48 protein-coding genes and 1 pseudogene (2 of these 49 only partly in view) are annotated in these 57,671 nt (G+C 46.0%); 18 read left to right on the top strand and 31 right to left on the bottom strand.

Translation table 11 applies throughout. From position 1 onward, the window contains the following. Window positions 1-470, bottom strand: the 5' portion of a protein-coding gene (locus GWR56_RS10025) for a carboxylesterase/lipase family protein (protein WP_162431059.1). 1,141 nt of this gene lie to the left of the window's left edge; 470 of the gene's 1,611 nt are visible here — the first part of the coding sequence; its start codon is at window positions 468-470; its stop codon lies off the left edge, out of view. 202 nt (window positions 471-672) lie between these two features. Here GWR56_RS10025 and GWR56_RS10020 point away from each other — a divergent pair, with 202 nt between their 5' ends. After that, window positions 673-1,569 (top strand): AraC family transcriptional regulator, encoded by an 897-nt coding sequence (locus tag GWR56_RS10020; RefSeq protein WP_162431057.1) that lies wholly within the window; start codon window positions 673-675, stop codon window positions 1,567-1,569. Window positions 1,570-1,758: 189 nt separating this feature from the next. Here GWR56_RS10020 and GWR56_RS10015 read toward each other — a convergent pair whose 3' ends face one another. Next, window positions 1,759-3,024: a tyrosine-type recombinase/integrase gene (locus GWR56_RS10015; protein ID WP_162431055.1), complete on the bottom strand. Its 1,266-nt coding sequence runs from the start codon at window positions 3,022-3,024 to the stop codon at window positions 1,759-1,761. A gap of 366 nt (window positions 3,025-3,390) precedes the next feature. Between GWR56_RS10015 and GWR56_RS10010 the strand changes: the two genes are divergently transcribed. Then, window positions 3,391-3,798: a hypothetical protein gene (locus GWR56_RS10010; RefSeq protein WP_202925401.1), complete on the top strand. Its 408-nt coding sequence runs from the start codon at window positions 3,391-3,393 to the stop codon at window positions 3,796-3,798. Window positions 3,799-3,977: 179 nt separating this feature from the next. Here GWR56_RS10010 and GWR56_RS10005 read toward each other — a convergent pair whose 3' ends face one another. From GWR56_RS10005 to GWR56_RS09960, 10 genes are all read right to left on the bottom strand, one after another. Continuing rightward, entirely contained in the window at window positions 3,978-4,826 is an 849-nt protein-coding gene (locus tag GWR56_RS10005) for a putative DNA-binding domain-containing protein (protein ID WP_162431053.1), read from the bottom strand. Further along, entirely contained in the window at window positions 4,819-5,739 is a 921-nt protein-coding gene (locus GWR56_RS10000) for a DUF692 domain-containing protein (RefSeq protein ID WP_162431051.1), read from the bottom strand. Before GWR56_RS10000 ends, GWR56_RS10005 begins: the two co-directional genes overlap by 8 nt. Window positions 5,740-5,757: 18 nt before the next feature. Further along, window positions 5,758-7,848, bottom strand: coding sequence for a ferritin-like domain-containing protein (locus GWR56_RS09995; RefSeq protein WP_162431049.1), 2,091 nt, complete (start codon window positions 7,846-7,848; stop codon window positions 5,758-5,760). Window positions 7,849-7,861: 13 nt separating this feature from the next. Then, window positions 7,862-8,143, bottom strand: coding sequence for a hypothetical protein (locus GWR56_RS09990; RefSeq protein ID WP_162431047.1), 282 nt, complete (start codon window positions 8,141-8,143; stop codon window positions 7,862-7,864). Then, a complete protein-coding gene (locus tag GWR56_RS09985; RefSeq protein WP_162431045.1) occupies window positions 8,128-9,456 on the bottom strand; it encodes a hypothetical protein in 1,329 nt (442 codons plus the stop codon). Before GWR56_RS09985 ends, GWR56_RS09990 begins: the two co-directional genes overlap by 16 nt. Window positions 9,457-9,511: 55 nt before the next feature. Continuing rightward, window positions 9,512-10,177 carry a hypothetical protein gene (locus GWR56_RS09980; RefSeq protein WP_162431043.1) on the bottom strand — a complete coding sequence of 222 codons (666 nt, stop codon included), beginning with the start codon at window positions 10,175-10,177 and terminating at the stop codon, window positions 9,512-9,514. A gap of 138 nt (window positions 10,178-10,315) precedes the next feature. Then, entirely contained in the window at window positions 10,316-11,161 is an 846-nt protein-coding gene (locus GWR56_RS09975) for a PorP/SprF family type IX secretion system membrane protein (protein ID WP_238395347.1), read from the bottom strand. A 407-nt stretch (window positions 11,162-11,568) separates the two neighbouring features. Then, window positions 11,569-19,152, bottom strand: coding sequence for a cadherin-like beta sandwich domain-containing protein (locus tag GWR56_RS09970; protein WP_162431039.1), 7,584 nt, complete (start codon window positions 19,150-19,152; stop codon window positions 11,569-11,571). 41 nt (window positions 19,153-19,193) lie between these two features. Then, window positions 19,194-20,114 carry a methionyl-tRNA formyltransferase gene (locus GWR56_RS09965; RefSeq protein WP_162431037.1) on the bottom strand — a complete coding sequence of 307 codons (921 nt, stop codon included), beginning with the start codon at window positions 20,112-20,114 and terminating at the stop codon, window positions 19,194-19,196. Window positions 20,115-20,153: 39 nt separating this feature from the next. Further along, window positions 20,154-20,696 carry a phage tail protein gene (locus GWR56_RS09960; protein WP_162431035.1) on the bottom strand — a complete coding sequence of 181 codons (543 nt, stop codon included), beginning with the start codon at window positions 20,694-20,696 and terminating at the stop codon, window positions 20,154-20,156. 297 nt (window positions 20,697-20,993) lie between these two features. Between GWR56_RS09960 and GWR56_RS09955 the strand changes: the two genes are divergently transcribed. The 6 genes from GWR56_RS09955 (at window position 20,994) to GWR56_RS09930 (ending at window position 27,498) form a co-directional block, all read left to right on the top strand. After that, on the top strand, window positions 20,994-21,584 hold the full coding sequence (locus GWR56_RS09955; RefSeq protein WP_162431032.1) for a hypothetical protein: 591 nt from the start codon (window positions 20,994-20,996) through the stop codon (window positions 21,582-21,584). Window positions 21,585-21,589: 5 nt separating this feature from the next. Continuing rightward, window positions 21,590-22,246 carry a hypothetical protein gene (locus tag GWR56_RS09950; protein WP_162431029.1) on the top strand — a complete coding sequence of 219 codons (657 nt, stop codon included), beginning with the start codon at window positions 21,590-21,592 and terminating at the stop codon, window positions 22,244-22,246. Then, on the top strand, window positions 22,213-23,001 hold the full coding sequence (locus GWR56_RS09945; protein WP_162431026.1) for a sensor histidine kinase: 789 nt from the start codon (window positions 22,213-22,215) through the stop codon (window positions 22,999-23,001). Before GWR56_RS09950 ends, GWR56_RS09945 begins: the two co-directional genes overlap by 34 nt. A gap of 3 nt (window positions 23,002-23,004) precedes the next feature. Then, a complete protein-coding gene (locus tag GWR56_RS09940; RefSeq protein WP_162431025.1) occupies window positions 23,005-23,658 on the top strand; it encodes a response regulator transcription factor in 654 nt (217 codons plus the stop codon). Window positions 23,659-23,823: 165 nt separating this feature from the next. Next, complete coding sequence (locus GWR56_RS09935; RefSeq protein WP_162431024.1) at window positions 23,824-24,615, top strand: alpha/beta fold hydrolase; 792 nt, start codon at window positions 23,824-23,826, stop codon at window positions 24,613-24,615. Between the two features lie 9 nt (window positions 24,616-24,624). After that, window positions 24,625-27,498 carry a PAS domain-containing protein gene (locus GWR56_RS09930; protein WP_162431022.1) on the top strand — a complete coding sequence of 958 codons (2,874 nt, stop codon included), beginning with the start codon at window positions 24,625-24,627 and terminating at the stop codon, window positions 27,496-27,498. Window positions 27,499-27,833: 335 nt separating this feature from the next. On the opposite strand, the gene GWR56_RS09925 is transcribed toward GWR56_RS09930, so the two are convergent. The 3 genes from GWR56_RS09925 to GWR56_RS09915 all read right to left on the bottom strand — a co-directional run bounded on the left by GWR56_RS09925 (window position 27,834) and on the right by GWR56_RS09915 (window position 31,207). Then, complete coding sequence (locus GWR56_RS09925; RefSeq protein ID WP_162431020.1) at window positions 27,834-28,175, bottom strand: cupin domain-containing protein; 342 nt, start codon at window positions 28,173-28,175, stop codon at window positions 27,834-27,836. Window positions 28,176-28,246: 71 nt separating this feature from the next. Further along, complete coding sequence (locus tag GWR56_RS09920; RefSeq protein WP_162431018.1) at window positions 28,247-29,203, bottom strand: acetyl-CoA carboxylase carboxyltransferase subunit alpha; 957 nt, start codon at window positions 29,201-29,203, stop codon at window positions 28,247-28,249. Between the two features lie 255 nt (window positions 29,204-29,458). After that, window positions 29,459-31,207 carry a family 43 glycosylhydrolase gene (locus GWR56_RS09915; RefSeq protein WP_162431016.1) on the bottom strand — a complete coding sequence of 583 codons (1,749 nt, stop codon included), beginning with the start codon at window positions 31,205-31,207 and terminating at the stop codon, window positions 29,459-29,461. 338 nt (window positions 31,208-31,545) lie between these two features. Between GWR56_RS09915 and GWR56_RS09910 the strand changes: the two genes are divergently transcribed. After that, a complete protein-coding gene (locus GWR56_RS09910; protein WP_162431014.1) occupies window positions 31,546-32,532 on the top strand; it encodes an aldo/keto reductase in 987 nt (328 codons plus the stop codon). Window positions 32,533-32,624: 92 nt separating this feature from the next. Continuing rightward, the gene (locus GWR56_RS09905; protein ID WP_162431012.1) at window positions 32,625-33,071 is read left to right on the top strand and encodes a hypothetical protein; all 447 of its coding nucleotides are present in this window, start codon (window positions 32,625-32,627) and stop codon (window positions 33,069-33,071) included. A gap of 1 nt (window position 33,072) precedes the next feature. Here the strand turns inward: GWR56_RS09905 and GWR56_RS09900 are convergent, their stop codons facing one another. Further along, window positions 33,073-35,502 (bottom strand): AsmA family protein, encoded by a 2,430-nt coding sequence (locus GWR56_RS09900; protein WP_162431010.1) that lies wholly within the window; start codon window positions 35,500-35,502, stop codon window positions 33,073-33,075. 443 nt (window positions 35,503-35,945) lie between these two features. On the opposite strand from GWR56_RS09900, the pseudogene GWR56_RS09895 reads away from it, so the two are divergent. The 4 genes and pseudogenes from GWR56_RS09895 (at window position 35,946) to GWR56_RS09880 (ending at window position 39,568) form a co-directional block, all read left to right on the top strand. Further along, a pseudogene (locus tag GWR56_RS09895) lies at window positions 35,946-36,741 on the top strand (HipA family kinase). Next, window positions 36,719-37,102 (top strand): DUF3037 domain-containing protein, encoded by a 384-nt coding sequence (locus GWR56_RS09890; RefSeq protein ID WP_162431008.1) that lies wholly within the window; start codon window positions 36,719-36,721, stop codon window positions 37,100-37,102. Before GWR56_RS09895 ends, GWR56_RS09890 begins: the two are co-directional and overlap by 23 nt. A gap of 101 nt (window positions 37,103-37,203) precedes the next feature. Then, the gene (locus GWR56_RS09885) at window positions 37,204-38,046 is read left to right on the top strand and encodes a ThuA domain-containing protein (protein WP_162431006.1); all 843 of its coding nucleotides are present in this window, start codon (window positions 37,204-37,206) and stop codon (window positions 38,044-38,046) included. Window positions 38,047-38,104: 58 nt separating this feature from the next. Further along, entirely contained in the window at window positions 38,105-39,568 is a 1,464-nt protein-coding gene (locus tag GWR56_RS09880; protein ID WP_162431004.1) for a glycoside hydrolase family 30 beta sandwich domain-containing protein, read from the top strand. Window positions 39,569-39,615: 47 nt separating this feature from the next. Here the strand turns inward: GWR56_RS09880 and GWR56_RS09875 are convergent, their stop codons facing one another. The 3 genes from GWR56_RS09875 to GWR56_RS09865 all read right to left on the bottom strand — a co-directional run bounded on the left by GWR56_RS09875 (window position 39,616) and on the right by GWR56_RS09865 (window position 40,905). After that, a complete protein-coding gene (locus GWR56_RS09875; RefSeq protein WP_162431002.1) occupies window positions 39,616-39,840 on the bottom strand; it encodes a DUF4287 domain-containing protein in 225 nt (74 codons plus the stop codon). A gap of 24 nt (window positions 39,841-39,864) precedes the next feature. Then, on the bottom strand, window positions 39,865-40,068 hold the full coding sequence (locus GWR56_RS09870; RefSeq protein ID WP_162431000.1) for a hypothetical protein: 204 nt from the start codon (window positions 40,066-40,068) through the stop codon (window positions 39,865-39,867). 147 nt (window positions 40,069-40,215) lie between these two features. Then, window positions 40,216-40,905: a hypothetical protein gene (locus GWR56_RS09865; RefSeq protein WP_162430998.1), complete on the bottom strand. Its 690-nt coding sequence runs from the start codon at window positions 40,903-40,905 to the stop codon at window positions 40,216-40,218. 140 nt (window positions 40,906-41,045) lie between these two features. Between GWR56_RS09865 and GWR56_RS09860 the strand changes: the two genes are divergently transcribed. The 3 genes from GWR56_RS09860 (at window position 41,046) to GWR56_RS09850 (ending at window position 43,866) form a co-directional block, all read left to right on the top strand. Further along, entirely contained in the window at window positions 41,046-41,633 is a 588-nt protein-coding gene (locus tag GWR56_RS09860; RefSeq protein WP_162430996.1) for a TetR/AcrR family transcriptional regulator, read from the top strand. A gap of 75 nt (window positions 41,634-41,708) precedes the next feature. Continuing rightward, a complete protein-coding gene (locus GWR56_RS09855; RefSeq protein ID WP_202925400.1) occupies window positions 41,709-42,449 on the top strand; it encodes an SDR family oxidoreductase in 741 nt (246 codons plus the stop codon). A 133-nt stretch (window positions 42,450-42,582) separates the two neighbouring features. Next, the gene (locus GWR56_RS09850) at window positions 42,583-43,866 is read left to right on the top strand and encodes a PAS domain S-box protein (protein WP_162430994.1); all 1,284 of its coding nucleotides are present in this window, start codon (window positions 42,583-42,585) and stop codon (window positions 43,864-43,866) included. Between the two features lies 1 nt (window position 43,867). On the opposite strand, the gene GWR56_RS09845 is transcribed toward GWR56_RS09850, so the two are convergent. After that, window positions 43,868-44,626, bottom strand: coding sequence for a DUF72 domain-containing protein (locus tag GWR56_RS09845; protein WP_162430992.1), 759 nt, complete (start codon window positions 44,624-44,626; stop codon window positions 43,868-43,870). Window positions 44,627-44,703: 77 nt separating this feature from the next. Here GWR56_RS09845 and GWR56_RS09840 point away from each other — a divergent pair, with 77 nt between their 5' ends. Continuing rightward, window positions 44,704-45,171, top strand: coding sequence for a hypothetical protein (locus GWR56_RS09840; protein ID WP_162430991.1), 468 nt, complete (start codon window positions 44,704-44,706; stop codon window positions 45,169-45,171). Between the two features lie 53 nt (window positions 45,172-45,224). Here GWR56_RS09840 and GWR56_RS09835 read toward each other — a convergent pair whose 3' ends face one another. The 11 genes from GWR56_RS09835 to GWR56_RS09785 form a co-directional block, all read right to left on the bottom strand. Then, window positions 45,225-45,935 carry a c-type cytochrome gene (locus GWR56_RS09835; RefSeq protein WP_162430990.1) on the bottom strand — a complete coding sequence of 237 codons (711 nt, stop codon included), beginning with the start codon at window positions 45,933-45,935 and terminating at the stop codon, window positions 45,225-45,227. 6 nt (window positions 45,936-45,941) lie between these two features. Further along, window positions 45,942-47,438 (bottom strand): FAD-dependent oxidoreductase, encoded by a 1,497-nt coding sequence (locus GWR56_RS09830; RefSeq protein ID WP_202925399.1) that lies wholly within the window; start codon window positions 47,436-47,438, stop codon window positions 45,942-45,944. A gap of 72 nt (window positions 47,439-47,510) precedes the next feature. Continuing rightward, entirely contained in the window at window positions 47,511-47,795 is a 285-nt protein-coding gene (locus GWR56_RS09825) for a type II toxin-antitoxin system RelE/ParE family toxin (RefSeq protein ID WP_162430989.1), read from the bottom strand. After that, window positions 47,796-47,996 carry a DUF2683 family protein gene (locus tag GWR56_RS09820; RefSeq protein ID WP_162430987.1) on the bottom strand — a complete coding sequence of 67 codons (201 nt, stop codon included), beginning with the start codon at window positions 47,994-47,996 and terminating at the stop codon, window positions 47,796-47,798. It lies immediately after the preceding gene. Window positions 47,997-48,050: 54 nt separating this feature from the next. Continuing rightward, a complete protein-coding gene (gene nagB, locus GWR56_RS09815; protein ID WP_162430985.1) occupies window positions 48,051-49,970 on the bottom strand; it encodes a glucosamine-6-phosphate deaminase in 1,920 nt (639 codons plus the stop codon). 108 nt (window positions 49,971-50,078) lie between these two features. Beyond that, the gene (locus tag GWR56_RS09810) at window positions 50,079-51,428 is read right to left on the bottom strand and encodes a Gfo/Idh/MocA family protein (RefSeq protein ID WP_162430983.1); all 1,350 of its coding nucleotides are present in this window, start codon (window positions 51,426-51,428) and stop codon (window positions 50,079-50,081) included. A gap of 26 nt (window positions 51,429-51,454) precedes the next feature. Next, window positions 51,455-52,750 carry a sugar MFS transporter gene (locus GWR56_RS09805; RefSeq protein ID WP_162430981.1) on the bottom strand — a complete coding sequence of 432 codons (1,296 nt, stop codon included), beginning with the start codon at window positions 52,748-52,750 and terminating at the stop codon, window positions 51,455-51,457. A 15-nt stretch (window positions 52,751-52,765) separates the two neighbouring features. Beyond that, entirely contained in the window at window positions 52,766-53,422 is a 657-nt protein-coding gene (locus GWR56_RS09800) for a carbohydrate-binding family 9-like protein (RefSeq protein WP_162430979.1), read from the bottom strand. After that, on the bottom strand, window positions 53,415-54,545 hold the full coding sequence (locus tag GWR56_RS09795) for a phosphotransferase enzyme family protein (RefSeq protein WP_162430977.1): 1,131 nt from the start codon (window positions 54,543-54,545) through the stop codon (window positions 53,415-53,417). Before GWR56_RS09795 ends, GWR56_RS09800 begins: the two co-directional genes overlap by 8 nt. 18 nt (window positions 54,546-54,563) lie before the next feature. Next, window positions 54,564-56,174, bottom strand: coding sequence for a glycoside hydrolase family 31 protein (locus tag GWR56_RS09790; RefSeq protein ID WP_162430975.1), 1,611 nt, complete (start codon window positions 56,172-56,174; stop codon window positions 54,564-54,566). A 13-nt stretch (window positions 56,175-56,187) separates the two neighbouring features. Next, window positions 56,188-57,671: the 3' portion of a DUF4832 domain-containing protein gene (locus GWR56_RS09785; RefSeq protein WP_162430973.1), read on the bottom strand. Its footprint extends 67 nt past the window's final position; 1,484 of the gene's 1,551 nt are visible here — the last part of the coding sequence; its start codon lies off the right edge, out of view; the stop codon is at window positions 56,188-56,190.

Here is a 57,671-nt window from a genome sequence, read left to right as displayed (position 1 = left end):
ATTGTTACCAGCAATACGCCTTTATCGGTAAAGGAAGCACCGCTAAAATCACCCTGATTTCCGCTACCTGCAACAAAGCCTCCGCCATGAATCCAAACCATTACCGGAAGTTTAGCGCCGGATGCGGCGCTTGCCGGTTTCCACACATTCAGGAATAAGCAATCTTCGGATGATGTTTTTGATATTTCCGTACCGTTACGCGGCCATCCCATTTGCGCGCAGTCTGCCCCATATTTGGTGGCGTCACGTTCGCCTTTCCATGCCGGAAATGGTTGCGGTGCCCGCCAGCGTAAAGCGCCAACCGGAGCAGCTGCAAACGGAACGCCTTTAAAACTGGATACATTTCCATCTGTTGATCCTTTTAGCGTGCCGGATTGCGTCTTTACTGTCGGAAATGGCGATCCTGATGTTTGTTGAGCCTTTGCGGAGCAAGCGATAAGTAAAGTAAGACCTAATAAGATTTTCCTCATGGTTGATGATTTATGATTTTAGGTACTTGAATGGGGCGTTCAAGTCCTGGTTTACACATTGATAGCTATACAAATGTGCAAGGTATTATTGATGATGATAGGATACATATTACGGATGTTTCTACCATTATTACTGATTTGAAGCCGCTTATCAATAGGAGACCGATAAATGATGTAAATTCGGATAATTAAATAATTCGTGATGGAACAAATGCGCCGCTTTAATACGATCAGTGAATACAATGCCTTTAACAATAATGAGACAAAGCATCCGCTTGTAACAGTAGTAGACCTGTCGAAAGCTGATCCGAGGCAGTTATCACGGATGTATTTTGGATTTTACATAATATTTTTGAAAGATGTCAAGTGTGGGGATTTGGTCTATGGTCGCGATACTTATGATTATCAGGAAGGAACTTTGGTTTTTCTGGCACCCGGTCAGATAGCCGGCTCGAACGGAAATAGCGACTTTTATCAGCCCAAAGGCCACGTACTCGCATTTCACCCTGACCTGATACACGGCACAACGCTGGGCAGGCGCATCCAGGAATTTACATTTTTCGGTTATCAGTCAAATGAAGCATTGCATCTGTCCGAACGCGAAAGAAACCTTGTAGTTGATTGTTTTTCGAAGATAGATTATGAATTAGACCGGGGTGTTGACAAACATAGTAAACGATTGATCGTCTCTAATATTGAATTGTTCCTGGATTACAGCGTGCGTTTTTACGACAGGCAATTCATCACCCGTGATAATGTCCACCAAGGTATCCTTGAACGGTTCGAGCAACTTCTGAATGATTATTTTGAATCGGAAAAACCGGAAACAGTTGGCCTCCCGTCTGTAAACTATTGCGCTGAACAACTGAACCTATCATCCAATTACTTTGGAGACCTTGTGAAAAAAGAGACAGGAAAGACAGCGCAAGAATACATACAAGCGAAATTGATCGATGTTGCCAAAGAGAAAATTTTTGACGGAAGTAAAACCATCAACCAGATTGCCGGCGAATTGGGGTTTAAATATCCGCAGCATTTTGCAAGGGTATTTAAAAAGCGGGTAGGGCAAACTCCCAATGAATATCGCAGCCTAAATTAGGTTTGATAATTTTTGCCAATAGGATCGGTAAACAAATGAATTCTCTGCCTGATTAAATAAGGATACAACCATAATTCTACTGATATTATAACAATTGAGGAAAGCGCAGTCTTTAGCTGCGCTTTCATTCTATTAAATTTATTAATACCCGACAATGGAGTCGAACTAGTGACCTTTCAATTAAATCTTTTATCCAACCTTTTTAAGCGCTGAATTTATCGCTTCCGTTATAATACTATCCTCTATATCCGCCAAATATATACGCGTATCAGCCTGGGTTTCGTGCCCCATTGCTTCCTGTATAATTTTAATATCTACATTAGCCTCGTTAAGGTGGCTAGCAAAACCATGCCTTAAGGCATTAGAGGTAAACTGTTTTTTCCAGCCCACAGCCTCTGCCATAGCTTTGGAATCTTCGTTAAAATCTTTAAGGGCTGAATCAATCCTGACATCTATCTTTTTAGCGGTATCATGCTCTTTCATGATAAACGGAAATATATATCCAGCATCAGATTGCTCCGGGAAAACCTCGAATATTTTAATGATTTTTACCGCTGAAGGATGTAGCTCGAAGTCATAATTTCTTTTATTTTTTGACCGCTTATAGGCAATTCCATTATTAACAAAATCTTCTTTTTTTAGCTTAAGCATGTCATTGAAATTCATGCCCCTCGCGTAATACATAAACTGCATCAATAAATGAGAGCGGTATATTCGGGTATCTTTCGCGGGTTTAAGCTTCAGGATTCGCTCCCAGTAATCCGATTTAATGGAACGCTTCTTTGTCCTGATCCTCTTATACGCCTTAAACTGTATATACTTTTTGGGGTGATGTTCTTTATTACATAGACCATCTGCAATAGCCAAGTTCCATATGCGGTAATAGGTTCGCAAATAATGGCTTCTTGTAGCCTCTGTGGTTCCAGAAATCTGCTTTTCGTAGGCTTCGTGGTCCGCCTTGGTAAATGCCAAAAACATCTTGTCCTTATTATTGAGAAGCTTTTTAACAGTCAGCTTGTTATTGTAAAAAACATTGGCATAGCCAGGGTTATTTACAGAATCATAGTAATCAATAATTGATTGAATGTAGGCTAATATTTTATTTGGCTTCTCGGGTACTGCCGATTGTTTTATTTGATTACTAAGATTTGCCTTAATCTCAGTGTGAGTAATAGTTCGCCCGTTCTTCTCTGCCGTTTTAATTTCAAATTCAATATCCTCCACAATCTTTTTGATCTTGGCAGATAATTCCAAATATTTAGGGTGAGTGATTAACGGCGCACCGTTTTTGTCATCCCAGTGTTCAGGAGAACTACTGAAAGTCGTAGTGATATATTTGGGAACACGGTTCTGCGTCATTCTTATACGCACCTCGTGTTCACCGATTACATAATTTTTATCATCATCAATGATTACTCTGTAAGTCCAAAGGATTGGTTTTAATAGTATGTCCACAACATAATTTCTTCAGTTTTGGTTGCATGCAAAAATGGATGCTACAGCTTTACCTTTTACCTCTGTGATAAAACTGTGATAAAACAAAAGTAGTGATAAATCACTTAAAATGCCAAATAATTTAGTAAATAAATTTAATTAAAATACTGATTTACAGAGATTTGAAGTGATTTGAAATTATTTTGTGTTCTCCAATTTTCGTATGGCATGCAAGAGGTCATCGGTTCGACTCCGATATTCTCCACTTTGACTAACAGGCACTTATGAAACACCATAAGTGCCTGTTTTTTTTTGATGACCAGACCTATGGCCTATAAGTATATATCATTCAGTATTGCTATAACATTCATTTCTTTTATTGTTGGGATGGTCATTAATGCCATTCTGAAAAAGACATCACTTTACAATAAATTATCCGACTTAAATTTCATAAAAAACGACAAACGGAATAAATGGATCGGTGTGGGCATTGTCAGGTGGATCGTACTGAACACACCATTTAAGTTCCTCAATCAAAAACTGAAAGCAACTGAAAGAACCGGGTTGCGCAAGCTGAGGGACGAGATGACCAGTGCAGAAATAGACCATTTAATAGGATTTGTTTTTGTGGCGGTTTTTGCTTCGGTGAAATTCTATAAATCCGACTGGCTATTCGGAATAACCATTATGACAGTAAATGCAGTGATGAATTTATATCCATCTTTATTGCAACAACAAAATAAGAGAAAGATTGACAGAGTATTGAAATACTTCGGCGACCATACTGCGCGATAAAGTCGATTTGAACTTTACCCATTTACCAACGCGATGCAATCGCCATTGGTGCCATTGTAAAACCCTTTTTATGAAACCGCGATTTACAGTTTCGAATCTCTCTTCGTGATTAGCGTCAGTTGCTAAATTCCTTTTGAAAAGACAATTACTTTAACGATCATCCGCTTACCATTCAAAAGTTAGTCCACCACCTCGATAAACCCGCATTTACGGAAGTAGGGCAGCCACAGGCAGGCGTCGGTCATCAGGTCGGAAGTTGGCACGGCCTGGCTTATGCTCACGGCGCTTATGGCTTCGTAAAAGGTAGTATGGTTGCGGCATTCATTCAGTAACAGGTATTGTGTTTCAGTTATCTCTTCCAAAACAATATGATAATTTTTTCGGCTGACGGCCATAAAAGTTTTTTTCGGTGGCGGAAGTTCGTATGCTTCATCACGATAAACAGCCTCAAAAAAAGCTTTCATCGGGAACTCGAGTTCCAATAATTGCAGGCACCCGGGTACGCTGATGTTTAATGTACCGAAAAGCGTGCCCTGCAGATCTACCTGGGTTTTATTTGTTGCGTGGTCCTCTGTACCCGGCGCGCGCATGGCCACCTGCCGCGCGCGTTCTACCCGCGCCAAAGCAGCCGGGATATCATAGCAGCTTCCGTCTTCACCTTCGGGGAGTTGTGGTTTGGTTTTATCTAAAAAATCAGGAAAGTACTTACCAAGGTCATATAAGGTGAACGATGTAGACGGATGATACATCAGGTATGCCTTCGCGAACTGATCAAATAATTCATCACCCATAAACTTTTTACTGATGGCATAGTCGGCATACATGCAATCCAGCAGCCTGAGCATATACCCCGAACTATAAACATTTAACCGCGCATGCACTGATGCTTCCCCCTCTTCGGCCACCACATCGCCTTCGTGCACTCGGTAAAGCCTGTTTGCCAGCCCAATTTTTTGCGTAAGATACCCGGGCGCCATCACAACAGTACGCAACCAGTTTTGCAGTAAAGCGGTATCCTGTTTAACCATTTGATGCTTGTAATTGAAAATCGACAGGGTTTGATACGGGCATATCCGGCGTTTGGTGAATAGCCGTTTGGGGGATATTTCCTTTTAACACTTCGCGTGCCTTAAAAAGTTCGTCAAGTAATTCGGGGTATTCGGGTATCTGTGCATCCCACTCCAGTAAAGTGCTTACGCCGCCGGTAATGGCCTGCGCTTGCGCATATAGCCCCCAAACCTCTGATGGTACCGGCTGGTCGTGGGTATCTACCAGTAAAGCGCCGCAATCAGTAGGGCCGGCAATGTGCATTTGTACAATATGTTCATGCGGCAGGCTGTTAATGTAATTTGCCGCGTCGTAGCCGTGGTTATGCGCCGATACAAAAACATTGTTTACATCAAGCAGCAAACCGCAACCTGTTTGTTTAGCCAGGGCAGACAGAAATTCCCACTCGGGCATAGTTGATGCCTTAAATTGCAGGTAAGTTGATGGGTTTTCCAATATCAGCGGGCGTTGCAGGTAATCCTGTATCTTCAGCACACGGTCCGCCACATGCGCAAGGCTTTCTTCGGTCATGGGCATGGGCAGCAAATCGTGCGTGTTGGTATAGGCAACGCCTGTCCAGCATAAATGGTCAGATATCCATTCGGGCTCAACTTTGGCTGCAAGCTCTTTTAACTTTTGCAGGTAGGTATAATTGATTGGATCAGTACTGCCAACAGATAATGACACTCCATGCATAACAACCGGCACCTGCCTGCGTACATGCATTAAAACGTGGCTGGCAAACCCAAAATCATCCATAAAGTTCTCGCTGATGATCTCGAACCAATCCACCCCCGCCGGGTTATGCAGCAGGTAATTAAAGTGTTTGTTGCGTAAACCCACGCCAAGGCCCAGATTGGGAAGGCCCAGGCGTGGGGTAATTGATATACTCATTTTACGACAAATTATTATTTAGGTTGAAGGCGGCAACGCTATACGAATATCGCTTGGTTTAGGCTTATCCCCAACGGTTACCCCGCGTTTTTTCATTACTTCGGCATAAGTGGCCCAGGCTACATCATATATCAGATCGCCTTTGGCATAATTAAAAGTAGCTAAAGCTTCGGGGGTATACGCCGGCGCAGGTCCAAAATTGTACATCTGCATTTCATATGCCGTCCCTTCCGGCAGGTCGGGATACATTTGCGATGCCGATATCGGCACAGCGCATCCGCCTAACGCACCACAGGCATTATCAGAAGGCGGACTGAACGGCGGCGGATTTTTAGCGGTAGAACCCCCGCAGCCGCTGCCGCCGCTACCGGCCGAATGTACAAAGCCGCAGCCCCCTTCGCCTTTGCACTCGTTAGAGCCCTTGCAGGTATGGAACATACCCACTTGCGCGCAACTTGCCGGGTCTTCCCGGAAGCTTTCATCCAGGTTAAGTCCCTGGCAGGCATGATATATATGGTTTTTACGATCTATTGGCGGGGCGCCTTCAGGGGTAACGCCTAAAGCTATATTTGGTATTTTACCGAATATAGCCCAGCAGATAGACATCCTGTCGCCCGAGCCTCCCATTGAAGGGTATGGGAACGCTGTAGCAGGGTTCTGAAAATAATCGTTGAGTACCCGGGTAACACCCGCAATTGCCCCTGTTGATGCCCGGCTAAACAATTCATAATTTTTGCCCTCGGCATCGTTCAGTTTCAAATTATTCAGCGCCTGCGCTATCTCGTCTGATTTTGGCAATTTCGGATACAGGTCCGGATTATATGCGGCCGTTTGCAGCAGTTCGGCTGTCCATTTATTACCCTTTGCGTGCCATTGGTCCCATGTCTCGATCTCGCCGCTTTGCACAAGCTTTTGCACATACTTGAAGGTTTCAAAATGATCCATACCGCCAAAATGGCCGCGAGCCTCGGCCTTAGCCGAATCAACCTGGCCACCGGTGGCATTGTACGATGGGTACTTATTGCGAAGCACCGGACAGCTTGGCCTGAACTGGTCTTTAACCGATTTTAAAGTTAAAGGTGTTTGTAACATACGGCTTTTGCTTACACGCAGCAATATCTCTTCAATAACACCGCCACCTTCGCCCTGGTCGGTAATACCGTTTATCATATTCAGCACATCATACTGGGCTTTTACAGTTTCGGTATGCTCAATACTGGTTGGCATCAACGGGTATTCATCGTTTGGCCAGTCTTCAGGTTTCTTTGTCGCGTAGTCGGGGTTAAGCCTGTCGGGATTGAAAACCTCTCTTTGCAAAGCCGTCCTGATCAATTCGTTACTACCGCTTTTGGTAGATTTTTCTTTGGCTTTTTCCAGTCCTTTTTTGAAAACGATATCCCATAAAGTCACACCATCGGTATAACGGATAGACAGGTAATTCCAAATTTGCTTGTACATGTTGCCTATCGACCCAAATGGCGGTAAAGGCTGGCCTTCCTGCCAGTTATCGTAGGGCGCTACCTCTTCATATATGTGTTTCCTATCCGGTTCAAAATCTTTCATAGCGTCCTTCTCAGTTTGCTCAATAGCCAAAAATAGCTGGCACTGGTCGGCATCCATCGGCCCCAGTTTTACCTTTACATTTTTGTTCTTAACGGTATCTTTAAAATCAAGGATACCGGGCAGGACCGATGAATCGGGCGAGTAGCATTTCCAGGCGAACGTTTTCTCGTCCTGCAAGGGTTCGCAGGTAAATTTTGGTTCGTAACCAACCACATTGGCAATGTTGGATATGATCTGCAGGTGCAGCATTTCGGCCACAAATACGCTAAATACGGCGTTAAAGGCGTTTTCATTGGCGGTTTTTGGATGCGCGGATGCTGCCATACCCGGCCATGTGCGGCCTTCATAAAAGTTGCTTCCCTTGCTGTTTATCTCGTGCATTCCCTTTAACGAGTAAAGCGAGGTCATGTACAGGGGGATGGTGAATAATTCGACATTTACGGCCGATTGCACAAGCGCGTGCAGGGCCTTTTCGTCGATGTCTTTTTTTGATACCGGTCGGTTCTTCAACCGGTCATCGTCAGTAAATAAAAGTGTTGGTTCCATTTTAATAAGGTATTTATAGGGTTGGTTTCGGGGTTGGTGGTACGATGCCCTGCGAGAGACATTTTAACGCCGCAATACCCGGCAAGAATAAGAATAGACTGCCATCGGTGCGGATAAACCGTTCCAGTCCTTCTATCTGCTTATAAGGCTGTGTGGTAGGGCCTTCGGGCAGGTAAGCAAACTCATTGTAAGCGTCGATCTTATTATTAGGCGGGCCAAACAATGGGTCGAAACCGCTGCCGTTAGGGCTGGCATCTGTGGTACGGAAACCGTTACGCGTTATCCAGCTTTGCATAATAAACTGGAACTGGCTTGCAGGTTGGCACAAATGAACAAGCCTACCAAACCGCGTTGTATGCCGTCTGGCTCGTTTGGTTCATAATCGGGCCCGTAGGCACCTGCGCGCCGCATAATACGGCGGGTTGATGCGTAGTTTAACGAACCATCAGGGTTGTTTTGGTTACCAACTACCGCCGCATCGTCGCGCGGATTGGTGCGACGGATATGCGACGCGTAAGGACAAAGCTGCCCAAGCGAGTCGTTTTTCCTAACCCCCTGCTGGTTAGTGGTTGGCTCAATATAATTAAAATTGGTGTAGTCAAAATCCTTCAGTCCGGCGTTAGGCCCGTTGGGCGATACCACCAGCGGCGTACCGTCAAACCAACGGCCGCACATTTTTGCTGCAACCAGGGCCGGATCAACACCCGGCGTTTTATTTATGAACGCGTTAAAGGCCTTCACGTCCTGGTAAAGCAACCTGAAGGCGGCGAAACTGCCGTTCAGGATCAATGGGTGGGCATAATAATTAGGCACCAAATTCCCTTTATCATCCGTATATTTTTTTTGGATAACGAACTGGTAAGGCGGTACAATAGGCCGGTCGTCAATAGTACTTACGCCTTCTTTAAGCAAACGCTGCTGCTTTGTGTTCCAGGGCACCTTGCTTAACCTTGGCTGCGAAAAGCTATCCTTATACCCAAAATGGATATAGTTTATACCCGTCAAAAGCGGATTCGAATCTTTTAAGAAGGCTAATGTTAGGGCAGGCACGTTATTTTTTACGGGTATCATACCCATCAGCTTATCATAGCAGGTGTTGCGTTCACCCTCGCTTTGGGTATAAATAGTTAGCTGGATATGCAGGTCAGAGCCATCCGGCTTCGGGTCGGCAGGTAATTGCCACCCGCCTGATCGTTTCCACCATTTTTGCGGTGCACTATCGTCGGTGTCGCCTACTTGTCCGGCATTGGTTGCGGCGCCGCCATCGTATAAACTAAACAAGGGGAAACTGGCATTTTTTACTTTGGTATAATCTGTTTTATCAAGCAACAACTTTAGCCCAAAGCTTGTAACGCCGATATTGAGGCAATATGGTGGCTTATCATCATCGGGCCATGGTGCCGCGGTAGTAATGTTCAAAAGCGAATTACTGCCGGGCAACAGCTTACCTATCAATTCGCGCGCGCCGTCGATATTATTGGCATCAATGGTGAAAATAAGGTAACGGATATAGTCAAAGTTATATCCGCGCAATATCAGCCCCTGGATGTCATCAAATTGTGGTACAGGAGCTTCCCTATCGGCTACATCATTCAGGTATGCACTCATTGGTATGTTTTAATAAGTTAAATATCCCCGCTTTCGCGGGGATCTGGATGATGAATTAGCACGCAGGCGGCGGTGTCGATGGCTCGAAATGTATATCGACGGGCGTTGCAGGCCATAGTGTTTCGGCATCGGTATAATTTTGCAGTATCTTACCAACGGTAAGGCCCGGGAAAGTGCCGCTGAATACATACTTAGCTTTACTTGGTATAGGTATTTTTGCCATTGCCGGCAGGGTTGGGTCGCCAAAGTTATACCGCATAAGCAGGCAATTAAACCCATCCGGATTAGCGGCCACACCACCATTGTTCTTAATAAAAGCGGCCGAAGTTGGGTCGTTAGGGTCCATAATACCCGTCTCGTCCATGGCGTTTACAATTCCGTTTAAACCGATGGCTATAATGGGGTTGGTTACAAACGATTCGATGTATGGGGCAAAATCGGCATCGTAGATAGATTGCACTACCAGCAGATCTTTGCCGGGCATGGTCTGGAAACTGGTTACAGGCAGCCCGGGTTGCGGTTTTTTGCCGTCTTCCAGGTGATAGATCATAAAAAAATGCACGCCGGTAGCGGCACGCAGATCAGCGTTGCCTTTTATTTCGGCATTGAGGCTTGCAATTGATTTTGCTACTTCTGTTGACGCTTTACTTTTCAGCGGCAAAAACAGAAAAAGCATGTGCTGCTGTTCTGCAGCGGGGATACTTGTGATAGGTGAGGCCATTTTATTAAGGTTAGGGTTTTACCTACTCTGTTAAGGCTTTTCGGTATCCGCCTTTATATTATGAGTTACCATAAATCGAAATTGCGTGTACACCTATCGCATCCCAATGCCGTAAAAATTACAGCAATAGATATTGTATTATAACAGCTTTCGCTCGGCGGTTTTACCAAACCGGTAGCTCAAACTAACCTCGTGTATGGCCGTATTAAAGCCGCCAAGGTTGCCTGATGATACGCCAAACTGGTAGCTATACCCTACTTTAAACGTATCTGTATTTACAGATATAATGCCTGAAGCCCTTTTATTGGTGCGATACCCCGCACCCAGGCCAAGCTGTTCTTTTAAATAAATGGTGCCTGTAAAATCGGCCAGCATATTATCCCCATTTACAAATGATACCAGGGTTGATGGTTTAAACTTGATGTCCTCGCTTAAGTCGGCAAGGTATGCGCCCGAAAAGTAATAGTGATTTTTCAGATAGTTGGCGTCCTGCACAGATGCGGTGCCCAGGCTACGAATGGTAAGTTCTGGTACAGATACGCCGATATAGTATTTACTGCTGTAAAACATCACCCCAAAACCAATATTTGGCTTTGTTTCGCGCACATCATCCCTAAACTGCGGGTCATAAGCGTCAAGAGACGAATAATCGGCAGTATAGTTCCGCACACCGGCATTTAACGATACCGCAAGGTAATCGTTTGCAGATAGCTGTACAGCTTTGGCAAAAAAAGCGTTCACTTCCAATTGCTTTTCTACTGCTACCTGGTCGTTTAGCACGTATATCCCTGCCGCCCCGCCTATCGACTCTACCGGCAGGCTGCCACTGAACAACAAACTGGTGGGGGCGCCTTCTACCCCTATGAATTGCTTGCGCCCCATCAGGCTTACGCTGCCTGCCTTATCCAATAAGGAGTATGCAGGGTTTATGGGTGTTAAATTATCGGCATATTGGCTGTAGGCGTATATCTGCTGCTGTGCCATAAGCCTGTTTCCCCCAGCAAGCAGTGTTAAGCATAAAATAAATAAAAGTTGCTTTTTGTAAGCGTTGATACACATGCTTAAGGTTTTTCGGGCCACTTGTCGTTTTGTTAATCTGTTTAAAATAGGGTTACTTTAAAAATCCTGCGCTCAGGTTTCCACCTCTCACAATGGTCTTGATCAGGGCAATTATTTGCAGGCAATTTACAATATTAATGGCATTTAATGTCCAACTTAAATGGCTTAATGCTGTTGTTCCCCTGTTACAAATCTGTGTTAAAAATCAATGGTACTATAGGGTAAAAACAGCTTATTTATTTCCAAAAACAGGGTAAAAAACTTAAGAAAACTTTGAAAACACAAGCCCCCTGCTGTACAGCAGGGGGCTTTAAATTTTGTGTAAAAGCTGTTTAATACTTCAGTATGATATAGCCTGTTTTGCGTTTATTGTCGTTTCCAACTTTATACTCCAGACTATAGTAGTAAGTGCCCGGTTTAAGCTGCGCACCGGTTTTATTTGAGTGCCCATCAAAAACGTTATTGCCGTCCTTACCGTAATTGCTGGCCTGGAATACCAGGCTGCCGCTGGTGTTCATGATAGAAAGCTTGTTGCCTGCATAAGCATCGATACCTTCAATGTAAAGGAAATCATTTGAGCCATCACCATTTGGTGATACACCCTGGTGCACTACAACTCCGTCATCATCTGCCAGCGTCAGGTTATTACCTGAATTATTGGCAAACAGCAGCTTGCTATCAGCTTTATTAACCATAAAGGTATTGGGTGCCCTGTTCACTGTTATGGCATAGGTTTTTACTGTTGAACCATCCTGCGCTGTAACAGTGGTAAGGATAGTATTAGCACCTACGCTTAATGCTATAGGGGTTGATGTTGCACCGCTGGCTACCAACTCGCCCGCAACATCTATGGTGGCATCGGCTTGCTGCGCTACGGGAACCACAGCAATACTGGTGGTACCAAAATCTACATTAGCCGAGTAATTAACCGTAGCGCTCCCCGTGGTGGCAGTAAGAAGCTTGTTAGGACTTAATCTGATAGAAGACAATATAGCATTGTTTGAACCGGTACGGTATACCGTAATACTATATGTTTTTATTGTAACTCCGTCTTGTGCTGTTACCACCGTATTTATAAGCGTAGGGCCGTCATTGAGCGGAATAGCCGCCGAAGCCGTACCTGTAGCCACGTTTACCCCGTTTATGGTTATCGTAGCTGTAGGGTCCTGCGCTACCGGGGTTACATTTACGCTGGTTATATCGGGCGCTACCATGGCATTGTAATTAACAGTACTTACACCCGTGGTTGTAATAAGGGTTGATGCGGGTGTAAGCTTCAGTTTCACAATAGCATTATTTGAACCGGTGCGGTTCACGGTTATGCTGTATGACCTTACCGTGGTACCGTCATCGGCAGTTACTACGGTGGTGATCAGCGTAGCACCGGCGTTAAGCGCTATAGGGGCAGAAGGACTGCCGCTTACTACAGATACGCCGTTTACCTTAATGGTAGCGTTTGCGTCTTCAGCTGTTGGCGTAATTATCACGCTTGTAGTTGATGGCGCTACAAAAGCAGCGTAATTAACTGTACTTGTGCCGGTTGCAGCAACCAATGATGAAGCCGGGGTAAGTTTAAGGCTGGCTATGGCGTTGTTTGATCTTGGCCTGGTAGCTGTAATTATATACGAGCGGGCAGTAACACCATCCTGCGCGGTAACCACCGTCTCGATAGTGTTGACACCTACGTTAAGCGGTATAGGGGCCGAAGGGACGCCGCTAATTTGAGATACGCCATTTACCTTTATAGTTGCATTAGGTTCCTGTGTAGCTGTTGTAACCTTCACACTTGAGGTGGTAGGAGTTACCGTAGTTGTATAATTAACTGTGCCGGGACCATCTGCACTTACCAAAGGCGAAGCCGGATCGAGTTTTAAACTTGCAAACGCGTTGGTTGATCCGGTACGGTTAACGGTAATGCTATATGTTTTAATGGTTGTGCCATCCTGGGCAGTTACTATGGTATTAATGGTTGTGCTTACTCCCGAAAGCGCAATCGGATCTGATGCCATGCCACTTACTACTATAGCGCCATTAACCGTTATGGTTGCACCTGCATTTTGGGCGGTTGGTGTAACCGTTACACTTGTTGTTCCGGGGTCAACCGATGTTATGTAATTTTGCGTACTTGGGCCATCAACCAATGTTAGGGTAGATAACGGGTTAATTTTCAAGGTTGCAATTGCATTATTTGATCCTGTGCGGTTTACAGTAACACTATACGTTTTTACAGATGTACCATCCTGCGAGGTTACAACCGTATTGATCACCGTTGTACCTCCGTTTAACGGAATTGCGCCAGACGGTGTACCGCTGTTAACCTGCTCACCATTTATCATAATAACTGCACCTGCATTTTGAGCTACCGGTGTAACCGTTACACTTGTTGTAGCAGGGTCTACCGAAGTTACATAGTTTACAGTGCTGGTGCCTGTGGTTGCAATAAGTTTAGAGGCAGGGGTAAGTTTTAAATCGATGGTAGAGTTGTTTGACCCCATACGGTTCACCGTGATACCATATGTTTTTACGGTGCTGCCATTAGGCGCTGTTACAACTATGTTTATAAGTGTTGCGGTACCGCTAAGCGTTATGGGTGCCGATGCCGTACCGGATGTAACAGGGTTGCCATTAATGGTAACCATACCGTCTGCATCAACTAAAGTTGGTTTTATGCTCACACTTGTTGTGGCAGGGTCAACAGAAGTAACATAGTTTACATTCGCAGCACCCGTACTTGCTACTAATTTTGATGATGGTGTCAACACAAAACTGGCTGCCGTTACCGCTGAAAGTTCGCGGGTTACATTTAACGTATACGTTTGTGTGTTTACGCCGTCGGCAGCTGTTACCACAACCCTTATTCTGTTTGCGGGGTTGTTTATAAATGGTAAACTAACCGTAGCCGACGGTGTTGATGCGTTAATGGTAGTAGCGCCTATGGCTATAGTTGCGGTATTACTGCTGGCTACCGGTGTAACGGTCAATTCATTTACAATATTAGGTACAGTTACCGTATAAGTTTTGGTGCCCGGGGCAAACGCCGGGGTCAAAGTACCCTTGTTTATGGTTAACGATGCCAGTGTTATATCGGCATAAGGCAACCTGTTAATGTGCAGTGTATAAGTCTTGGTATTTGCCCCATCCTGCGAGGTCACAATTATTGTATAAGTATTATCGCCAACCGCTAAAGGCAACTGACCGGTAAAATTATCATAAGGTACGGTTTGGCCGTTAACGGTCACGGTTGATACCGAATTTGCCGAAACCGGGAGTATCGCTACTGCAGTAACACTGTTGGGCGCGTTAACGGTTGTAAGTTCGTCATATGATAAGTTGAAATTTTTGGAGAAACCTGTGCCGCCTGTAATAGTTATTGCCGCCAATTCGGCAACAGGCGAAAGTACCGGCGGAGGCGTACCTGCACGTGTAAGTACCAGTGTATAGGTTTTAACCGCACTGGTGTCCTGCGAGGTAACAACTATTTTATAGGTATTTGGGCCGCCATGCACTGGCAGCGTATAATTTTGAAAACGTGGAACTACCGTGCCGTCTATTTTAACAACAGCATTAACATCGGCAGAAACAGCAGTTAACGGGATCCCTGTGTAGGTAGAATCAGCTACAGTGGCGGTGTATGAATACACCGCGGGGTCAAACGTTTCATTCAGGGATGTTATAGACGGGAAAGATAGATTAGTAAGGGTGGCATCTGATGACCGCGCCCTGTAAACATTTAAGGTATAGCTGCCGGTATGCGTGCCATCTTCCGCGGTTATATCAAAAACAATGGTATTGGCGCCAAATGCCAGGTTAACGTTATTACCTAAAGCCGTATTTAAACTTTGATCATTAATTTTTATGGTAGCCTTATCGCTTGAGGCGATTGGTAAAAAGTTGAGTGAACTGATGTTGCTGGCTACAGTTGCGGTATAACTATGCAGTGCACTGATAAATGGCGTGTTTAAAGTTACGCTGCTGTTTCCAATAGATGCCAGCGTAGCATCAGCCGATTTATCGCGTGTTACAATAACCTTGTATACCCTGTCGTCGCCATTTTCGGCTTTAACAACTATCCCCACCACGGTTTCACCAACATTTAATGAAACGGTAACCGGGCTGCTTTGCGCCAGGTCGTAACCATTTACCAACACTTTAGCAGTATTATCCGCAGCGGTGGCAGTTACATCCGTTGAGGCAACAAGGTTAGCAACAGACGCGGTATAATTAAGCGTATTGGTATTAAACGAGGGGCTGTATGTTACACCGTTTAAAGTAAGGCTTGCAAGTTGATTGTTGGTTGAGTAGGCCCTGAATATATTTAACGAATAGCCTTTTACTGTTGTACCATCCTGCGCTGTTACGTTTATAATAATATAGTTACCCCCGGTGTTCAGCGCTATGTTTTTGGTAGTGCCCGATGTATAGGGTTGCCCGTTTACCACAACAGTTGCATCCGGGTTGCTTGTTGTAGCCGAAAAATTAAATGAGGTTACTGTATTATCAACACTAGCGCTATAGTTTAAATCGGTACTGTTGAACGCTGGTGATAAGGTACCCTGGTCGGTAGTTAATGCCGAAAGCGTTGCGTTGATAGATGCCGTGATGGTAAATGCGGTGCTATTTGCTGCCGCCTGTACAAAATCATAGTTAGCTGCGCTTAAGCCCGCCCCTGCTATGGGGTAGCTTCCTACAGGGCTGCTTTGTGTTGCCGTAGTTGAAAAGCTTAAAGTGCCGGAAGTTGCAGACGCCTGATCATCGCCATTAACAAAGCCTGTTACTGTACCGGTAAAGGTTGGGTCGGGGTTTTGATATGGGCGGCTTGCGGGTGTTGCCACGTAAGTTAAGGTACCCTTATTTATAGATAAATTTGCGCCTGTATAATTTAAAGTATAGTTGCTGCTTAGTGCCAGTGTGCCCTGAGTAATAGCGTAAACTCCGGCGTTTTCGCCGGCATCCCTGGTAAGGCCGCCTGTAAAGCTGTCGCCTGCTGCCAATGCATCGGCCGTGTAGGTTAATGCAGGGTCGGCATCGCCATAAGTTTTGGTTTGTGCGTTAGCCGTTACATTTATTGTTTTTGCACCAATGGTTAAATTGGCACCAACAAATATGATGTTATAATTGCTGCTTAATGCTAATGTACCCTGGTTGATAGCATAAGTACCAATATCTTCGCCTGCCTCGCGTGTTAATGCGCCGGTAAATGTATCCGAAAATTCTAAAGGCGCACTGGTATAAGTAAGCGTAGGGTCAGCATCGCCGTATGTCTTTGTTTGGGAATAGACATTAACGGCTAATGATTTAGCGGTGATGGTAAAGGTATTAGATATAAAAGAGATGTCATAATTAGAAGATCTATCCTCCCCGGTATTAACATCAACCGGGTGTTTGCTACCTAATGTTAAAGCATAAACACCCACATTTTCAGAAGTATTATCTCTGCCAAATCTGCCGGTCATACCTTCTCCCGGGGCAACAGATGTGCCGTTTAGGGCGTAAGGTGCACCGACGGCGAAATCTGACTGGCCATAAACTTTTGTTACCGGAAGCGGAGCAATGGTTAACGGCCTTTTGGTAATAGTTAAGGTGTTGCTTACAAAGGTAATATCATAATTAGCGCTCTGGTCGGCTCCGTTATTTACATTAACGGGGTGCTTGGCACCTATCCCCAGGGTATAAACTCCGACATTTTCGCCGGCCGGCCTTTCGAAAAGGCCCGTCATCCCATCGCCGTTAGCCAGTCCCAAACCACCTATGGTATAAGTAAACGATGCAGGATCCGCATTACCGTATACCTTGGTTTGTGTAGTAGGTGTTATAGTAATAGCACGCTTGGTAATAGCAAAATCGTTGCTAACAAAGGTTAACGTATAATTATTGCTCAGCGCAAGGGTTCCTTGTGTAATGGGATAGGCTCCCACGTTTTCGCCGGCTGTACGGCTTAAAGTGCCGCTAAAGCTATCGCCGCTTTTAACCGTACCCGAAGTAACTGTGTACGCATATGTTGGGTCGGCATTACCGTAAACTTTTGTTTGGCCTGCATTGGCAGTAACCGTAACCGCTGATTTGTTAACGGTAAGCGTTTGTACCGCATTTGTGGCAGGTAAATAGCTTCCATCGCCGCCTTGCGAGGCGGTTATATTGGCCGTGCCCTGCCCTACAATGTGTATCTGCCCGCTTACTATGGTTGCCACCGCCGCATTATCGCTGCTGTAGCTAACGGTTAAACCGCTGCTGGCCGTAGCGCCGGGTGCAAAATCAGCATCGCCATAGGTTTTGGAAGCTGCAGATGCAAATGTGATGGTTTGCGCTGCTTTAGCACGGGTTACGGTTATAGTGTACGTTTTAGTTGTAGCACCATCTGCTGCGGTTACTACTGTGGTTATCACATTGTCACCAACATTTAAACTGATAGCGCCCGATGCCGAACCAGAGCTTACAGACGTACCATTAACTTTTATTGATGCATTGGCATCGGTTTTTGCAGGCGTTACCGTAATTGTTGAAGTAGCGTTGGATACCGAAGCCGTGTATGAAACAGTAGCGCTTGAAAAGGCAGGGGTTAATGTACCCGCGCTGGTGCTAAGGCCGGAAAGCGTAGCATCATTGGAAAATGTTGTAAATGAGTTAACGCCGCCATAAGCAGTACCGGCACCGCTGGTAGCGTAAGCCCTTACATAGTACGTTGTTGCAGCGCTAAGGCCAGATACGCTTGCAGAAAAACTGCCGGTACCGGTACCATTAGCAGCTTTGGTAACCCCGCTTGCGCCTATAGTTGGTACAGTGTTAGTACTGCTGTAAACTACGCCACGTTCTGTAACGCTTGCGTCGCTGCGTGTTACGCTACCACCCATTGTAGCCGAAAAGCCCGAGTAACTTGAAATGCCGGTGGTGGTAATAACGGGCAGATTTGCAACCGCAAGTCCCGGAATGAGTGTAGGTGAAGCTATGGAGTTAACTAACGATACGCTACCGGTGGTTAAATCAACCGAGTTAATACCACGGTTAGCTCCGGTTGCTTTGTCAAAAAAATAGGCTTTATTGTGTCCCGGATCAACAGTCATAGCGTATGCTAAGCCACCACCAATACTTGATGCAATAGTAGTTTCGCCGGTACCATCAATATTAATGCGTTTAAGGGCGTCTTTAGGGGAAACGGCGTCACTATTATCACTCGTTAAGTAATAAATATAATTATTAATATTATCATAAGCCATGTCTACACCTATATAAGGCGCTGCCGGTTTAGTAGTGCCAAAGTCACGAACAGCGCCGCCAGAGAGGTTTCGCACGTAAATTCGTGGGTCGGCGTATAAGTTTTGATAAATATATATTTCGTTATTCGCTATATTAAGCGCTAAAAAGGCCGGGTTTTTACAAAATCCGGAAGCTAATATTGTCGATCCAGTTCCATCAGGTTTTACCCTTATCAGCGCGTCGTTAGATGTTGCGTTAGCGGCGTCTGCACTTAACGGATCTCCTGTTACATAATATATATAATCGTTTACCGGGTCGTACTTAAGTGATGTCGCTCGCCCCAATACCGCTAAAGGTATTGACCTGATCACTGTTCCGTTAGTTAAGTTTATAACCTTAATTGCCAAATTATTAGGGTTCGGTATAGGATCAGGCTGATATCCTTCATAAACAAAAGCCCTGTTATTTGCATAGTCTATCTGCAATAAATTGGGCGAGTTAGTGATGCTTGACGCAAGTACGGTAGCGCTAGATCCATCGTAGCCCATACGTACAATAGCGTCACCGCTGGCTGTACTGGTGGGCGCGGCATCATTGGTAACGTAATATATCTGTGCTTTACTAACATTGGTGGCAATCAGCGAAATAAACAGCATTAATGCCATCGAGATCGAGAACTTTCTCGTCTTTAAAGATTGCTTCAACTGGGGTAAAAGTTTGTTCATAATAAAATTTTAAACGTTCAGTTTTTTGCCGGTTAAACCGATTAAATTTTGTTAATAAATTTTTGCCCAGTTTTTAAACCATAAAAACCTGCATGCCGGGCCGGTATACAAGTGTTGTTTATATTAAAATAGTTTATGTTTAAAGCCTGCTTATTAATGCAGGCTACAGTAAACTTGTTATTTGCTATCGTAATGGTTCCGGGTATGTTATCGGCTTCTGTTGAAGCGGCTTCGGCATCTAAAATCTTCAGTTCGTAACCGTTTATTAAAGCGCTTGCACCGTTGTTCCAGGCTGTGCAGGCTTTTATCAGGTTAAGTATCCCTTTCGCATCCATTGTGTCCCAGTTTATCATTACATCAGCCAGCTGCGGCTTTTTGTAATAGCGGGCTTCGGTTTCGGCTTGTATCTTATAGGTTATCGTTTGCCTGTTGTATAGTGTAGTAAGTATTTGCGATACTCCCTGCACCTGTAGCTGGCTAAACGCCTGGTTTATATAACTGTAGGTATGGTATTCCTCGTTTTTAATATTTTGCTCCCAAACAACCGCCCCGCTATCCAGCTTATCGGTTAATTGGTGTATGGCTAATCCCAATTGTGCCTCGCCGTTTTTTAACTGCCAAAAAACCGGCGAAGGCCCCCTGTAATGCGGTAGCCGGCCGAAGTGTATGTTAAACATTCCCTTTGGCACACCGCTCAGTTCTTTAACAGCTATTTTATGCGCATACCCGGAGATGAATATCACATCCGGTTCATTTATTTGCTGCCAGCTGTACAGTTCCTTTTTATCCACCTCGGCATAAAACGGTATGTTGTTCTTTCGGCAAAAGCCGGCCATTTCGTTTACGCTGACATCACCAGGCAACGAACTGCCGAAGTATAGCATAACCCCTGCTTTTATACTGCTTAGGTACGAAAGCAGGGGCAAGCATATTTTTGAGTTTGATACGATGCCAACTTTCATTGGCGCTCAAAAAAATCCATTAACTAAATATTCTTGATATTATGGTCTCGAAGGATAAATACCCTGCCAGGCTATGATGTAATTTATACCTAAATATGGCGTTACTACGTTTACCGGCTGGCTGCCACCTGCAGGTGTTAACGTACCATTATTCATGGTTACATCGGGTGTTGCTGTGGAGTAAATATTTACACCCGCGCCTGTAAGCGGATCGCCCGGGCTTGTAGCCGGATATGCCCCTGTTGGTGTCAACGCCGTCCCGTCGGTAGATACGGCGTTAATTACGTGCGTGTGCGCCGGCATTTGCTGCACTGTTAAAGTAACATTTTCGACACCGCCTATTTGCCCTTGCACATACTTTGATACGCCCCTGCCCTGCCCGTTGCCCGCGTGGATAGGTGTACGGCCGCGAAGATCCGGCAAGTTAAAGGTTTGCATGCCATCGCCCCCGTAGGTTGTACCTAATAAGGAAAATAAAGCGCTGTACTGACTGATGGCAAGAGTGGTGCCATCGCAAAAAAACCAACCGCTGGGTGCAAAGCTGCCCGCAAAAATTTTAATTTCTCCTAAATAAGGTTCCATAGTTTAAAGTGATAAGGTTTAGATATTGTTTATACTTTTATTAATTAGACTGTAAATATAAAATATTTAATTAATTCGCAATAATTTTTTCTTTAAAACGTTTAGGCCGCTCTTTAAATAACTCTGCACATATCGCTGTCACAACGTTTGCTTTACAAAGCTCTATTATAAAATGTAATTGCTATAGGGTGAAAATAGCTTTTTTTAACTCCTGTTAAGGTGGAAAAAAGGCAAGGCATTAATTTGTATATCTGTGTTTAAATGGTCACTTTCGGTAAACCTTAATCCCAAACTATTATGCAATTCAAAAAGCCATTATTGTATGCAGTTTTAGCAACGCTTGCTTTTAGCGCCTGCCAAAATCAACACGCCGACCTTACCAGTTCAAAAGCGTCGCAGTTTAATTATGATAGCCTTAGCTACGAAAGGGCTAAAGCTTATGTAAATAACTACGAAAAACACGCCGGTTGGGTAGATTCGCAGTATGTTGAAAAAGGTGTGGGGAAAATAAAAAAGAAACCAAACTCGCGCTGTATTTGGTTTAGTGCCGATCGCTTACAGGCCTTGCTTGATAAGATCAAAAGTGAAGGCGGCGACGGGATCCGCTTTTACATGGCCAGTTATGATACATCGTACAACAGTAAGATTATTGGCGGCATTGTGCCCCCGCGCGATTATTGGGGCTACAATACCCTGGTATTGGTATCAACCAAAGACAGTACAAACGCAGTAAACCAAAAGTTTCACCGCGATTATTACACCAGCAAACCGGCAAAATCAAATAAACCTGTATTAGGTTTTATGGTAGGCGGCACACCAGAGAACCGTGGCGAGCTTTGCCCGCCGCCGGTAAAATGCAGTGAAACAGGCGCTACGCTCCTTCCCTAATTGTAATGATCTTCATCACTATTAATACCGCATCAGAGTTTTTTTGCTTCCTGGCCGCCGTTATTTTCCTTTACCGGGAAAAGACCCTGGCCTGGAAGCTATTTATTCCGTTTTTGCTGTTAACCTGCTCGGTAGAGGTTGCAGGCATATATATAAGGGAATTTGTGGGTGTATCAAATTATCAGATATACAACGTATACTTATTGTTTGAATGCGGCTTTACAAGTTATTTTTTCTTTCACCTATACAAGGCCTATAATTATAAAGTTATATGGCTGGTTACATGGTTATGCCTTTTTACGGTGATGTATGTAACCGATCTGCTTTATCATCATTTTAGCCAGTTTGTATCAACCACGGCATCAGTAATGTCGGTAGTTTTTGTATTGGCCTGCTTGTATTTTTACTACCTGAAACTGCGCGATGAGCGTTTTGAGCCGCTGCTTTTCTCGGCGCCTTTTTGGTGGGTAAGCGGCACGCTGTTTTTTTATTTTGGAAGCACAGCGTGCAATAATTTTTTAGATTACCTATCGCATTACGAGAACATTACCTTCAGCAGGTCTATCAGGTATATTATATTTAACGTATTGGATATTATTATGTATCTTTTTTGGTCATACGCTTTTATATGCAGATATCGTCAAAGGAAATCATCTCCCTGATAGGGTTAACATCTATTATATTCCTGATAGCGCCCCTGTTTCTTATTTTGTACGTATTATCGTACAACCGGCGGAAGAAGAAGCACCAGGAGGAAACCGTTACTTTGCAAAAAAACTTCGAGAATGAGCTGCTTAAAACCCAGATGGAGGTGCAGGAACAAACCCTTAAAACCGTTGCCTACGACCTGCATGATAATATCGGCCAGTTACTTAGCCTTACCACAATCACACTAAGCTCGGTTAATCTTACCGATCAGCAAAACACCGCCGAAAAATTAGCTTTGGTTGAAGACCTCACCCTGCGATCGATAAAGGAAGTAAAAGCGTTATCGCGCCTGCTGCATGCCGAGGAAATTATCAGTAAGGGATTGCCGGCAGCGATTGAATTTGAGCTGGAATGGCTAAAACGGTCAGACAGGTTTACGATCACCTTTGAGCACAATAATATCCCATTTACGCGCGATAGTGCTAAAGATATGATCCTTTTCAGGCTGTTTCAGGAAATCATAAATAATATTATTCAGCATGCAAAAGCAACAGCGATATTTATTAATTTAGAAGCGGTTAACGATGACTTACTGCTCACCGTACGCGATAACGGCGTTGGATTTGATGTGGATAAAATATCTGAGCGGAAGGACGGCATGGGCCTTTATAATATTAAGAAAAGAAGCGCCATGATAAATGGCACAGCTTCAATTGTTTCCACAAAAAATAACGGAACTGCCATAACCGTAAAAGTGCCTTACCAATAGCTGATGCAAACCGACAAAGTAAATATTGCCATTGTAGACGATCACACCTTATTTCGCCAGGGGCTGGCACGCCTGCTAACCGAATCTAACGAGATAAACGTTTTGTTTGACGCTGATAACGGTGCCGATATGATCAAAAAACTGCCGGCTTACCCCCTGCCGGATGTTATATTAATGGATATTACCATGCCGGTAATGAATGGCTACGAGAGCACAAAATGGCTGAAAGCAAACCACCCGGGCATAAGCGTGCTTGCCTTAAGCATGTTTGAAGAAGACACACCAATAATAGGCATGCTTAAAAGCGGTGCAGGGGGGTATATGCTAAAGCAATCAAAAGCTGCCGACCTGGTGAACGCAATAAAAGGGATAGCCGCGCAATCTTTTTATATCAACGAGCTTGTGTCGGGAAAATTACTACGCAACATCCAAAACAATCAGCCGCTTAAAAACGCCCCTGTTGGCCTTAACCAAAACGAGCTTAAATTTTTAGAGCTGTGCTGCTCTGACCTTACCTATAAGCAAATTGCCGACATGATGAACCTTAGCCCTCACACCATCGACAATTACCGCGAGGCGCTGTTTCAAAAATTTGAGGTAAAATCAAGAACAGGCCTGGTTATATCCGCCTTAAAAAACGATCTGATCAAAATATAAAAACCTGCGGGTTGTTTTTTTGCGGGGGACAGGCTTTCAATGGGGCTTTTTCATAATAACTACAGGTGCATAAGTGGTCATCGTTTTGTTACGCCAAACAATAAAGTATCAAAGCTGTTTCTTAGGCGTAACGTCCGGTAAACTACTTAGCTCTTCCTTACACCTATGAGTTCTATTCTTAAACGCAACAATGTTAATATTATCGGGAACGGCCAGCAAGTTATGCTGTTTGCACACGGTTTTGGCTGCGATCAGCGGTCATGGCAATTTGTTGTAGATGCCTTTTCAGACGACTACCGGGTAGTGCTTTTCGACTATGTTGGTTCCGGGCAATCCGACCTAAGTCAGTACAGCTCCGCAAAATACGGCAGCCTTGACGGGTACGCACAAGATGTGCTTGACGTTTGCGAGGCCCTTTCTTTACAGGACGTTATCTTCGTAGGGCATTCGGTCAGCTCTATGATCGGCTTACTGGCAGCCGTGCAACAACCTGCTTATTTTAAAAAACTCATTTTTATAGGGCCATCGCCCCGGTACCTTAACGACCAGGATTACACGGGCGGTTTTGAACGTTCGGACATGGAGAGCCTGTTCGATTTTATGGAGAGTAATTACCTCGGGTGGTCAAGCACTATGGCGCCGGCCATTATGGGCAACGCCGACCGCCCGGAGTTGGGTGCTTTTTTAACCAGTAGTTTTTGCGCTACCGATCCGGAGGTTGCCCGGGAATTTGCACGGGTAACATTTTTTTCTGATAACCGGGACGACCTGACCAAACTGGGCGTTAAAAGCCTCACCCTGCAGTGCAGCGATGATATCATTGCGCCTGTGGCTGTTGGCGAATTTGTGAAAACCCACACACCCGGCAACGAGTTTGTTATGCTAAACGCAACAGGTCATTGCCCTCATATCAGCGAACCACAGGAGACAATCAAAGCTATTAAAGCTTTTATATAGCAGGCATTAATGAGCGACGAATTTAAAGACAACCTTCTTAAAGCAGCGATGGACCCGGGGCGTCTATACCATCAGGCACCCTGCGGTTATGTTACCTTTACGGCGAATGGTACGATCATCAGGATCAATCACACCCTTTTAAATTGGCTGGGCTACACTGCCGAAGAAGTAACCGGCAAAATGAAGTTTAGCGAACTGCTTTCAAAAGGCGGGCAGGTACATTACGAAATGTTTTTCCGGCCGATGCTAAACTTAAGCGGCAGCGTTAAAGAACTAAGCTACGAATTGCTAACCCGGACCGGAGAAATAGTGCATGTGCTTTTGGGGGCAGTATCGGTTAAAGATGATGACGGACAATTATTGGCGGTTGATTGTATCTTAACTGATAACACCGACCGTAAACGCTATGAGCAGGAGCTATTGCTGGCACGTAAACAGGCTGAAAAAGAAAGGGAGCGCCTATCACAGTTTTTTATGCAAATGCCCGCGGGTATATGTGTGCTGGATGGCCCTGAGTTTGTATTTGAATTTATAAACCCGCTTTACCAGCAGCTATTTCCCGGCCGCCACTTATTAGGCAGGCCCCTGCTGGATGCATTACCGGAATTAAAGGGGCAGGAGATATCGGGCATTCTGCAGGATGTGTACCAAACAGGGCGCATGTTTGAAGGCAAAGAATTGCTGGTTCCGCTGCGCCGCACGCCCGATAGCCCCATAGAAGACCGCTATTTTAATTTTATATATCAGCCACGCACCAATGACCACGACATCATCGATGGGGTGATGGTATTTGTTATAGAAGTTACAGACATGGTATACGCCCGCGAGCAGGTGCAGCAAAGCGAGCGCAGCCTCCGTACGCTTATCATGACCGCCCATTACGCCCTGATGATCCTTCAGGGGCCCGATTTCGTTGTTGAGATCGCCAATCAGCAATTAGCGGCCTTATGGAACAAATCGTTACCTGAGATCACGGGCCGTAAATTATTGGATATACTTCCCGAACTAAGCGACCAGCCGTTCCCCGAACTGCTGCGCAATGTAATGCGTACAGGTAAGCCTTACGGGCAACAGGAGGAAGCGCTTCGTTTAACCATAGATAACCAGGAGCAGCTGAAATACGTAAGCTTTTACTACGACCCGATAACCGGTGAAGATGGCGTGGTTACCGGAGTAATAGTGGCAGCTGAAGACATTACCAGCCAGGTGAGTGCACGTAAGGCACTTGAGGTAAGCTACGGCGAGCAACAATCGCTTAACGAAGAACTGGCTGCCATGAACGAAGAACTGGGCACAACAAACGAAGAGCTGAATTTAACGCAACTAAACCTGCGCGAAATGATAGCGAACTTCGAAGAAAGCGAAAGCCGGCTTCGCAGTGTGGTAGAAAGCGCTCCGTTCCCGATAGGTGTTTACATCGGGGCCGACATGAAGATACTACTTGCCAATCAAAACATCATCGATGTATGGGGAAAGGGCAACGATGTGATTGGAAGATCATATAAAGAGATACTTCCGGAACTTGAAAACCAGGAAATATTTTCGCAGCTCGATACAGTATTTAAAACCGGTGAGCCTTTCCATGCCCGCAACCAGCGGGTGGATATACTTGTTGATGGCGAACAACAAATTTACTATTTCAACTACAGCTTTACACCGCTGTTTGATGCCGCCGGCAATGTGTACGGCGTAATGAACACCGCCGCTGATGTAACCGACCTGAACGTTGCCAAACATGCGGTAGAACGCAACGAGAAGAACCTTAACGAGATGATATTGCAGGCACCGGTTGCCATGTGTATACTTGTAGGGCCCGAGCATGTAATTAAAGTGGCCAACAGGCTGATGGTAGAACTGTGGGGCAAGCGTATTGAAAATGTTTTGAACCGCCCCGTGTTTGAAGCCCTGCCCGACGCGCGCAACCAGGGGCTTGAGGAAGTGATGGCGGCGGTATACAATACCGGTGTGGCTTTTACCACCAGCGAAATGCCGGTTACATTGTTGCGCAACGGAAAAGAAGATGTGGTGTATCAAAATTTTGTATATGAACCGTTCAAAAACTCAGAGGGCTTCATTATCGGCATTATCGCCATCACTATTGATGTAACCGAGCAGGTAGTTGCCCGCCAGCGTATAGAAGAGAGCGAAAAAGAACTGCTCACCACGAAGAACAGGCTCGAAGAGGAACTGGAAGCCGGTAAAAAAGTGCAGCGCCAGAAGGATGGCTTTATCGGCATGGCCAGCCACGAACTAAAAACCCCATTAACATCGTTAAACGCCATTATCCAGGTGGCTAACGCCAAGCTCAGGCACTCGCCAGACCCATTCCTGAAGGGCGCCATGGAAAAAGCCAATCTGCAGGTAAAGCGAATGACCGACCTGATCAACGGCTTTCTTAATATCTCGCGCCTGGAGTCGGGGAAAATGATCGTTGAAAAACAACGGTTTAATTTCGACAACCTGATCAGGGAAATGATAGATGAAGTGCAATTAACAACCAATGCCCACGCCATAAAACTGGCAGCATGCAATGAGATTGAAATAGTTGCAGATCGCAACAAGATCGGCTCAGTTCTGTCAAATCTGCTCAGCAATGCTGTAAAATATTCCCCTAAGCATACAGATATCGATGTATCCTGTACCCTTAAGGGCGAATATGTTATGGTTAGCGTTAAAGATAAAGGCATGGGCATGCGGTTAGATGACCTCGAAAAAATATTCGATCGCTATTACCGGGTGGATTCGGCCGATACGCAGCATATAGCCGGCTTTGGTATAGGGCTGTATGTAAGTGCAGAAATTGTTAAGCAGCACAACGGCAGGATTTGGGCCGAAAGCGAGCTGGGCCACGGCAGCACCTTTTATTTCGAATTACCTTTATAAAGGCTCCATAGCGCTATTGCTTCTTTAAGCGTGTATGTAATAAACCTGCCTTGGACAGATAATTATATGGTTAACACGATTTTTAATTAAACAATTGATAATCAATGTTTTAATTAAAAAAACAGCTTAATTGTGTTAACCATGTTAACCATGATTTTATACTCAAATTAGCGCGATAGGTTATCATATCGTCAACGGCAAATGATACCAGGCGGCCGCTACCGCCCCTTGGCAATGTGTCGCGCTTAACAAGCGTAATGGGGCAATCATCAGAACAATGGACGTGATATCGATCGAGACGCGCGCAATACAGCAGTTCAACAGCTGTGTCCGCATTATATTTCAACCTTAACTGTAGTAATGTTTTGGCTTTCGAAGGTGAGGTTAACAGACCGTTTGCCATTTGGCCTGGTACGGTGGATAACATTTTTAGGGATGGTAAATAACTGGTTGGGGAGTAACTCAATAGTCCTGTCTTCCAGGTCGATAAATACCGAGCCTTCCAACACCAAAAAGCTTTCGTCAGATTCGGGGTGAAAGTGCCAGAAGTAGGGTTCCGTCATCACGCTTAGCCTTATTACGTGGCTATTCACAGCAGCAACCGGTATATTCTTGTATGCTGCCTCAATTGCAGTTTCTTCATTTATATCAACTACCGTTAGATTCTGAGTTTCCATCTTTTTGTTTTGTAATACCCCATAAAAATAAAAGCGGCCATTGGCCGCTTTCTATCTTCTTTTAAAGAGAATTAATTTTCTTCAACAACCCCCATGCTGCAAAACTTTTCTATACGTTCGGCAACCAGTTCGTCAATATTACGTTCGCCTAAAGTTTTAAGATCTTTAAGCAATTGTTTCTTTAAAATGGCAGCCATGGCAACCGGGTCCTGGTGGGCGCCGCCAAGAGGTTCTTTTATCACGCCGTCAATCAACTTGTTCTTCAGCATCTCTGTCGATGTTAGCTTCAGCATCTCCGCTGCACGCTCTTTTTGCTCCCAGGTTTTGAACAGGATGGTTGAACAATTTTCGGGCGAGATAACTGAATACCACGAGTTATCAAGCATCAGCACCCTGTCGCCGATACCTATACCCAAAGCCCCACCCGATGCACCTTCCCCTATCACCACGCAGATAACAGGCACTTTAAGTACAGCCATTTCCAACAGGTTGCGGGCGATAGCTTCGCCCTGTCCACGCTCTTCAGCCTCAAGGCCCGGGAATGCACCAGGGGTATCGATCAGGGTAACAACCGGCTTGCCAAACTTCTCGGCCATTTTCATCAGTCTTAGCGCCTTGCGGTAACCTTCGGGGTTAGCCATACCAAAATTGCGGTACTGGCGTTCCTTGGTGTTACGCCCCTTTTGGTGACCAATAAACATAACGGTTTGCCCGTTAAGGGTACCAAAACCGCCGATTATGGCTTTATCATCGCCTACGGTACGGTCGCCGTGCATTTCAATAAAGTCGTCGCACATTAGTTCCAGATATTGCAGTGTATACGGACGCTCAGGATGGCGCGATATCTGCACTTTTTGCCAGCCGGTCAGGTTGGCATATATCTCTTTCTTGGCGGTTTCCATCTTGGCTTCCAGTTCGGCAATGGTGGCAGACATATCGAGCTTGTTCTTCTCTTCTACCTGCTTTACCTTTTCTATCTGCCCCTGTAACTCGGCCAGTGGTTTTTCAAAATCAAATGTAATCTTCATACAATTTTATTGGCCGCTAAATTAAATAAATCAAACGGCATATTGTTTAATTAAGATTTTTCATTGCCTGCAATTTAATGATATGCCCCGGCGAAATCATAAACGTGCAAATTTTACGCCAAAGGCTAACCCGTTCTTTATGAATGATAAAGGGTGTTCACGTTCGGCGCACGTGAACACCGTGAACACTCGTGAACGCCTCATAATCAGACCATTGACGTTATCGCTGACACAAGTGCGTTACCAGGCGGATATCTACTCCACCTTCATTACCTTCGTCCGCTTACTTATCCCGTTCTCGTTAAAGGCTTCAATCTCGAAATAGTAAGGCGTATCCTTTTCCATACCATTAAAATAGTACTCGTTTACGTTATAAACCATAATGTTATTATACAATTTATCCGGTTCTGTGCCTGTATAAATGGTGTAGCCAACAGCGCCGTCTGTTTGCTGCCAGCGCAGCCACGAGTTACGGCTTTCGGCCTTGCCGCGCAGCACAATAAAGTTTTTAACGGTATCGGGCGGTGTACCCGCGCCTTTGCCAAACACCCTGAAACCCGACAGCGCGAACTTTCCGGTAGGCATGTGCAGGTTGGTTATCTTTAAATAACGGGCCCTGGCCGGGGTTTTCAACTCAATATAATCGTGCGGAACATCGGTTTTGTTCCTGCTTTTATCTACCAGCGTTCGCCAGGTTTTACCATCAATGGATGAACTGATGATATATTGGTGAAATACGCCCAGCGATTTGCCTATAAAGGTGGCATCCTGGTCGGCATAGTTGATTTGTATCGCCCGCACGGTGCTTACCTCGCCCAGATCAGTTTGCAGCCATTCGCCTTTGCTGGCGGTTTTTGCGCTCCAGTAAGTTTTGATATCCTCATCTACCGCCAGGTTTGGCACATAAGCCCCCAGGGTTGATGATACCTGCACCGGTTTGCTATAATTCAGCAGCATCCAGCCGGTAAAATTGCTTTTGAGGTGATCTTCTTTCCCGGATGCCAAATAATGTGGATAATCGCCATAGGCGGTATTGGCATACAGTACACCATCGTTATCAAAACCGGCCGGCCAAAAGCCAATACGGCGCTCAAAGTTGTTCTTTACATCAACAACCATAGTACTGATGTGCCAGTAATTGCCATATTTATCGGCCCAGGTGGCGCCATGCCCGGCACCTTTTGCAAAGCCGCCTGGCTTATAGCTGAAAGGGTTATGCTTTTGATAAGTGAACGGACCAAGCGGTTTATCGCCCACATACACGCCATCCCCGTAACCCCTGCCTTCGGTACCCGGCGCGGCATACTGCAGATAGTATTTGCCGTTATGCTTGTTCATCCAGCCGCCTTCCATAAAGCCGGTCAGGAACACGTTATCATTGTTCTCGCCAAAGCGCTCCCAGCCGTGTTTCTCCCAGTCGAGTTTGATCATCTCCTTTTTTGGGCCGATGGGTTCAAATGTTTTGCGGTCTATCTCCTGCCCGTACATCGGAAGGGTATTACTGCTGCCATGATAGATATATACCCGGCCGTCATCATCTGCAAACAAACCGGGGTCCCATGCGCCCACCTTAAAGTAATCCTTAGCTGCTTTCCAGGTATCGGTGCGGGGGTCGGTGCTCATCCACAGTGTAAAATCCTTGTTGTAAGTAGAACCGATAACCAGCAGGGTATCGCCCAAAACCAAGGTGCCGGGGGCGCAAAGCTCATCGCCCTTTACCTCGTTGTACGGCCTTACAAACTTGCGCGAAACAAACTTCCAATTCAGCATATCGCTGCTCCACCAATAGCCAAACTGGTTGGTGCTGAACAGGTAGTAATTGCCTTTAAAGAGGGTCATGGTTGGGTCGGCAGTGGCGCGGTGCTTACCCCATGCAGCAAAATTTTCAAATGGCGTGTAGCCGTAGTCGAGATTCAACGGGTTACAATAGGTTAAGCGTTTGGTTTGTGCCGATGCGTTAATGGCAAACGCTAATATAAGTATGGATAAGACGCGTAATTTCATATCGGAAGATGCAAATTGGTTAGCAGATCAAATATCTGTTTTTATGGGGATAAAAGTATGCGCTATGCCGAACTTGTTTTGGCGGAGATTTACTCACCCCCTGCCCCCTCTCTGCTGTGCAAAGAGGGGGTGCTTGATCGCTTTTTCTTCACCCTCTTTGCGCAGCAGAGAGGGTCGCGCACGAAGTGTCGCGGGGTGAGTAGTTGTACCAGCGATAAACTCAGGTCGGCATGACGGCAATTGTTATAGATTACCGAATATTACAACAACAAGCGGGTTACAGCGTTGCTTATGTTAGATACTCCCCGTACCTTCACTTTACATTTACACTACCAACTATGAAATACAGAACTTTAGGCAAAACCGGTGTGCGGCTTTCGGCAATTGGACTGGGCTGCATGGGTATGAGCCACGCTTACGGCGAACCTGACGATGCAGAATCTATAGCCACCTTAAACAAAGCCTTTGAACTTGGCATAAACTTTTGGGACACCGCTGATGTTTATGGCAGCGGGCAAAACGAAAAGCTGGTGTCGCAGGTGCTGAAACCCAACCGGGATAAAATATTCATCGCCACCAAGTTTGGGTTTACTGCGGATAGCACCGGCAAGCTATCGGGGTTCAATGGCTCGCCTGCTTACATGCGTACTGCGGTAGAGGCCAGCCTTAAACGCCTGCAAACGGATGTGATAGACCTTTATTACGCCCACCGTGTAGACCCTAATATACCCATTGAAGAAACCGTTGGCGGCATGGCCGACCTGGTAAAAGAAGGCAAGGTAAAATATATAGGCCTTTCGGAAGCATCGCTTAACAGCATCCGCCGTGCGTATGCGGTGCACCCTATCGCCGCCCTGCAAAGCGAATATTCGTTGCTTACCCGTGATGTAGAAGCCGAAATAATGCCGCTATGCAACGAGTTGGGAATTTCTTTTGTTCCGTTTAGTCCGCTGGCACGGGGGTTAGTTACCAACAAGCTGGATGTAAGCGAACTAAAAGAAGGAGATTTCAGGAAAACGCTGCCGCGTTACCAGCAGGACCATGCCGAGAACAACCGCTTGCTGGCCGAAGGTTTTGCAGATATAGCGAACGAAATAAACTGTACACCCGCGCAATTAGCGCTTGCCTGGGTACTGGGCCGGGGTGATAACATCATCCCTATCCCCGGCACCAAGAAGCGTAAATATTTGCAGGAAAACGCGGGCAGTGTAGATGTAGAACTGTCCCCAAAAATTCTTGAAGAAATTGAAGCTTTATTGAAAAAATTCCCGGATACCGGCAATAGATATAACGCAGGCAATTTAAAGTTTATGGATAAGAATTGATCACATCGGGGCGGCCTTGTAGTAACCTCATAGTACACGGAAAAAGCATAAAAAGGTATTTGCTATCTTCGCCTTTTAATCTGTCATAAACTATGAACAACATTATAAACCGTTTTGCACAACTATCGACGCTTGCGTTACTTATCATTACCATCGCCTCGTGCGATAGATCGGCCAAAACCAATACACCTGCTAAAGATAGCACCGCGTTAATAAAGCATGGCGCGGCTGTTGACTCGGGTAAGCTGGTAGGCGCATGGCACGATGAGGCAATCAAATCTGACAAGGGCGAAGAAATTGCGTACGAGGTGATCAGCAGCGGCCATAAGGTGTATATACAGGCCATTACTTTCACAGGCACTAATCTTACGCTTAACGATACCCCACCCATTACCCCTGCCGCATCTGAAATAAAAAAGGATGGCGATAAATACGTTAGTGTTGAACGCCCCGACGAAGTTTACAAAATTAACCACGAAGGCAACCTGGAGATATACGATAAAGGGGTATTAGTGGCTACCTGCAAGCGGTTGATATAAGCTACTTGTGGTTTTTATTCCACCCTATCTTCATTTTTCCTTCCTCTTCGTGGGCGCGTATATGCAGTACAATGCCTTTGTAACGTTTTTTTGCACGCTCCGCAAGGTCGTTTATTTTGAAATCATCCTTGGGGCTACGCAACGGGATATCCAGGGCAATATCGGTACCATGGGTTAAGCCGTAAACACCGGCTACATCCACATTCAGTATACTGCTGCTTACCTGCATCGGTTTTATGGTAATCATATCACCATTTACCAAAAAGTGCGCGTCAAGGTTAGGTATGGTGATGTTTTTAAGATTACGGAAAGGGAACGCGAATTTGCCCACGCCCATTAATGGTTGAAAGTTAATTAAAGCGGCATCCTGCAAATTAAGGTCAAGCGTGCCTTTTATCGATCGGGGAACCAGGTTGCCTGCATCGGTTACGCCACCGGTAATACTTGTTTTGGCCGATAAAAATCCTTTCAGGTTCTCGGCAGTAAAATCCTGCAGGCCAAAATTATTAAACGCTAAAAAGAACTCACGCATATTAACGTGGCTAATGGTTGTATTTACAGCAAACCTGTTTAGCGCGTTGCCCTGCATCACCTTGCCGTTTACCCGCAGCGACCCTCCGGCGTGCTTAAGGCTGATATTTTTTATAATCACACCATCGTCGGTGGTGATGAGGTGCGCGTTGGCATCGGTAGCTAAAAACTTTTTATAATAAACCTTGCCTACCTGCATGTGCATTTCGGCCTTGCCACGTTCAAGTACATTGCTTAACTGATCGACCACATTGCCGCTATTGCCCCGGGTTTTTGCGGCGGGGGCGCCTTTACGCGGGCTTAGAAAACCCATAAACTCGTTAAGATATAATTGCGGGCTGTGGATTTGCCAGGTAAGCAATATCTTTTCGGGGGCGTTGTAGTAAAGATTTAAAAAATTATTTACCCGGCCTTCCATCGTTACAACGCTGCGGCCGCTTTGCAGCCGAATGTTGTTTAGTATCAGATCGTCGCCAACAAAGTTCAGCGACAGCGAGTTGTTTTTTAATTTGAGGTTACGGGGCAGGTAATAAATATCGGTATTACGCAGGTTGATGGATCCGCGGATGATGGGTTTGTTTATCTTGTAATCGATGATATCAGCCGTATAACGCAGGTTCATATCTGCCGATCCGTTATTAAATTTCGCCACATCGTCTTCCAAAAACCAGTTGAGATCGGCCGCCGGGAAACTCGATTTAAAATTACCTGTGGCAATGGGCTTCAGCAGGTTAACAATGCTGCCGGTATCTATGGTAAAAGGCAAATGGTTGTAGCTGCCTTTAAGGCCAATGAGTTTAATAAAGGAGTTATCATCGCCGTAACCCTTATCCTTAATATAATTATTACTGTAAATGCCATCAAAGCTGCAATTGTCCAGTTCGGCGCCGGGTATGGTTACTTTGCTATTCCTTATTTTAGCGGTAACATACAGTTTAGGGCCGCCGCTGCCGCCCGCAAAGCTGCCGTTCAGGCTGCAGGTTACATCCATAGGCTTGCTGATGTCAAATCGGTTAAGCACCTGTGTAATATTGGGCGCCAGCAAAGCCGAAGCGTTCCGCCACAGTATCTGGTCGGCAACAATGTTTATAGTAAAGCTGGCCGATGGCTTATCGGCAGTTGCAAAAACGGCGTTTATTTTAAAAGGATCGTCGCCAATTTTTAGCGGCGAAACAGCCACATTTACCTTCCCGCTTTTTTCGTTATACCCGGCCTTAAAATCACCTTTTAGCTGTTTATTTTTGATAAAACTACCCCGCAGGCTGTTAAACGCCATGCTTTTGGCCTGTACATCCAAATGGAAATCAGCACGCCAGCCGCTATCCGGGTACTGCATTTTCCCGCTAATGTCGTTCACCGCAAAATTGAACAGCTTGTGCTTGCTGCGGTCGTCTATAGTAAAATTAACATTACTTAAGCTGAATTTTTTTAACATGGTAGACGAACTGCTCTCTGATGGGTTATCCTTTAACTTTTTGTTATCCTTTTTGAACACGGCGGTATTGCTGTACCCGGTGCTATCCGTAAACAGGTCGATAGCCGCGTTGCTGATATCAATGTGGTTAATATCTATAACACCCCTAAGCAAGGCTACTGTATTTAATGATATATTAAAATCTTTGGCATCCAGCAGGGTATGCTTATGCTGCGCGTACTTTTTATCGCGGATAAGCACGTTTTGCAGGGTTAACGAAACATCAGGAAAACCGCTGAAGAAACGGGGCTTCATATCGCCGATGATCAGTGTGCCATCCACGCTCTTATCCAGCTGGCGGTTCACCATCTCAAGCACCTTTGCTTTATTGTAAGTGATATACAAGGTAGCCCCAATCAATATCAGCACAACCAGCAGTACCAGGCCGGCAAGTATTTTAAGCGAAGTTTTTAACCACTTAGGCATATAGCATTTACAAGGGTAATACCTAAATAAGGTGTTTTGTTTGCTTTGTAACAGAATGGTTAAGAACGGGAAGGAATAAACCGGGATGAAGCGGATTTATACGATTGACAGGTTTTGATTGTGCCCAAGGTAGCGATGGGTATAAAACCCATCGCTACGAGTAAACCCAAACAACGCCCCACCTCCTTTGCTGCTCAAAAAGGGTGGGGCAGCGCAGCGTAGTCAGGTGAGTAGCTAACCGACATGCTCATCGCTCCTATATTTTACTCACCCGGTCGTTGCTCCGCTCGACCACCCTCTCTCCGCAAGCGGAAAGAGGGTTAGAAATTTCTCCACCCTCTTTGCTCAGCAGAGAGGGTCGCGCACGCAGTGCCGCGGGGTGAGTCAACAACACGCAAGCAAATCTATTTACCAATAATCCCTATATTAGCCTCACATAAACCATGGCTAATACCGCACCCCAATTACGCACTGTTAATGTTACCCGCTACGTTACCCCGTTGCGCGAGGGCGGCTCATTGCCTGCTATTGCCGAGGCCGACGACGGCTTTTTATATGTGCTTAAATTCCGTGGCGCGGGGCAAGGGCCAAAAGCGCTGATAGCCGACCTGATAGGTGGCGAAATTGCCCGTAAGCTGGGTTTTAAAGTACCTGAGCTGGTATTTGCCAATCTTGATGAAGCCTTTGGCCGTACCGAACCCGACGAGGAGATACAGGACCTGTTAAAATTTAGCGTAGGGCTAAACCTGGCGCTGCATTATCTTTCGGGTTCTATCACGTTCGACCCGGCGGTTACTTTTGTAACGCCCGAAACAGCTTCGCAAATTGTTTGGCTGGATGCGCTGCTGATGAACGTTGACCGTACCGCCCGCAACACCAATATGCTGATGTTTAACCGTGAGCTTTGGCTGATAGACCACGGCGCTGCCCTATATTTTCATCATAGTATGGACAAATGGGAAGAACAGGCTATGCGCCCCGTTTGTGCAGATAAAGGATCATGTGCTGCTTCGCAAGGCGACTGAACTGGAGGCGGTTGATGCCACTTTTAAAGCGGTACTAACTCATGATTTCATACAATCGGTGGTTAACCTGATACCCGATGAATGGCTAACCGACCGCTCTTTTGAAACCGCCGACGAGCAGCGGCAGATATACGCTAAGTTTTTGAACACCCGCTTAGCACACTCGAATATTTTTGTAAAGGAGGCGCACGATGCAAGACAGGCACTTATTTGAGTATGCCGTGATACGCGTTGTGCCCAGGGTAGAGCGCGAGGAATTTATAAACGTAGGCGTGGTGTTGTTTTGCAAAAAACAGCAGTTTTTAAAAATGAGGTACAGCATTGATAAAGACCGCCTGCTGGCTTTGTCAAAAGACCTGGATATTGAAGCGCTGGAAGAAAACCTGCTGTCGTTTCAGCGTATCGCCATGGGTGGTAAAGATGCCGGCCCTATTGGCGAGTTGGATGCAGCATCGCGTTTCAGATGGCTTACGGCTACGCGCAGTACGGTTGTGCAAACCTCAAAGGTGCACCCTGGTTTTTGTGTAGATGGCGAGGATAGCCTTACCCGACTGTATCAGCAACTGGTGAAATAGGCAGTCCACTCAATCGTTTTCGCAGAATAAAATATAGGGCATGTAAAATGTACACTATAATATAGTAAATTAGCTTTGCGAAACCAATACAAAGCGACATCATGACCTTTATTTTTAAAACCAGGGCGCTTGCGCTATGTGTATTTTGTCTGTGCATCTTTACGGGCGCCTTTGCCCAGCAGAAGTTCAAAGTAATTGCTTTTTACACCGCCAAGAACGATCAGGCGCACATCAGCTTTGTGCACGAGGCCAACAGGTGGTTCCCGCAAATGGCCAAAAAATACAATTTCGGGTATGACTCTACCAGTAACTGGAACAACCTTAACGCTAAATTCCTGGCCAATTATAAGGTGGTGATATTTCTAGATACCCGGCCGGAGGACCCCGCCCAGCGCGCGGCCTTTGAAACCTACATGAAAAACGGCGGCGGCTGGATGGGTTTCCACTTCGCGGCATTTGCCCTTACCCCGTCAGATTATCCGCAAAATTGGGATTGGTACCACAACGAGTTTTTGGGCGCCGGCCAGTATAAAAGCAACACCTGGCGACCGGTTTTCGCTGTTTTAAAGGTAGAAGACCGGATGCACCCCGCTACCAAAAACATGCCGCAGGATTTTAAAACCTCACCCTGCGAATGGTACCGATGGGAAAAAGACCTTACTAAAAATCCGGATATAAAGATACTGGCTTCGATAGATCCGGTGAGCTTTCCGTTAGGCACCGGGCCCAAACCGCAGGAGATATGGCACAGCGGCTATTATCCCATCGTGTGGACAAATAAAAATTATAAAATGATCTACTTTAACTTTGGTCATAACGATATAGACTACGAACATCATACCAATAAAGAACTATCCCAAACATTTAACAATCCCGTACAGGATAAGCTGACAATTGACGCGCTGTTATGGCTGGGAAACGGCAGAAAGGCCGGAACAAAATAACACAACTTAACCTCGTAAATATTCAATCAATTCAAACCATAACTTCAGCCCTCACCCCATGAAGAAAGGATTTTTAATTGCCGGCCTGTTATGCTTCGCGGCAGGCGCTTTTAGCCAGGCACCCGCCGCAAAAAAGAAAGTGCCGTACTCAGCAGCCAATAAAACGGTAAAAATGTATGTCACCGAAAAGGGCTCCAACAAAAGGCTTGCCCCCGCAGGCGAGTTAAAATTTTCGTCGGACCCGCAACCGCCCGAAACCGAAACGGTGGTTTTTGTTGACCCCGAAAAGCAGTTTCAAACCATGCTTGGCATTGGCGGCGCATTAACCGATGCCGTTGCCGAAACATTTTACAAGCTGCCAAAAGATAAGCAAACAGAGCTTTTAGAAGCTTATTACAGTAAAACCTCGGGTATTGGCTTTACCCTCGCCCGTACCAATATTCAAAGCTGCGATTTTAGCAGCGGCAGTTACAGCTATGTTAGCAATAGCGATAAATCCCTATCAACCTTTGACATCAGCCACGATAAAAAATACCGCATACCATTCATAAAAGCGGCAACCGCGGCGGCAGGGGGTAAGCTAACCATGTATGTATCGCCCTGGAGCCCACCTGCATTTATGAAAGATAACAACGACGTACTGCACGGCGGGAAGCTTAAACCTGCGTTTGCGCAAAGCTGGGCAAACTTTTATGTAAAGTTCATTAAAGCGTACGAAGCGCAGGGCATACCAATATGGGGCCTTTCGGTACAAAACGAGCCTATGGCTACGCAAACGTGGGAATCATGTAAGTACACGGCCGAAGAGGAGCGCGACTTTGTAAAGAATTATTTAGGCCCAACACTTTGGAAACAGGGCATGAAAGCAAAAAAACTTATTGTTTGGGACCACAACCGCGACTTGCTTTACCAGCGCGCAAGCACCATTTTAGAAGACCCTGCGGCCGCCAGATATGTTTGGGGTATCGGCTTTCACTGGTACGAGACCTGGACAGGCGCTGGCCAGAATTTTGAGAACACCCGCCTTACCCATGCCGCCTTCCCGGATAAGAACCTGATATTTACCGAGGGCTGCGTAGAGAAATTTGATTTTAACCGTTTGGACGACTGGAACCTGGGCGAGCGCTACGGCCTGTCGATGATAAACGATTTTAATGCCGGCACCGTAGGCTGGACCGACTGGAACATCCTGTTAGATGAAAAAGGCGGGCCTAATCATGTTGGCAATTTTTGCTTCGCCCCGGTACATGCCGATACCCGCACCGGCCAATTGCTTTATACCAATTCGTACTATTATATTGGTCATTTCTCCAAATACATTAAACCCGGCGCTAAACGCATCGCCGCCTCGGCAAGCCGCGATAAGCTGTTGACCACCGCTTACCAGAACCCTAACGGATCGATAGCCGTAGTGGTAATGAACCGCACCGACGAGAAGATAGAATACAGCTTATGGATAAAAGGCAAGGCCGCCAAAACCGTAAGCGCGCCGCATTCCATTGCAACACTGGTTGTACAATAACTATGGTTCTTTAAAAGGAGAAGCTCCGGCAGACGGAGCTTCTCTTTTTAAACGCTGCCTTCGTCCTTGATGCCTTTAAGCAGCGCAAAAATTGCCATAGCGTGGCCATGGCCCAATTCAAAATCTGCTTTCAGCCAGTTAGTAATATCGCCCGCTTTCGCAGCAAGCTCTCCGTTTTTGGTAAAACCTTTTTCTTCGGCCATAGCCCTGAAATCTGCCGGGCCCTTTCCTGTTTTCTGTTTGATCGTGTTTAAGTACGCTTGGAATGACATAATTGTTGTTTATTGATAGTAGAGTTAGCTGGCGAAAGAAAGATCATGCCTATGCAAAGCTTCCTTTAAAACAGGTATAGCACTTTTGCCGATGCCATGTAATTTCATGATCTCTTTTTCGGTAAACCGCGATAGGTCCCGCACACCTGTTATACCCGCATTGACCAGCGCCCGTTGCGCGGGTTGCGATAATTTATTAAACGGGTGGTCGGTTTTTGCTTCTTTCATTATCTTTTTAAACAAATCTACCTGCTTTCGCTCTCTCCTGTAAGGTGCATACGCGACATTTTAAAGGTTGTTTACGACGGCCGGCTCCCAAAAAAAAGCGGACAACCACATGGGGCTGCCCGCTTTATCATCACTCACTCACAAAAATTATCCGGCAGTTGGGGCTTTAGGGCCTCTCCTGTTTTTCATTCTTTCTTTAAACTTGTTCTTCATGTCGGTATAGCTTTTCAGCTGGTCGGCATTTAACACAGCTTTAAGTTCGCCGTCGGTCTGGCTCATTATGGCCTTACGGTTTTCTTTGTTAGCCTTACGGTCGGTTGCAGAACGGTTTGCTTTCAGGCTATCCATTTGGGTAGCGCGTTTCAGCAAAATAGCGTTCACTTTAGCGTATTGGTCTTCAGACAGCGTTAATTTTTTTTGCAGCACTTTGCTCATACGTTGTGCCTTTTGTTCGGGTGCTATATGCCGGCCACCGCGTTTGCCGTGCATTCTGCCTTTAAAGTTATGCCTTAAACCTGCATACGCTTTTAGCTGGTCGGCAGTTAAAAGGGCTTTTACATCGGTATTGGTTTTAACAGCAATAGCTTTGCGTGCCTGCATGTTCGCCTTGCGGTCGGCCGATTTGTTTGCACGCAGGCTATCCATCTGCGCGGCGCGGTTAGCCATAATAGCACTTACTTTAGCCGACTGATCTGCCGAAAGGCTTAGCTTTTTAGTAAGCGCCTGTGTTGCAAACTGTGCGCGTTGTTCAGGGGTTTTACGTGCCCTTTGGGTTTGTGCCTGGGCAAATACCACCGTACCTGCCAGGAATGTTATCATCAAAAGTAATTTTTTCATGTTTTGTTAATTTTTGATGTATGACTGCAGCAGGCGGCTTATGGTTTAACCGGTGCGTTTGTCATTATAGTAACATTTATAATACAATCAGTTGCAGGATCAGACCGAACGGTCTATATTTGATCCGTCAACCAAAAAAGATGACCAAAGCAGAAAGAACCCGTCAGTTTATTATAGAGCAATCAGCACCGCTGTTTAATACTAAAGGTGTTGCAGGTACAGCCATGAGCGATATAATGGAAGCCACCAAAATGGCCAAGGGCGGCCTATACGGTCATTTTGAAAGTAAAGAAGCGTTATCCTGCGCCGTGGTAGATTACTGCCTGACATCGTTAAGCGAAAAAATTGCGGCAGCGATGAACAAAGAGAAAACGGCCAAAGGAAAACTATTTGCCTACCTTGATTTTTTAAGCAACCCCGACAACCCGCCGCTGCAGGGCGGCTGCCCTATGATAAACTTTGGCATGGAGGCGGATGATACCAACGCGGTGATCAACGAAAAGGTGCGAAAGGGTATGGAGTGGTCGGTAAAGCGGGTTACCAATGTGATTATTGAAGGCATTGGTACCGGCGAATTTCACGCATCGTGGAACGCCCGCGAATTTGCTATAAAACTTTTTACAATGATGGAGGGTGCAATTATGATAGCCCGCGTTATGGGCAATAACCATAATATCGGTACCATTATTAAAATGCTTAAGGCGGAAATTGAAGCCCAGGTAGTATAACACTTTTTTTATGACATAAAAAAGACCGAACGGTCTATAACTAACAATCAATTCACAACAAAAAAACACATAAACATGAAAGATCAAAAAATAGCCCTTATAACAGGCGCTAACCGTGGCATAGGGTTCGAAACTGCCAAACAGCTTGGCGAGCAGGGCGTAACTGTTATTTTAACAGCACGTAGCTTAGATGTGGCTAACGATTCGGCAAATAAGCTTAAACAACTGGGTATTGATGCGTACGGCGCCAAACTGGAAGTAACCAGCGCCGACGACCGTGCTGCTTTGGCAAAATACGTAGAAGAAAAATTCGGCAGGCTGGATATACTGGTGAACAACGCGGGTGTGGCGCCAAAACGGTCGCTGTTTGAAAAGATAACATCCGCAACTGATGAAGAAGAGTTTGAATACGTGTTTCAGACAAACTTTTTCAGCGTGGTGTATGTAACCAACGCTTTGCTCCCTTTGCTCAAGAAAAGCAGTGCAGGCCGCATTGTTAATTTATCAAGCATATTAGGTTCGCTTACACTGCATGCGGAAACTGATAGCCCTATCAAGGATATTAAGGTACTATCGTACGATGCTTCAAAAGCCGCGTTGAACATGTTTACCAATCACCTGGCTATCGAGTTGGAAGGCACCGGCATTAAGGTAAACTCCGCGCACCCCGGCTGGGTTAAAACCGAGCTTGGCGGTACCGATGTTGCACCAATGGAGATTGTTGACGGCGCGAAAACCAGTGTAGAACTTGCGCTTGCAGGCGAAGATGGCCCCAATGGCCGTTTTATCCATTTAGGGGAAGAGTTGCCCTGGTAATTGTCAGGTATCAAGAGAAAAGGCCGCTATGCATTCATAGCGGCCTTTTTTAATTACAAAAAAATAAATCGACCGCGTTGTAAAACATATTTTAATTATCTTGGGAAAAATATCTTATTACTTAATTCCTAACATGTCTATCTCGTTACATCATATCTGGAAGGTTTATAAGATATTTGGCAAAAACGCGCTTAAAGACAATTCAGGGGATGAAGTTGAGAGTTTAACGGCCTGGCGCGAAAATCTTTTCATTAAAATTATCCTTTACTCAACACCTGCAAGCCTCGTAGCGTTAATTCCCAGCGTTATCATCCTGTTGAACAAAGGCCATGTTTTTATTCCGGCATATGATGTATTTGCGATCATAACAATCCCGGCAATTTCCCTTAACCAGCGTATCAAAACATCTTTCAAAAAATTATACGTAGTTATTGTTTTTTATGTGCTGGCTATTATTGTAATGGTTTCTTTAGGTTCTTTTGGAATGGGGAGCATTTACCTGCTGGCGCTGGCTGTTTTTATCACGTTGTTGTTTAATGGCCGCGCCATTTTGTTGTCATTGGTGGTAAATTTCGGCATCTACCTATTCTTTGCAGGGGTAATTTATTTCAGGCTGTTCAATTCTCCGCTTATAGCCATGTATCCCCTTGATACCTGGGTGTTCATTACCTCCAATTTTATATTTCTGAATATAGCGGTTGTAATCGTATTACGACATATAATCATAGGCCTCGAAAAAAACATTATAAAGGAGGCCAGGTTGCGGCACAATTTGCAGCGGCGCATAGCGGAGACGACCGCACTGAACGCGCAACTAACGGAAACAGAGAGCCACTATAAAAGCCTGTTTTTCCGCAACCCATCGCCTATGTGGATATTTGATCCGGATACATTGCAGTTTTTGCAGGTAAATGGCGCCGCTATACGGCAATACGGCTTTACCAGGGAAGAGTTCAACACGATGACCATCAAAGACATCAGGCCGCCAGAAAAGATCGGTAACCTTATTGAAACACTTGAACAATTAGACCACAATGTACCTTCTATTTCAACTGTTATCCATAAAGCTAAAAACGGGAAAGAGTTTCACGTAGAAGTAAGATGCAGCAGTATAGTTTACAGGGGTAAAAGCGAGCGTTTGGTGATTGCCCGCGACATTACCGAAAGCATACTATACACACAAGCCATTGAAAAACAAAACACCCAACTGCGTGAAATAGCCTACATGCAATCGCATATTGTGCGCGCACCTTTGTGCCGTATTTTAGGGCTGATACCCATGATCAATGCAGACAGTGATAGCGAGGTGAATAAAGAGATAATAAGCTTCCTTGAAACCTCGGCCCAGGAGTTGGACAGCGTGATCAAAGCCATTGTTGACAGGACCGAGAACACAGACATCGACCTTAAACAGTAACTTAAAGTTGCTTTACATACCCGTTTAAGGTTACCAGGTTATTAACCGCATCGCCCATGGTATTGTTAAAATAGGCATAAACCCTTTTGCCATCGTTTAGCCACTCGGTGATATACTGGGCGTATTCATATAAAAAATCATCGGTATAACTGCCGCGATAGCCGCCATTGGGCCCGTGAAAACGCAGGTACTTAAATTCGGTTGCCATATCTACCATTGGTGTAAGCGATTTGGGCATATCCTGTATCACCATTGCGCAGTTGTAGTTATCCAACATTTCGTAAACTTCATCTTTATACCAACTGCTGTTCCTAAACTCTACCGCCACATCCCAGCCCACACACAAGCCGGTATCCTGCAGGTTGATCAGCAGTTTTTCCAATTGCCTTATGTTCGATACATCATTGCTCCCCGGGAACTGTATCAGCAGGCTGCCTTTTTTATCGCCAGCCCCATCTATCACCTGCATAAAGCGCTCTATATCTTCGGGGTTAAAAAGCAGTTGCTTGTTATGGGTGATATCGCGCCAGAGCTTGTAAGTAAACTTGAAATTATCAGGCACTTCGGTTGTCCACTTTTTCACAGTTGATGCTTGCGGAAGCCTGTAAAAAGAGCTGTTTATCTCGATACTGTTAAATAACGAGCCATAATAACACAATCGCGACCTGTCCTGAAACTCGGGCGGGTATAACGATTTATTGGGTACCGGCAGCACCAGGCCGCTGGCCCCCGAGTAAAAATTTTGCGTGGCGTTTTCCATACAATAGCTTAACACAGTTGCATTTACTATTGTTGCGCTTATATTAGCAGTAAATTCAACAAACCTTAAATCTCGAAATGAAACTTACACGTTTATTACCCCTTGCGGCCATTGCGCTGGCATCGTGCACGCAAAAGCCTGCCGCGACAACATCAGAAACACCTGCCGCCTCGCCAATGACCGGCACCTGGAAACTGGTATCGGCGGTAACGGTTACCAAAGGCGACACCGTAAAAGACTACCCTGTGCCCAACCAGGAAATGCTGAAAATTTTAAATGACACGCACTTTGCGTTTATGCGGCACGACCTGAGCAAAGGCAAGGGCAAAGACGCCACCTATACGGCAGGCGGCGGCACGTATGATTTTAAGGGTGATAAATACACCGAACACCTGGCTTACCTGAACGCCCGCGAATGGGAGGGCCGAGACTTTGACTTTACTGTAATGTTTAAAGGTGATACGCTGATTCAAAAAGGCATCGAAAAGATAGACAGCCTGAATATCAATCACGAGATCATAGAAACTTACGTTAAACAGAAATAAATTGCCCCGCGGCGGCGGTGCTGAATAAGCAACCGCTGCCGGGCTATAGTAGTTCATTTGCTTTGCAACACCATTACATCCCGGCCGGTCATTCGCTGTTTGCCGGGCGAGGCTTTTAAGCCATGGTCGGTATAACTGGCGGTAATAACGTAGGTCCCTTTCTTATCGGCAGGCGCCGCTTTGGTTCGGAACAGGCCATCAAGCCCGGTGTAATAGGTAACGTTTGGATCTGCAGCCTGCTTAAACATCCACTTAACGGCGGCCTCGGTTTCGGCGGCGGTAAGCTCGGGGTGCGTAGGCATAGCAGCCTTGCCCCATATACCTGCAGAGCCTTCCCTGATGCGCCTGGTTAATAATGCCACATTAGCCGCCGAAAGCGGGTACCGTGCCACAATATCGTTAAAAGACGGGCCTATTAATTTACTGTTGAAGTTGTGGCAGTTAAAGCAGTTTGACGCACGCATCACCGCCAGGCCGGCTTCATCGGGCGCTGCCTGGTTGCCCGGTGGCAATTTAGCGTTACCCGGCACGAATTTTACTTCCAGCAGCACTTCGAGGCCATTTATCTCATCAAATTTCGAGTCGCCATCTTCTTTGTCAGCCACGCTTATGCTGTAGCTTACAGGGCTGCCCCAGGTAAAGGTATTTACTTTAGGAGCGGTGATCTTAACCAACGGGGCGGCATTTTGCTGTACAATAGCCGTAAATGAAAACAACGACACCGCGACGCTGATAACCGTTATAAGTAAAAATTGCCTTTTCATAAACCCTTATAGCTTGTTCACCTCCATTGCCACCCGCTGCGCCGATCGGATGCACGATTCCATCCCCCTGCTCATGTTATCGGCATAAGTGCCTGCAAAATAAATGCGGCCTTCGGGCATCATCAACTGCGGCCAAAATTTGTTCATCTGCCCTATCGCGAAAGGTTCCATCTCGCAAGCCGGTGCAAACTTATCTTTTGTCCAGTCTTTGGTAAGGGCTTGTTCAATGGTATCGTGCTTGCCCGGGTACACCTCGCGAAAGGCCGCCAACACCCGCTGCGGCGACAGGCCACCCGGACCATAAGCTTTTAAAACAATGCGCTTGCTATCCACCTGGTTGGTTTCTTCCCAAATAGATGAGATATCAGGATGCTCAAACTGCATATTGATGCTTTTAAAACCATCATCCAGCCAAAAGCGGGTGGCAGCTTCAAATACATAAAATGGATGTGAGGAATAAGCCATATTATCAACTACATATTGCTTGGCGGGCGACAATGCAGGTGTAACCGGGATGTTTTTAAATATCGGCAGGGTAATACAATTAATCAACACATCGGCGGTAATTTCCTTCTCATCATCAAAACCAAAGGCTTTGTAGGTAACGGTTACACCCTTGCTATCGTGCTTAATGCCCAGCACCGGGTGGTTAAGCTTTAGCCTTGAGCCAAGGCGCTTGGCAAAAGCCATTGGCAGTTGCTCGTTACCATCCTTTAAATGGTAGGTATCGCCTTCTGATAGCGGGATGCCGCGCTGCTCCATAATGTAGGCGCGCCACAAATAGTAAAGCGCCGAAGTATGCGAACCGCCCAGCCAATCCAATGCAGCCGGCGATGCACCTTCCTTTTTAAATATATCCGTTATCGGGAAGTTGTCATAGTCATCGTACCCAACGCCAAACGGCTGGTACGGGTCTTTAAATTTTGCCAGGTAAGGCTTAATGTATAACGAGCTTAAAGCATAGCCCGGGTTTTGCGATAAAAATTTGACTTCCTTGTCATTGAAGCCAAACTTTGTTAATACGGCAGGGTCGCGCAGCATTTCTTCGGTGTAGAATTTGCCGCCTATCATTTTCAGCACATGTCCATCCTTTGCTGCTTCCGATCCTTCGGCATTGGGATAGGGTATAACAGTGAGGTTAAACTCATTTACATATTCAAAAAACTTCTCGTAGCCTGGTTTGGTGATATGGTCGGCGCCATAATCGGCATACAGTCCATCCGACAGACCATCGCGACCTGTAAACACATGCCCGCCATACCTGCCGGATGCTTCCAGTACGGTTACATGGTGCCCGGCCTTCATCAGTTCGTAGGCGCAGCACAGTCCGGTGATACCTGCACCGGCTACTATCACTTTTTTACCCGCAGCGGCAAGCGGAAAATCAACGGGCGCGACGGCGTTAGCAGTGCCATCCTTAGCTTGCAAAAATTGCGGCACCAAACCTGCACCCGCGCCGGCTATCAATGTTTTTTTGAGGAACGATCGTCTTTTTATGCTCATGATGTAACGGACCCCCGCTTTGAAGTTACGGGTTATAGGTTATTGCAATATAAAAGAAATTGGGCTTAATAACTATAAAGGTTCCTGGCGATTATCCCAAAAAAATAAGAGGTGAATGGTAGTTTCAGTAACTTTATAAAAAATAGAACATTGCTTTGTAATCAAGCCAACCCTAACATCAGTAGCAATTGTTGAAACTTTAAACATTAATGGGTGATCAGCTATCAATTTAATTGTTTTTTCGGTCTTGATTGAAAACTTCTCAGCTACGCTCACCCCAAATTCATTCTTAATAAAGTTGTAAGTAGATTTAAATGTTTCCTTTGAGCGTGGAGTAAAATAAATCTGTAAGCTCATTTAATTCAATAAGTCCTTGATGCTTGTAAAAGCCGTTAACTGACCTTGATCAGATTGTTTCAAAGATTCGTTTACACCATCCACCACATGCTGCGGATAAACAATGTTTTTTTGCTCGAATGAAATTTTCATTGCTTTCATCACTGCTTTTAAAGCGGTCAATTGCTCTTTATTTTCCGGGTAAACAATCAATGCGTCCATATACAAATATAATAATTCTGTCCGGTATAAAAGCTTTAGCCAGGCGTACTTCACTTATTCAACCTTCCACCTTACAAAAGCCTCTATCGCTTCGTATTCGGCTAAGCCAAGCTGGTTGTACAGCCGGGCGGTTTCCTGCGTACGGTCTTCGGCGCGTACCCAAAATTCGCGGGCATCGTCGCCGGGGAACACCGGGATATCCTTTTGCGACTGGTGCTTAAAGATGGCCAGGCGTTTGCGCAAAACTTCCTGTGGGGATAGTGGCACCGCCATTTCAATTTCGTGGATCTCAAACTCGTGCCATGCGCCGCGGTACAGCCATATCCAGCAATCTTTTGTCCATTCTTCTATCTGCCGCAGGCGGTTAAAAGCTTCCAGCAATATTTCAAAGCATACCTTGTGTGTGCCATGCGGGTCGGCAAAGTCGCCGGCGGTAAATATCTGGTGAGGTTTTACATCCTGCAAAAGCTGCATAGTTTGTTTGATATCATCCTCAAAGGATACGCTCTTTTCAAATTTACTGCGGTCGTAGAAGGGCAGGTCCATAAAGTGAATGCGCTCATCATGCAAGCCGGCCAGCCTAGCCCCGGCAATAGCTTCGCCCTTTCGTATCAACCCCTTTACAATACGGATGGCCTCGGTATCACTTTGATTTGGCCGCTTTGTTTCCAAAAAGGCGGTCATGCTCTTATACAGGCTTTCAAGATAAGCGGCATCCTGAGATTGCGAACGGGCAAAATCCATGGCAAACTCTACATACCGCAGCATCTCGTCGTCCCAAACGGCGGTATTGCCCGATGTTTGGTAGGCTACATGCACCTCGTGCCCCTGGTCGGCCAGGCGGATAAAGGTGCCTCCCATGGATATCACATCATCATCCGGGTGCGGCGAAAACACTATCGAACGTTTTACGGCGGGGTTGGCACGCTCGGGCCGCTGACTATCGTCGGCGTTGAACTTGCCGCCCGGCCAGCCGGTAATGGTGTGTTGTATATTATTAAATATGCTGATATTGATATTATAAACCGGGCCAAGTTGCGTTGCCAGCTGGGCCATGCCGTTGTTATTGTAATCGTTCTCGGTAAGTTTAAGGATGGGTTTATTAAGCGTTTTTGCGAGCCATATCACCGCCTTCTTGATGAGCGTATCGTCCCAAACGCAATCCTTAACCAGCCAGGGAGTATCAAAACGGGTGAGGCTTACCGATGCGTCGCTATCAATAATAAACTCGACGTTATCTGAATTTTGGAGGTACGTTGCCGGTACATCGGGGGATATCGCACCTTCTACTGCTTTTTTTATGATGGGGGCCTTTTTTCCGTTCCATGCCAGCAGGATAATTTCGCGGGCCTTAAATATGGTGCCTATACCCATGGTGATAGCCTTGGTGGGCACGTTTTCTTTACCGCCGAAATCTTTTGAAGCATCGCGGCGGGTAAGGTCGTTAAGGGTTACTAAACGTGTGCCCGAGTTTGGCGCCGAGCCCGGCTCGTTAAAACCGATGTGGCCGGTACGCCCGATACCCAAAAGCTGAACATCGATACCGCCGTAGCTATTTATCTTCTGCTCGTATGCCAGGCAAAACGCTGCTATGTCCTGCTCGGCCAGCGTACCATCCGGAATGTTTACGTTAGCCATATCTATATCCACATGATCAAACAGGTTCTCTTTCATGAACCGCACATAGCTCTGGGCCGAATCGGGCTGTATGGGGTAATATTCATCAAGGTTAAAGGTTACCACATTTTTAAAGCTCAGGCCCTCCTCTTTATGCAGCCTTATCAGTTCGCGATAAACTTTTATGGGCGATACGCCGGTGGCTAACCCTAACACTGCGATCTTGCCTTCGGCTTGTTTTTGTTTGATGATGAGCGCTATACGCTTGGCAACGTCAAGGCTCGCCTCTGTATCGTTAGGGTATATTTTTACCGGCACCTTCTCGTACCGGGTTTCTTCTAATAAGTTTAGTAGCATTTTTTGTGGGGGTTGGTTAGGTTTGGGCACAGCTATGCCCTGCCATGTGGGAGCCTGCCTTTCGGCAGGCCCACCGGCCGGTAACATTTCTTAAACTTTTTATCTTATTTAAAATCCGCTGTCGTCTAAAGCAAAGGTATTTTTACGCTCTTTCCATTTGCCCCTTGTAAAGTCGGGGAACTTTTGCGGTGTATTGCCTTCGGCAATTGATTTTTCTGATAGCGGGGTGATCACGCTCATGGTCAGCGAGTCGTAGATATCAATAGGCGTTTGTTTCTTTTGTTTAACCGATTCTACAAAGGCGTTAAACACAAACCAGTCCATACCGCCGTGGCCCGCGCCTTCGGCATATTTCTCAAACTTCTTCCAAACCGGGTGGTCGTATTTTTCGAACCAAACGCTTGCCTTATCCCACTCATCGTACTTGGCCGATTGGCCTTCGATATAAACCCCGTCGGCAACATCCATCCAGATACCCTTGGTGCCCTGTACCCTAAACCCTAACGAATATGGGCGCGGCAGGTGTGTATCATGGCTAAGCGTAACGGTTTCGCCGTTGGCGCAGTTGATAGTAGTAGTAGTTACGTCGCCATTTTTAAAGTGGATTTTCCCGTTTTTATTGCCCGGCGATAACTTTTCTATGTAAGCATTAAGCCCGCGAGATTTAGATGAGAACGATACCAGGTTGGTAAAGCTGTTACCGCGGTTAATATCAATATAATTCATAACCGGGCCCGCACCGTGGGTTGGGTAAATATCGCCGTCGCGGTCAATATTCCATTGGGTGCGCCATTGCGCTTCGCTTACCGCATTGGGGCCAAACTCTACGCCTTTGCCATACGCACTTTTGCCATCGTTAAACAAAACCCCGCGCAGATCGTGCTGGTAGCCGCCTTCAAGATGAACCAATTCGCCAAACAGGTTTTGCCTGCACATGTTCAGGGCAGCCATTACATCGCGGCGGTAGCAAACGTTCTCCAATGTCATGTATGGCACCTTGGTTTCATCATACACCTTTAAAATATCCCAGTGGTCCTGCTCGGTAATGCCGGCAATAACCTCGCAGCCAACATATTTACCGGCGCGCATGGCATCAATAGCCTGATCTTTATGAAACTCCCATGGTGTAGCAATAATTACCCCGTCAATATCTTTACGGTCCAACAGTTTTTTATAGGCATTTACTCCGCCGGTATACTCTGCAGGCAGTTTCTTTTTGGCCTTCACAAATTGCTCGCGGCAGGCTTTCAGCGAACTTTCCTGTGTGTCGCAAATGGCAACTATTTCTACATCATCGCGAAGCAAACCTTCGCCAATATGGTTGCGGCCGCGCAGGCCAACGCCTATATAACCCAACCTTACCTTATCTGCATTTTTTGCGAATAATAACCCTGAAGGCAAAATTGTTAGCCCGGCTAATCCTACAGCGGTATTCCAAACAAATTGTCTGCGATCCATAACTTTTAGTTTTTATTTATTGATGATTATAATTGTTGATGTGTTGAAGTTTTTGGCCTGCCTACCTTGTGCCCGCCAATAGCATAATACAGAATAACGAGGTAAGCCGGTATCAATACCAGGTAGCCGTGGCTGGGATTTAATGACTGGGCCAAAGCACCGTAAGCCAAAGGTACTATCGCGCCGCCCGCTATGCCCATAATTAATAATGATGACCCTATTTTTGTGAACCTGCCCAGGCCAGCTAACGCCATTGGCCATATTGCAGGCCAAACGAGCGAGTTTGCCAGTCCTAATAAAGCTACTGCTGATACCGACACATACCCTGTGGTTAGTATAGCCACAGCCGAAAGTACCAGCCCTAATACGGCCGATATTTTCATGGCTTTTTCCTGGTTAAGGTATTTGGGGATGCAGGCAATACCCACAAAATAGCCTATAAGCATACATATCAATGTACAGGTTGTAAAAAATTTAGCAATATTTAAGGGGATGCCCTGCGTGCTGCCGTAGTTGATGATGGTATCGCCGGCAATAACCTCGGCCCCTACATAAAAAAACAGCGTTAACACGCCTAACAGCAAATGCGGAAATTGCATAATGCTGGTTTTGCCGGTATTGTTAACGGCTGTTGTTTCGTCTTCCTGATCGGTATCTATCTCGGGCAGGCTGGAGTAATATATTACCACCGCTAAAATGAGCAGTACAATTACGATAATTATATAAGGCATAATAACCCGCGACGCCAGTTCGTTTAGCTCTGTGAGTTTAGCGGCAGGCGCCATTGCCTCCAGGCGCTCTTTTAAGCCGTCGGCGTTTTTTAGGGCGATAGCACCCAGTATAATGGGCGCCAGGGCCCCGGCTATTTTATTGCAAACCCCCATAATACTAATGCGTTTGGCAGCACTTTCGGGCGGGCCCAGTATGGTGATGTAGGGGTTGGACGCCGTTTGCAGCAACGCCAGCCCCGATCCCTGGATAAACAAGCCCAATAAAAACAACCCGTAATAACGGGTTAACGCCGCCGGTATAAATACCAGGGCGCCCACGGCCATAATACCCAGGCCTACAGACATGCCCTTTTTAAAGCCTGTTAATTTCAAGATCCAGGCTGATGGTATTGCCAGCACGAAATAAGATATATAGAATGCAAAGGTTACCAGGTAAGCTTCAACGGTGGTTAGCTCGCAGGCTAATTTAAGGTATGGTATCAATACCGAATTTAGCCAGGTGATGAACCCGAAAATAAAAAACAGCATCCCAATAATATATATGGGGCTTAGCTTTGATTGCCTGTTGCTGAGTGCTGTTGTATCTGACATAGGTTAAGTTTAATGTTAATATACCTGCGGACTAAATGTTACTTCTTTAAAAAACCGGCTCAGGTGAAACTCGGGCTTCCTGGCCTCTACCCTGCTCCAGCATAAAAAGTGTGGTTGAGGCAGGCCGTCGCCGCATTTATAAAAGTTAACCTTTGCCCGGCTTTTTGTTAATGATAGCCCGGGATGAAACTTGAATATGTTTTTGGGGATGCATAAAGTAAGCTCCCAGTTGATATTATCAATACCCTGTTTTATCAGCGTTTGGTGCCTGATGGTTTGCAGCAGGTTTACCGGCAAAAATGTACGCCCGGTTTTATATTGCCCGTACTGCGCCCTGCAAGTGCCCATGCAGTTAAACTCCAGGTTGTAGTAATTTACATCGTCATCAAACGCGATAAAGAACTCCACACAACTATCTTCAAATACCGGGTCGTTAAATTTACTGTATTCGGCCTTTAAAGTGTGCTCTGTTACGTAATATTTCAGATAGATATCCGTGTCATTATAAGCCAGCGCGAACGATGCCGTTGGCTGTTCCTCGGTACCTGCCCAGGGCGCGTGTATGATCTGCCTGCGCTCCAATCCATCCAGCGCCTGCGAAACCCCTTCAACAGATGCAAGGTTACCGGCACCCGTAAGGTACGGAATATTTGCGGCTATACCCTTATCCATTGGTATGCGCTGTTTTATATTTCTCCATTTCGCTGAGTATGGTTTGCTGCATATCGGCAGCGTTGGCTTCAAGCATTTTTACCAGCTGGAACTGTGCCCTTGCACGCTGCAGGTTGTGCCCTTCAAACTTTATTTTAAAGTAGGTATCGCCGTTAATATAATCGGTTAAAAACCTTACGGCCTGCATAAAAGGAAGCAACAGGGCACCCTTCATCAGCGAGTTAACTTCAGCATCGGTTAAAAATGCAGATGCTTCCTTTAAATAGCCCCGCACGTAAGCGTTAAACAGCGGCAGGTTAAGCTGTATCTTGCTCAGGTCGGCCTCGTCTTCGGTAGTGGTGTTGACGATAGTACGGATCGCATCGCCAAAATCATAGGCTACGTATCCATCCATCACCGTTTCCAGATCGATAACGCACTGCGCCTCGTCGTTGCTGTTCAGCAATACATTGTTAAACTTGGTATCGTTATGTATCACGCGCCTGGGTAGCAATGCAACCTGTTCGGGCTGTTGAAAATATTGCATAGATGCCGCGTACTTTTTAACTATGTCCAGTTCGGCGGCAACTGCTGCCACACGCCCGCAGGCATCTTTTGCAACAGCTTCGTCCAGATGCTGCAAGCGTTTCCGGATGTTGTGAAAGTCGGGTATTACCTCAAACATCTCGCCCGGTGGTATATCCGCCAGCATAGCCTGGAACCTGCCAAAAGCCTTACCGCCCTCGTAGGCCTGCTTTTCGGTTTGCACCACATCGTAGCTTTTGGTATCGCTTAAAAAGTAAAACATACGCCAGTAATCGCCTGCGCTATCCTTGTAAAAAAAGCGGCCGTTATCCGCAGGTATAAGGGTCATTACCTCCTTTTTAGGATCCCCGTACCCAAAGGCCTCCATCTTGCCTCTTAGGTGCTCGGTTACCTTGCGCATATTATCGGTAAGCTTTTCTACATTGGTAAAAATGCTATGGTTAATGCGCTGCAACAGGTAATCGGGCCCGCCGGCCGATACATTGCTTAAAAAGAAGGTGTCGTTGATATGCCCCGAGCCATAAGCTTTTTGCGAACCCACATCGGCAGCACATTGAAAGTGCGATACAACCTCAGCTATGTTTTTAGAACTTTGCACTATATAATATTTATAAATTTAATCTTTTATTAATTCAAATACGGGCAGCCTGTCCGCCGCTACTTCCACTTCTATTTTGGCCGGGCCTTTTACCGTTTTACCCGCATCGCTTCTCCATTTTCCTTTGGGCAGATAAACGGTTTTGAGGTTGCCTGCCGCTACCATGGGTGCTACCAGGTATTTGCTGCCCAGCATAAACTGACCTTGTACATGAGCATACCCTTGGTTAGGAAATGCGTACTCCATGCTGCGGGCAACGGGTTCGCCGGTTTTAGCGGCAGCTTTTACCAGTTGCATAATGTATGGTGTGTACTTAGCCCGTATATCAACGGCTTTTTTTACCGCTGCTAAGTTTGATTTTGAGAGCACACGCCAGGGCGCGACCGAAAACTGCATCATAGGCATTAGTGCCGAGCATTGCGCCGAGCGTACCACTAAAGTTTCATCCAGCTTATCCCTTCCGATAAAGGAGCCGTACTCGCCGCCGCCTATCATATCGGGGCAAGTAAACTGGTATCCCAGCAAGCCTGCTGTGGTCAAATGCGGTATTAGTTTTTGAAGGTCCTCCCAACTGTGCTTTTTATCGCGCAGGCGCTGCACCAGCGGCTCGCCGCCCATTTTCCACATGGCGCGGTACTCGTTGAGGGGATAATGTAAGCCCACTTCGCCCCAAAGCCTGCTATGCTCATTAGGAGTTACTTTTTTGTACGATATGCTGTTTGCAGGGTAAAACTCTGCATCGCCGGCGTCAAACTTAAAGCCATCCAGGTGATAGGTATTTACCATATGATCTAAACGCCCGCGAAACCAGGTCATAGCACCGGGATTGGTAAGATCGAGCACCGTGCTGTAGCCGTTCCACCAGCTGATGATAGCAGGTTTAGATGCCTGCGCCCAGGTTTTGCCCGCATCGCCTTCATTATCGAACAGCACCAGCTTTTTGGCTGCCACCTCCCTGCCCACTTCGGTATCGGGAGAAATGAACGGACTTACCCAAAGCATCACCTTAAACCCTAAGCTGTGCAGGGTATCAACCATCGCTGTAGCGTTGCTAAACCTATCGAGCCTGAAGTCAAACTTTCCGTAATAATCGGCCCAGTTATCGTCTATCATGATAACGCCCGGCGGGAAACCATTATCGATGATAGCCCTTGCATAACTTAAAATATCCTTTTGGTTTTGATTATAAACCAGCTCTATCCAGGTATTGTATTGCGGTTTGCTGAATAATAATGTATCAGGAAGTTTGCCCTTTGCGGGGAAAAATCGCTTCGCGGCATTTTTAAATGCTTCACGCAAGTCCGTCCCTGTCGAATCGATCGTTAGCTCACCCTTCAGATCAGTTATAAGCAGTCTGTTCTTTTCAACGGCGAACTTAAAAGGCTCCCCGCTCCAAATGAACCTGCCTTTGGTAGATACCAGCAGCGGCACGGCTTGGTTGCCGCGGGTATCGCCGTACATGTTGTAGCTGTAACCGTCCTGAAAGGGCATCAGGTGTGCTTCGTTCACCGCACCGCCATACCACATCTCGCCCTCCTTAATCACCACAGTTGTCTGCGCGCAAAGCCGTGCACCGGCGGCGCATAACGTCACAGCAAAAAACAAACATATCTTTAAGGCTTTGGTCATCCTGCGCTCCTGCTTAGTTAACTTTAATAGTATGGTTTAACTTGTTATAACCTGTTGTAGCTTCCCACACATCATTATTGGCTAAACGGATGCTGAACTCCGGCTTGCCTGCAAGGCTTGCATAAGCATCGGGCAGGTTAAGCAGCATTTCGTAATCACCTGCAGGGAAATCAGAAGGGATGGCGATGGTTTCGGTCACTTTGTTATCACCGCTATACCATTTGCGTACATCGGTAGCCAAATCGAACGATTTTACTTCGCCGGTTTTAGTATTGCGCAGCAGCAGTTTGGCCGGGCGCTTATTATATGGCGATGCATAACCCGCATTTTTGATATTCAGCACAATGTTCAGGTCAGTACCTTTAACCACGTTATCGGGCAGTACAGCGCTTTGCAGCACAAAACGATAGCCCAGGTTGCGTTTAATGTTATCCATACAACCACCATCCTGCCAATCGTTATTTACCTCGGTGTTGTAATGGGCATTTATAAAGCTATAGTGCAGGGCAGCAAACTCGGCCTGGATCTTACCGGCCGGCTCGCAATCGTTGGTGGGGCTGAAGTCGTCAGAGCAGGTTTCGCCGCCAACTACTACAAACTTGCTGTCGGCCTTAAAGTAATCTTTCAGGGTGTTCAGTACCGCGCCGTCTGATGTGCGTGGCGATGAACTATTGCCATAATCCTCGTAAGTACCAAAATCGTTACTGCTGGCCATAAAGCAATCGTTATGGTAGCCTAAGCGGGCCATATCGGTTTCGTTGAATGCACCACTTTCTGTTAAAGGCGCCGATGTAAGCGGGGAATTAACACCATACAGGTAACGCTGCTTTAACTGCGGGTAGCGCAGCTGTATCATCCTGTCGGCAGGCACGGCATCCAGCATAGCTTTGATCACCTCTATCCTGTCTTTCCAGTTGTTATCGGTTAATCGGTTGTTTTGGTTACCGTTGTTTGAGGCATCACCAAAAAAGTCGCTGTAATATTGCTCGCCCCATACGCCTATAAAGCCCAGTTGTACACAGGCAATAACATCGGCATTATCATGCAATACAGGCTTTAGCTGTGCAATGTGGTTCAGAATAATGGTTTTGGGTGCATCGCCATACAGCGGACAAATAAATCCTTCGGGGCAGTTACCCGGCTTGGCGGTAGCGGTATATACAAACCGCGGGATAAGCTTAACACCTGCCGCGCGGGCTGCTTCAAAATCCTTTTTTAAGTTGGTTAAAAAACTGGCGGATATGGCCTTGTTAACCACATCATCCAAAACATAATACCTGAAAACCAGTGTGCTTGCTACCTGGTAGTTCGCCCCCTGTATACTTTGCGGTGAGCGGTATGCTTTCAGTTCTGCCTCCGTCAATACCTCGTAATTGCTGGAGTGCACTTCGGAGTAGCGGTAAAAGCCACGCTCGGGGTTAGGGAAATCTTCGGCGCTTTCGGTGTAGGTAACGTTCACTTTTTCAACCTTAACCAGGTTGGCGCTTTTATCGTTAC

The sequence above is a fragment of the Mucilaginibacter sp. 14171R-50 genome, from assembly GCF_010093045.1.
In the GTDB taxonomy this organism is placed as follows: domain Bacteria; phylum Bacteroidota; class Bacteroidia; order Sphingobacteriales; family Sphingobacteriaceae; genus Mucilaginibacter.
The sequence above is the reverse complement of the archived record's forward strand: the minus strand, read 5'-3'. Positions and strand labels throughout refer to the sequence as shown.

Excerpts from the sequence above, each read along its gene's own strand:
- GWR56_RS10020 (WP_162431057.1), top strand. The coding sequence starts at position 673 with ATGGAACAAATGCGCCGCTTTAATACGATCAGTGAATACAATGCCTTT.
- GWR56_RS10010 (WP_202925401.1), top strand. The coding sequence starts at position 3,391 with ATGGTCATTAATGCCATTCTGAAAAAGACATCACTTTACAATAAATTA.
- GWR56_RS10005 (WP_162431053.1), bottom strand. The coding sequence starts at position 4,826 with ATGGTTAAACAGGATACCGCTTTACTGCAAAACTGGTTGCGTACTGTT.
- GWR56_RS10000 (WP_162431051.1), bottom strand. The coding sequence starts at position 5,739 with ATGAGTATATCAATTACCCCACGCCTGGGCCTTCCCAATCTGGGCCTT.
- GWR56_RS09995 (WP_162431049.1), bottom strand. The coding sequence starts at position 7,848 with ATGGAACCAACACTTTTATTTACTGACGATGACCGGTTGAAGAACCGA.
- GWR56_RS09990 (WP_162431047.1), bottom strand. The coding sequence starts at position 8,143 with ATGCAAAGCTGGATAACGCGTAACGGTTTCCGTACCACAGATGCCAGC.
- GWR56_RS09985 (WP_162431045.1), bottom strand. The coding sequence starts at position 9,456 with ATGAGTGCATACCTGAATGATGTAGCCGATAGGGAAGCTCCTGTACCA.
- GWR56_RS09980 (WP_162431043.1), bottom strand. The coding sequence starts at position 10,177 with ATGGCCTCACCTATCACAAGTATCCCCGCTGCAGAACAGCAGCACATG.
- GWR56_RS09975 (WP_238395347.1), bottom strand. The coding sequence starts at position 11,161 with ATGGCACAGCAGCAGATATACGCCTACAGCCAATATGCCGATAATTTA.
- GWR56_RS09970 (WP_162431039.1), bottom strand. The coding sequence starts at position 19,152 with ATGAACAAACTTTTACCCCAGTTGAAGCAATCTTTAAAGACGAGAAAG.
- GWR56_RS09965 (WP_162431037.1), bottom strand. The coding sequence starts at position 20,114 with ATGAAAGTTGGCATCGTATCAAACTCAAAAATATGCTTGCCCCTGCTT.
- GWR56_RS09960 (WP_162431035.1), bottom strand. The coding sequence starts at position 20,696 with ATGGAACCTTATTTAGGAGAAATTAAAATTTTTGCGGGCAGCTTTGCA.
- GWR56_RS09955 (WP_162431032.1), top strand. The coding sequence starts at position 20,994 with ATGCAATTCAAAAAGCCATTATTGTATGCAGTTTTAGCAACGCTTGCT.
- GWR56_RS09950 (WP_162431029.1), top strand. The coding sequence starts at position 21,590 with ATGATCTTCATCACTATTAATACCGCATCAGAGTTTTTTTGCTTCCTG.
- GWR56_RS09945 (WP_162431026.1), top strand. The coding sequence starts at position 22,213 with ATGCAGATATCGTCAAAGGAAATCATCTCCCTGATAGGGTTAACATCT.
- GWR56_RS09940 (WP_162431025.1), top strand. The coding sequence starts at position 23,005 with ATGCAAACCGACAAAGTAAATATTGCCATTGTAGACGATCACACCTTA.
- GWR56_RS09935 (WP_162431024.1), top strand. The coding sequence starts at position 23,824 with ATGAGTTCTATTCTTAAACGCAACAATGTTAATATTATCGGGAACGGC.
- GWR56_RS09930 (WP_162431022.1), top strand. The coding sequence starts at position 24,625 with ATGAGCGACGAATTTAAAGACAACCTTCTTAAAGCAGCGATGGACCCG.
- GWR56_RS09925 (WP_162431020.1), bottom strand. The coding sequence starts at position 28,175 with ATGGAAACTCAGAATCTAACGGTAGTTGATATAAATGAAGAAACTGCA.
- GWR56_RS09920 (WP_162431018.1), bottom strand. The coding sequence starts at position 29,203 with ATGAAGATTACATTTGATTTTGAAAAACCACTGGCCGAGTTACAGGGG.
- GWR56_RS09915 (WP_162431016.1), bottom strand. The coding sequence starts at position 31,207 with ATGAAATTACGCGTCTTATCCATACTTATATTAGCGTTTGCCATTAAC.
- GWR56_RS09910 (WP_162431014.1), top strand. The coding sequence starts at position 31,546 with ATGAAATACAGAACTTTAGGCAAAACCGGTGTGCGGCTTTCGGCAATT.
- GWR56_RS09905 (WP_162431012.1), top strand. The coding sequence starts at position 32,625 with ATGAACAACATTATAAACCGTTTTGCACAACTATCGACGCTTGCGTTA.
- GWR56_RS09900 (WP_162431010.1), bottom strand. The coding sequence starts at position 35,502 with ATGCCTAAGTGGTTAAAAACTTCGCTTAAAATACTTGCCGGCCTGGTA.
- GWR56_RS09890 (WP_162431008.1), top strand. The coding sequence starts at position 36,719 with ATGCAAGACAGGCACTTATTTGAGTATGCCGTGATACGCGTTGTGCCC.
- GWR56_RS09885 (WP_162431006.1), top strand. The coding sequence starts at position 37,204 with ATGACCTTTATTTTTAAAACCAGGGCGCTTGCGCTATGTGTATTTTGT.
- GWR56_RS09880 (WP_162431004.1), top strand. The coding sequence starts at position 38,105 with ATGAAGAAAGGATTTTTAATTGCCGGCCTGTTATGCTTCGCGGCAGGC.
- GWR56_RS09875 (WP_162431002.1), bottom strand. The coding sequence starts at position 39,840 with ATGTCATTCCAAGCGTACTTAAACACGATCAAACAGAAAACAGGAAAG.
- GWR56_RS09870 (WP_162431000.1), bottom strand. The coding sequence starts at position 40,068 with ATGAAAGAAGCAAAAACCGACCACCCGTTTAATAAATTATCGCAACCC.
- GWR56_RS09865 (WP_162430998.1), bottom strand. The coding sequence starts at position 40,905 with ATGAAAAAATTACTTTTGATGATAACATTCCTGGCAGGTACGGTGGTA.
- GWR56_RS09860 (WP_162430996.1), top strand. The coding sequence starts at position 41,046 with ATGACCAAAGCAGAAAGAACCCGTCAGTTTATTATAGAGCAATCAGCA.
- GWR56_RS09855 (WP_202925400.1), top strand. The coding sequence starts at position 41,709 with ATGAAAGATCAAAAAATAGCCCTTATAACAGGCGCTAACCGTGGCATA.
- GWR56_RS09850 (WP_162430994.1), top strand. The coding sequence starts at position 42,583 with ATGTCTATCTCGTTACATCATATCTGGAAGGTTTATAAGATATTTGGC.
- GWR56_RS09845 (WP_162430992.1), bottom strand. The coding sequence starts at position 44,626 with ATGGAAAACGCCACGCAAAATTTTTACTCGGGGGCCAGCGGCCTGGTG.
- GWR56_RS09840 (WP_162430991.1), top strand. The coding sequence starts at position 44,704 with ATGAAACTTACACGTTTATTACCCCTTGCGGCCATTGCGCTGGCATCG.
- GWR56_RS09835 (WP_162430990.1), bottom strand. The coding sequence starts at position 45,935 with ATGAAAAGGCAATTTTTACTTATAACGGTTATCAGCGTCGCGGTGTCG.
- GWR56_RS09830 (WP_202925399.1), bottom strand. The coding sequence starts at position 47,438 with ATGAGCATAAAAAGACGATCGTTCCTCAAAAAAACATTGATAGCCGGC.
- GWR56_RS09825 (WP_162430989.1), bottom strand. The coding sequence starts at position 47,795 with ATGAGCTTACAGATTTATTTTACTCCACGCTCAAAGGAAACATTTAAA.
- GWR56_RS09820 (WP_162430987.1), bottom strand. The coding sequence starts at position 47,996 with ATGGACGCATTGATTGTTTACCCGGAAAATAAAGAGCAATTGACCGCT.
- nagB (WP_162430985.1), bottom strand. The coding sequence starts at position 49,970 with ATGCTACTAAACTTATTAGAAGAAACCCGGTACGAGAAGGTGCCGGTA.
- GWR56_RS09810 (WP_162430983.1), bottom strand. The coding sequence starts at position 51,428 with ATGGATCGCAGACAATTTGTTTGGAATACCGCTGTAGGATTAGCCGGG.
- GWR56_RS09805 (WP_162430981.1), bottom strand. The coding sequence starts at position 52,750 with ATGTCAGATACAACAGCACTCAGCAACAGGCAATCAAAGCTAAGCCCC.
- GWR56_RS09800 (WP_162430979.1), bottom strand. The coding sequence starts at position 53,422 with ATGGATAAGGGTATAGCCGCAAATATTCCGTACCTTACGGGTGCCGGT.
- GWR56_RS09790 (WP_162430975.1), bottom strand. The coding sequence starts at position 56,174 with ATGACCAAAGCCTTAAAGATATGTTTGTTTTTTGCTGTGACGTTATGC.